Source organism: Propioniferax innocua, from assembly GCF_006716235.1.
GTDB lineage: Bacteria > Actinomycetota > Actinomycetes > Propionibacteriales > Propionibacteriaceae > Propioniferax > Propioniferax innocua.
Genome location: NZ_VFOR01000002.1, coordinates 1 through 57671, shown reverse-complemented (window position 1 = coordinate 57671; position 57671 = coordinate 1). Strand labels below are relative to the sequence as shown.

57 protein-coding genes and 3 rRNA genes (1 of these 60 running past the window's edge) are annotated in these 57671 nt (G+C 65.0%); 51 read left to right on the top strand and 9 right to left on the bottom strand.

What is annotated here, in order from left to right; translation table 11 throughout:
- Both atpD and FB460_RS07000 read left to right on the top strand, forming a co-directional pair.
- On the top strand, positions 1-1259 hold the 3' portion of the coding sequence (gene atpD, locus FB460_RS07005) for a F0F1 ATP synthase subunit beta (RefSeq protein WP_142093449.1). The gene continues 196 nt to the left of window position 1, outside the view; 1259 of the gene's 1455 nt are visible here — the last part of the coding sequence; its start codon lies beyond the left edge, outside the window; its stop codon occupies positions 1257-1259.
- A gap of 2 nt (positions 1260-1261) precedes the next feature.
- Positions 1262-1699, top strand: a complete 438-nt coding sequence (locus FB460_RS07000) for a F0F1 ATP synthase subunit epsilon (protein WP_142093448.1) — start codon at positions 1262-1264, stop codon at positions 1697-1699.
- 33 nt (positions 1700-1732) lie between these two features.
- Here the strand turns inward: FB460_RS07000 and FB460_RS06995 are convergent, their stop codons facing one another.
- Complete coding sequence (locus FB460_RS06995) at positions 1733-2767, bottom strand: hypothetical protein (RefSeq protein ID WP_142093447.1); 1035 nt, start codon at positions 2765-2767, stop codon at positions 1733-1735.
- A 30-nt stretch (positions 2768-2797) separates the two neighbouring features.
- Here FB460_RS06995 and FB460_RS06990 point away from each other — a divergent pair, with 30 nt between their 5' ends.
- Positions 2798-3130, top strand: a complete 333-nt coding sequence (locus tag FB460_RS06990) for a hypothetical protein (RefSeq protein WP_142093446.1) — start codon at positions 2798-2800, stop codon at positions 3128-3130.
- On the opposite strand, the gene FB460_RS06985 is transcribed toward FB460_RS06990, so the two are convergent.
- Positions 3080-3274, bottom strand: coding sequence for a hypothetical protein (locus FB460_RS06985; RefSeq protein ID WP_142093445.1), 195 nt, complete (start codon positions 3272-3274; stop codon positions 3080-3082). The two genes, FB460_RS06990 and FB460_RS06985, sit on opposite strands and share 51 nt — an antisense overlap.
- A gap of 123 nt (positions 3275-3397) precedes the next feature.
- Between FB460_RS06985 and FB460_RS06980 the strand changes: the two genes are divergently transcribed.
- The gene (locus FB460_RS06980) at positions 3398-3844 is read left to right on the top strand and encodes a DUF2550 domain-containing protein (RefSeq protein WP_142093444.1); all 447 of its coding nucleotides are present in this window, start codon (positions 3398-3400) and stop codon (positions 3842-3844) included.
- A gap of 45 nt (positions 3845-3889) precedes the next feature.
- Here FB460_RS06980 and FB460_RS06975 read toward each other — a convergent pair whose 3' ends face one another.
- On the bottom strand, positions 3890-4516 hold the full coding sequence (locus tag FB460_RS06975; protein ID WP_142093443.1) for a cob(I)yrinic acid a,c-diamide adenosyltransferase: 627 nt from the start codon (positions 4514-4516) through the stop codon (positions 3890-3892).
- 26 nt (positions 4517-4542) lie between these two features.
- Here FB460_RS06975 and FB460_RS13420 point away from each other — a divergent pair, with 26 nt between their 5' ends.
- Positions 4543-5223, top strand: a complete 681-nt coding sequence (locus FB460_RS13420; protein WP_142094249.1) for a peptidylprolyl isomerase — start codon at positions 4543-4545, stop codon at positions 5221-5223.
- 58 nt (positions 5224-5281) lie between these two features.
- Here the strand turns inward: FB460_RS13420 and FB460_RS06965 are convergent, their stop codons facing one another.
- The gene (locus tag FB460_RS06965; RefSeq protein WP_142093442.1) at positions 5282-6115 is read right to left on the bottom strand and encodes an undecaprenyl-diphosphate phosphatase; all 834 of its coding nucleotides are present in this window, start codon (positions 6113-6115) and stop codon (positions 5282-5284) included.
- Between the two features lie 150 nt (positions 6116-6265).
- Here FB460_RS06965 and FB460_RS06960 point away from each other — a divergent pair, with 150 nt between their 5' ends.
- Genes FB460_RS06960 through FB460_RS06945 form a run of 4 tightly spaced genes read left to right on the top strand, consistent with a single transcriptional unit; the run spans position 6266 to position 8955 of the window.
- A complete protein-coding gene (locus tag FB460_RS06960) occupies positions 6266-6799 on the top strand; it encodes a flavin reductase family protein (RefSeq protein WP_142093441.1) in 534 nt (177 codons plus the stop codon).
- A gap of 19 nt (positions 6800-6818) precedes the next feature.
- Positions 6819-7505, top strand: a complete 687-nt coding sequence (locus FB460_RS06955; RefSeq protein ID WP_142093440.1) for an MSMEG_4193 family putative phosphomutase — start codon at positions 6819-6821, stop codon at positions 7503-7505.
- Positions 7506-7541: 36 nt separating this feature from the next.
- Positions 7542-8147, top strand: coding sequence for a DUF3090 domain-containing protein (locus FB460_RS06950; protein ID WP_142093439.1), 606 nt, complete (start codon positions 7542-7544; stop codon positions 8145-8147).
- Positions 8140-8955: an SCO1664 family protein gene (locus FB460_RS06945; protein ID WP_142093438.1), complete on the top strand. Its 816-nt coding sequence runs from the start codon at positions 8140-8142 to the stop codon at positions 8953-8955. Before FB460_RS06950 ends, FB460_RS06945 begins: the two co-directional genes overlap by 8 nt.
- Before the next feature lie 24 nt (positions 8956-8979).
- On the opposite strand, the gene bioD is transcribed toward FB460_RS06945, so the two are convergent.
- Genes bioD through bioA form a run of 3 tightly spaced genes read right to left on the bottom strand, consistent with a single transcriptional unit; the run spans position 8980 to position 13285 of the window.
- Positions 8980-9627 carry a dethiobiotin synthase gene (gene bioD / locus FB460_RS06940; RefSeq protein ID WP_142093437.1) on the bottom strand — a complete coding sequence of 216 codons (648 nt, stop codon included), beginning with the start codon at positions 9625-9627 and terminating at the stop codon, positions 8980-8982.
- Positions 9624-11879 carry an aminotransferase class I/II-fold pyridoxal phosphate-dependent enzyme gene (locus FB460_RS06935; protein ID WP_211345899.1) on the bottom strand — a complete coding sequence of 752 codons (2256 nt, stop codon included), beginning with the start codon at positions 11877-11879 and terminating at the stop codon, positions 9624-9626. The genes bioD and FB460_RS06935 overlap by 4 nt, the downstream gene beginning before the upstream one ends.
- Before the next feature lie 35 nt (positions 11880-11914).
- Entirely contained in the window at positions 11915-13285 is a 1371-nt protein-coding gene (bioA, locus tag FB460_RS06930) for an adenosylmethionine--8-amino-7-oxononanoate transaminase (protein ID WP_142093435.1), read from the bottom strand.
- A 116-nt stretch (positions 13286-13401) separates the two neighbouring features.
- Between bioA and mshC the strand changes: the two genes are divergently transcribed.
- From mshC to FB460_RS06895, 7 genes are all read left to right on the top strand, one after another.
- Positions 13402-14646: a cysteine--1-D-myo-inosityl 2-amino-2-deoxy-alpha-D-glucopyranoside ligase gene (mshC, locus tag FB460_RS06925; protein ID WP_142093434.1), complete on the top strand. Its 1245-nt coding sequence runs from the start codon at positions 13402-13404 to the stop codon at positions 14644-14646.
- Positions 14643-15854, top strand: coding sequence for an AI-2E family transporter (locus tag FB460_RS06920; protein ID WP_142093433.1), 1212 nt, complete (start codon positions 14643-14645; stop codon positions 15852-15854). Before mshC ends, FB460_RS06920 begins: the two co-directional genes overlap by 4 nt.
- Positions 15847-16512, top strand: coding sequence for a nicotinamide riboside transporter PnuC (gene pnuC, locus FB460_RS06915; protein WP_246044314.1), 666 nt, complete (start codon positions 15847-15849; stop codon positions 16510-16512). Before FB460_RS06920 ends, pnuC begins: the two co-directional genes overlap by 8 nt.
- Before the next feature lie 10 nt (positions 16513-16522).
- Positions 16523-16789 carry a phosphoribosyl-ATP diphosphatase gene (locus tag FB460_RS06910; protein WP_246044313.1) on the top strand — a complete coding sequence of 89 codons (267 nt, stop codon included), beginning with the start codon at positions 16523-16525 and terminating at the stop codon, positions 16787-16789.
- A gap of 57 nt (positions 16790-16846) precedes the next feature.
- Positions 16847-17689, top strand: coding sequence for an ATP phosphoribosyltransferase (hisG, locus tag FB460_RS06905; RefSeq protein WP_142094248.1), 843 nt, complete (start codon positions 16847-16849; stop codon positions 17687-17689).
- A 13-nt stretch (positions 17690-17702) separates the two neighbouring features.
- Positions 17703-18179 carry a PH domain-containing protein gene (locus tag FB460_RS06900; protein WP_142093430.1) on the top strand — a complete coding sequence of 159 codons (477 nt, stop codon included), beginning with the start codon at positions 17703-17705 and terminating at the stop codon, positions 18177-18179.
- 80 nt (positions 18180-18259) lie between these two features.
- Positions 18260-18727, top strand: a complete 468-nt coding sequence (locus tag FB460_RS06895) for a DUF2871 family protein (RefSeq protein WP_142093429.1) — start codon at positions 18260-18262, stop codon at positions 18725-18727.
- A 2-nt stretch (positions 18728-18729) separates the two neighbouring features.
- Here the strand turns inward: FB460_RS06895 and FB460_RS06890 are convergent, their stop codons facing one another.
- On the bottom strand, positions 18730-19218 hold the full coding sequence (locus FB460_RS06890; RefSeq protein WP_142093428.1) for a hypothetical protein: 489 nt from the start codon (positions 19216-19218) through the stop codon (positions 18730-18732).
- A 29-nt stretch (positions 19219-19247) separates the two neighbouring features.
- Between FB460_RS06890 and FB460_RS06885 the strand changes: the two genes are divergently transcribed.
- The 5 genes from FB460_RS06885 to FB460_RS06865 all read left to right on the top strand — a co-directional run bounded on the left by FB460_RS06885 (position 19248) and on the right by FB460_RS06865 (position 22281).
- Entirely contained in the window at positions 19248-19766 is a 519-nt protein-coding gene (locus FB460_RS06885) for an SseB family protein (protein ID WP_142093427.1), read from the top strand.
- 355 nt (positions 19767-20121) lie between these two features.
- Positions 20122-20727, top strand: coding sequence for a translation initiation factor IF-3 (gene infC / locus FB460_RS06880; protein ID WP_246044312.1), 606 nt, complete (start codon positions 20122-20124; stop codon positions 20725-20727).
- Positions 20728-20846: 119 nt separating this feature from the next.
- Positions 20847-21041 carry a 50S ribosomal protein L35 gene (gene rpmI / locus FB460_RS06875; RefSeq protein ID WP_142093426.1) on the top strand — a complete coding sequence of 65 codons (195 nt, stop codon included), beginning with the start codon at positions 20847-20849 and terminating at the stop codon, positions 21039-21041.
- Positions 21042-21087: 46 nt separating this feature from the next.
- Positions 21088-21456, top strand: a complete 369-nt coding sequence (gene rplT, locus FB460_RS06870; RefSeq protein ID WP_142093425.1) for a 50S ribosomal protein L20 — start codon at positions 21088-21090, stop codon at positions 21454-21456.
- 3 nt (positions 21457-21459) lie between these two features.
- Positions 21460-22281, top strand: a complete 822-nt coding sequence (locus tag FB460_RS06865) for a TrmH family RNA methyltransferase (protein ID WP_342775224.1) — start codon at positions 21460-21462, stop codon at positions 22279-22281.
- A gap of 55 nt (positions 22282-22336) precedes the next feature.
- On the opposite strand, the gene FB460_RS06860 is transcribed toward FB460_RS06865, so the two are convergent.
- On the bottom strand, positions 22337-22687 hold the full coding sequence (locus FB460_RS06860) for an ArsC/Spx/MgsR family protein (RefSeq protein ID WP_142093423.1): 351 nt from the start codon (positions 22685-22687) through the stop codon (positions 22337-22339).
- 109 nt (positions 22688-22796) lie between these two features.
- Between FB460_RS06860 and pheS the strand changes: the two genes are divergently transcribed.
- From pheS to FB460_RS06715, 30 genes are all read left to right on the top strand, one after another.
- Positions 22797-23891 carry a phenylalanine--tRNA ligase subunit alpha gene (pheS, locus tag FB460_RS06855; protein WP_142093422.1) on the top strand — a complete coding sequence of 365 codons (1095 nt, stop codon included), beginning with the start codon at positions 22797-22799 and terminating at the stop codon, positions 23889-23891.
- On the top strand, positions 23888-26395 hold the full coding sequence (pheT, locus tag FB460_RS06850; protein ID WP_142093421.1) for a phenylalanine--tRNA ligase subunit beta: 2508 nt from the start codon (positions 23888-23890) through the stop codon (positions 26393-26395). The genes pheS and pheT overlap by 4 nt, the downstream gene beginning before the upstream one ends.
- 60 nt (positions 26396-26455) lie before the next feature.
- A complete protein-coding gene (argC, locus tag FB460_RS06845; RefSeq protein WP_142093420.1) occupies positions 26456-27487 on the top strand; it encodes an N-acetyl-gamma-glutamyl-phosphate reductase in 1032 nt (343 codons plus the stop codon).
- Positions 27484-28632: a bifunctional glutamate N-acetyltransferase/amino-acid acetyltransferase ArgJ gene (argJ, locus tag FB460_RS06840; protein WP_142093419.1), complete on the top strand. Its 1149-nt coding sequence runs from the start codon at positions 27484-27486 to the stop codon at positions 28630-28632. The genes argC and argJ overlap by 4 nt, the downstream gene beginning before the upstream one ends.
- The gene (argB, locus tag FB460_RS06835) at positions 28629-29576 is read left to right on the top strand and encodes an acetylglutamate kinase (RefSeq protein WP_142093418.1); all 948 of its coding nucleotides are present in this window, start codon (positions 28629-28631) and stop codon (positions 29574-29576) included. Before argJ ends, argB begins: the two co-directional genes overlap by 4 nt.
- Positions 29577-29587: 11 nt before the next feature.
- The gene (locus tag FB460_RS06830; RefSeq protein ID WP_142093417.1) at positions 29588-30796 is read left to right on the top strand and encodes an acetylornithine transaminase; all 1209 of its coding nucleotides are present in this window, start codon (positions 29588-29590) and stop codon (positions 30794-30796) included.
- 31 nt (positions 30797-30827) lie between these two features.
- Positions 30828-31781 (top strand): ornithine carbamoyltransferase, encoded by a 954-nt coding sequence (gene argF / locus FB460_RS06825; RefSeq protein WP_142093416.1) that lies wholly within the window; start codon positions 30828-30830, stop codon positions 31779-31781.
- Between the two features lie 26 nt (positions 31782-31807).
- Positions 31808-32344, top strand: coding sequence for an arginine repressor (locus FB460_RS06820; RefSeq protein ID WP_142093415.1), 537 nt, complete (start codon positions 31808-31810; stop codon positions 32342-32344).
- A complete protein-coding gene (gene argH / locus FB460_RS06815; RefSeq protein ID WP_142093414.1) occupies positions 32341-33801 on the top strand; it encodes an argininosuccinate lyase in 1461 nt (486 codons plus the stop codon). Before FB460_RS06820 ends, argH begins: the two co-directional genes overlap by 4 nt.
- Positions 33802-33847: 46 nt before the next feature.
- Positions 33848-35116: a tyrosine--tRNA ligase gene (tyrS, locus tag FB460_RS06810; RefSeq protein WP_142093413.1), complete on the top strand. Its 1269-nt coding sequence runs from the start codon at positions 33848-33850 to the stop codon at positions 35114-35116.
- 639 nt (positions 35117-35755) lie between these two features.
- Positions 35756-37269 (top strand): 16S ribosomal RNA (locus FB460_RS06805).
- 318 nt (positions 37270-37587) lie between these two features.
- A 23S ribosomal RNA gene (locus FB460_RS06800) occupies positions 37588-40638 on the top strand.
- Between the two features lie 107 nt (positions 40639-40745).
- A 5S ribosomal RNA gene (rrf, locus tag FB460_RS06795) occupies positions 40746-40862 on the top strand.
- Together the 16S, 23S and 5S rRNA genes form the textbook arrangement of a ribosomal RNA operon.
- Positions 40863-41430: 568 nt before the next feature.
- A complete protein-coding gene (locus FB460_RS06790; RefSeq protein WP_142093412.1) occupies positions 41431-42237 on the top strand; it encodes a tetratricopeptide repeat protein in 807 nt (268 codons plus the stop codon).
- Positions 42230-43336: an HAD-IIA family hydrolase gene (locus FB460_RS06785; protein ID WP_142093411.1), complete on the top strand. Its 1107-nt coding sequence runs from the start codon at positions 42230-42232 to the stop codon at positions 43334-43336. Before FB460_RS06790 ends, FB460_RS06785 begins: the two co-directional genes overlap by 8 nt.
- The gene (locus tag FB460_RS13035) at positions 43329-43493 is read left to right on the top strand and encodes a hypothetical protein (RefSeq protein WP_170209989.1); all 165 of its coding nucleotides are present in this window, start codon (positions 43329-43331) and stop codon (positions 43491-43493) included. The genes FB460_RS06785 and FB460_RS13035 overlap by 8 nt, the downstream gene beginning before the upstream one ends.
- The gene (locus FB460_RS06780; RefSeq protein WP_142093410.1) at positions 43490-44281 is read left to right on the top strand and encodes a TlyA family RNA methyltransferase; all 792 of its coding nucleotides are present in this window, start codon (positions 43490-43492) and stop codon (positions 44279-44281) included. Before FB460_RS13035 ends, FB460_RS06780 begins: the two co-directional genes overlap by 4 nt.
- A 9-nt stretch (positions 44282-44290) precedes the next feature.
- Positions 44291-45202, top strand: a complete 912-nt coding sequence (locus FB460_RS06775) for an NAD kinase (protein ID WP_142093409.1) — start codon at positions 44291-44293, stop codon at positions 45200-45202.
- A complete protein-coding gene (gene recN, locus FB460_RS06770; protein WP_142093408.1) occupies positions 45192-46889 on the top strand; it encodes a DNA repair protein RecN in 1698 nt (565 codons plus the stop codon). The genes FB460_RS06775 and recN overlap by 11 nt, the downstream gene beginning before the upstream one ends.
- A gap of 53 nt (positions 46890-46942) precedes the next feature.
- Positions 46943-48658, top strand: coding sequence for a CTP synthase (locus FB460_RS06765; protein ID WP_142093407.1), 1716 nt, complete (start codon positions 46943-46945; stop codon positions 48656-48658).
- A complete protein-coding gene (locus tag FB460_RS06760; protein WP_246044311.1) occupies positions 48655-49311 on the top strand; it encodes an NUDIX domain-containing protein in 657 nt (218 codons plus the stop codon). Before FB460_RS06765 ends, FB460_RS06760 begins: the two co-directional genes overlap by 4 nt.
- On the top strand, positions 49308-50225 hold the full coding sequence (gene xerD / locus FB460_RS06755) for a site-specific tyrosine recombinase XerD (protein ID WP_142093406.1): 918 nt from the start codon (positions 49308-49310) through the stop codon (positions 50223-50225). Before FB460_RS06760 ends, xerD begins: the two co-directional genes overlap by 4 nt.
- A gap of 87 nt (positions 50226-50312) precedes the next feature.
- Positions 50313-51224 (top strand): ParA family protein, encoded by a 912-nt coding sequence (locus FB460_RS06750; protein ID WP_142094245.1) that lies wholly within the window; start codon positions 50313-50315, stop codon positions 51222-51224.
- Positions 51209-51541 (top strand): hypothetical protein, encoded by a 333-nt coding sequence (locus tag FB460_RS13190; RefSeq protein ID WP_211345898.1) that lies wholly within the window; start codon positions 51209-51211, stop codon positions 51539-51541. Before FB460_RS06750 ends, FB460_RS13190 begins: the two co-directional genes overlap by 16 nt.
- Entirely contained in the window at positions 51538-52425 is an 888-nt protein-coding gene (locus tag FB460_RS06740) for a segregation and condensation protein A (protein ID WP_142093405.1), read from the top strand. Before FB460_RS13190 ends, FB460_RS06740 begins: the two co-directional genes overlap by 4 nt.
- Positions 52422-53141, top strand: coding sequence for an SMC-Scp complex subunit ScpB (gene scpB, locus FB460_RS06735; protein WP_246044310.1), 720 nt, complete (start codon positions 52422-52424; stop codon positions 53139-53141). Before FB460_RS06740 ends, scpB begins: the two co-directional genes overlap by 4 nt.
- Positions 53134-53883 (top strand): pseudouridine synthase, encoded by a 750-nt coding sequence (locus tag FB460_RS06730; protein WP_246044309.1) that lies wholly within the window; start codon positions 53134-53136, stop codon positions 53881-53883. Before scpB ends, FB460_RS06730 begins: the two co-directional genes overlap by 8 nt.
- Positions 53880-55316: a Pup--protein ligase gene (pafA, locus tag FB460_RS06725; protein ID WP_246044308.1), complete on the top strand. Its 1437-nt coding sequence runs from the start codon at positions 53880-53882 to the stop codon at positions 55314-55316. Before FB460_RS06730 ends, pafA begins: the two co-directional genes overlap by 4 nt.
- A 93-nt stretch (positions 55317-55409) precedes the next feature.
- On the top strand, positions 55410-56435 hold the full coding sequence (locus FB460_RS06720) for an FKBP-type peptidyl-prolyl cis-trans isomerase (protein WP_246044307.1): 1026 nt from the start codon (positions 55410-55412) through the stop codon (positions 56433-56435).
- Positions 56436-56618: 183 nt separating this feature from the next.
- The coding region (locus FB460_RS06715; protein ID WP_170209988.1) for an FAD-dependent oxidoreductase at positions 56619-57671 on the top strand (1053 nt) is incomplete at its 3' end.

The window sequence follows — 57671 nt, the reverse complement described above, 5'->3', positions numbered from 1 at the left end:
GTGACTACGTGGTCCGCGCGATCTCGCTCAAGCCCACCGACGGTCTGCGTCGCGGCCAGGAGGTGCGTGACACCGGTGCCCCCATCACCGTCCCCGTGGGCGATGTGACCAAGGGCCACGTGTGGAACGCCACCGGTGACGTGCTCAACGTCGACCCCTCGACCATCGAGGTGAACGAGCGTTGGCCGATCCACCGCGATGCTCCGGCGTTCGACCAGCTCGAGTCGAAGACCGAGATGCTGGAGACCGGCATCAAGGTGCTCGACCTCCTGACCCCCTACGTGAAGGGCGGAAAGATCGGCCTGTTCGGTGGTGCCGGTGTCGGCAAGACCGTGCTCATCCAGGAGATGATCTTCCGTATCGCGCACAACCACTCGGGCACCTCGGTGTTCGCCGGTGTGGGCGAGCGTACGCGTGAGGGCAACGACCTCATCTTCGAGATGGACGAGGCCGGAGTGCTCAAGGACACCGCTCTGGTGTTCGGTCAGATGGATGAGCCCCCGGGCACCCGTCTGCGTGTCGCGCTCTCGGGCCTGACCATGGCCGAGTACTTCCGTGACGTGCAGAACCAGGACGTGCTGTTGTTCATCGACAACATCTTCCGGTTCACGCAGGCAGGTTCGGAGGTCTCGACCCTGCTCGGCCGTATGCCCTCGGCCGTGGGTTACCAGCCCACCCTGGCCGACGAGATGGGCCAGCTGCAGGAGCGGATCACCTCGACCCGCGGCCACTCCATCACCTCGATGCAGGCCATCTACGTGCCGGCCGATGACTACACCGACCCGGCTCCGGCCACCACGTTCGCCCACCTCGACGCGACCACCGAGCTCAACCGAAGCATCGCCTCGCGTGGCCTCTACCCGGCCGTGGACCCGCTGACGTCGACCTCGCGCATCCTCGACCCGCAGTACATCGGTCAGGAGCACTACGACACCGCAGTTGAGGTCAAGCAGATCCTCCAGCGTAACAAGGAACTGCAGGACATCATCGCGATCCTCGGTGTGGACGAACTCTCCGAAGAGGACAAGGTCGTCGTGTCGCGTGCACGTCGTATCGAGCAGTTCCTCTCGCAGAACACGTACACCGCTGAGAAGTTCACCGGTGTCGTGGGCTCGACCGTGCCGGTCGCCGAGACCGTCGAAGGCTTCAAGATGATCTGCAACGGCGAGGTGGACCACATCGCCGAGCAGGCCTTCTTCAACGTCGGCAACATGGACATGGTCATGGAGAACTGGGCCAAGATCCAGAAGGAACAGTGAGTATGGCCGAGAAGACCCTGAAGGTGTTGGTCGTTTCCGCAGAGCGTGAGGTCTGGAACGGAGACGCACACCAGATCATGGCCCGCACCACCGAGGGTGAGATCGGCATCCTGCCCGGGCACGAGCCGTTCCTCGGGGTTCTCGCCCCGTGCGCGGTGGAGGTGTTCGCCGTCGACGGCAACCGCGAAGTGGTCGCCGTCGACGGGGGATTCATCTCCGTGGAGCCCGGACGCCACGTCTCGGTGCTGAGCGAGTTCGCCAAGCTTGGCCACGAGATCACCTTGGAAGAGGCCGAGAAGGAGCTCTACAAGGCGCGCGAAGAGCTGGAGAGCGCCGCCAACGAGGGCTTCACCAACCGGGATCCGGAGCTCGAGGTCCGCTACGAGCGGGCCAGTGCCCAGGTGCGTGCCGCGCGTCGCCACCAGGAGATCACGGGCTGACCCCGGACGAGCACGAACACGAGACGACAGCCGTCACCTTCGGGTGGCGGCTGTCGCCGTTTCCACGGATGCCGTTCCAGAGGTGCTGTGGGCGTCCATCGGTTGCGAGGTTCCGGCGCCGAAGACGACACCCAGCAGCACCGGATACTCCAGATAGGCGTGATAGCTGGCGATGGTGCCGTAGAGACTGCGGCCCTGGAGATAGTCGCTGATGAAGACGAGGCCGAGCAGGCCCGCCAATCCGAGGCCCAGGAGCCACGTCCGCCAGCCACGCAGCGCCGGGACGCGTTGCTCGAAGGCTCGTGTCTCGCGTGGGGTCAGCGTCGGCATCATGCCGACCCAGGTGACGTAGTGCATGGTCTGCTCGAAGGCGAAGATCGTCAGGAATCTGAGGTCCACGATGGGGGAGGCGTCTGGGATGCTTGTGGATTCGATGATCGAGGACCCGTCACCCACCACGGGCGCGACGAGCTGCGAACCGGCGGTCAGAACACCGTCGAGAGCGCCGGCGAGGATCAGCGTCGGGATGGCCACGACCCACAGCAGGTGGATCGCACGGAAGGCCCGACGCCGCAGCGGATCGGTGATGCGTCGGGACCACTCCCACCAGAAGAACAGCGGGATCACGTTGTGCAGGTGCGTCAGCACGATGAAATGCCATGTGCTCCAGTGAAAGGACAGGGCGGCCAATGCAGCGACGATCGACACGGCGATGACGCGACGCCCGCCCCGCAGCACACGAACGAGCGCATACCCGATCACCAGGTAACCGAGTGAGATCTCCCCGATCCGGCTGAAGTCCGGCGCCCAGGGAGCCGTGGTGCGGCACAGGACGATTCCGCTGATCAACGCCAGCAGCAGGACCCAGCCCTCGAGGGAGAACAGCGTGCCGAAGCGTCCGGTGATGTAACGCAGTTCCAGAACGTGGTGAAGGATCCCGAACAGTGCCAGCCCGATCACGGTGGTCGCCAGCGGCGCGGACAGGGACACGGTCAGGGCTCCGGCGATCCCGAGCAGGCTCAACGTGAGCACTCCGGGGCGTCGCCCGGTGTCCAGTACCTGTGTCATGCCGGTCCCCATCCTCGGTAGCGTGCGGGTGTGCCGTGGTGGATCGCCTTCGTCCTGACGCTCGTGGTGGAAGTACCGCTGTGGGTGTGGCTGCTCGACGCCGGTGGTTTCGGGCGCCGGGTGATTCTCGCGCTGGGCGTCAACGCCGTGACCCACCCGACCCTGTGGTGGGTGGCCGGCGGTGGCGTCGGGGGCTCGGCACTGGTGCTCATGGAGGTTCTGATCGCCGTGCTGGAAGGCGTCGCTGCACAGCTGGTGTGCCGGCCCGGATGGCGCGTCGCTCTGCTCACATCGACGGCGGCCAATGCCGCGTCAGTCCTGGTGGGGCTGTTGCTGATGATGTGGGGGTCGTTCGCGGCGTGATCGACGTGCCCGCACCAGCAGCGCGATCGAGATCACCAGCACGAGCAGAACGAGGACGACCGGGATGATCAGGAAGCCGGCGCCGCCGTCATCCGTCGGGGACACCGGGACGGGATCCGGTGGGACATCCAGGGGGATGAACATGATCTTCTCCTGTTCTGTGATGGCTGGCTCTGCGGTGATTGACCGGAGGGATCCGGACCATGCTCGGGCGAAACTACTGCACCCGGGTGGCACTCATGTGGTCAGTGGGACTAGGTTCTGGTCATGGAGTGGTGGACGGTGATCGAGCTGTGGGTCATCGCTGTGCTTGCGTGCGTGGGTATCCCGCTCGTCTGGCTGTACGCGCGACGTCGATGGCTCTCTCGTTCCGGCGGCACATTCGATTGTGCCCTGCGACCCTCGGGTGGGAACAAGCCGTGGCAGCTCGGGGCCGCGCGCTATCAGGGCGAGTACCTCGAGTGGTTTCGCATCTTCTCACTGGGGCTGAGCCCGCGGTTTCGCATGCGTCGCTCCACGATGCATGTGCTGGAGAGCCGCGAGGCCGAACCCGCCGACGAGCTGTACGGCGATGAGCGCGTGCTCGAGGTCGAGTTCGGCACTGCGAAGGGCGAGCGTCAGGTCGAGGTCGCCATGGACCACGAATCAGCCACCGGTCTGCTCAGCTGGATCGAAGCCGCGCCACCGAGCATCGATCGGTTTCCTGACACCTGACCGGCCTTGGGCCGAGACCTGCGGTTGTGGCTCGACGGGCGCCGGTCACTCCTCGTCGTCGGGCTTGGCCCGATCGGTCCCGGGCACCCACAGCACCTCGTCCTCGACGCCGTTGACAGCGCGGGAGGCGAGGAACAGGAAATCCGAGAGTCGGTTCAGGTACTTCACCGCATCGAGGTTGACGCCGCCCTCCGCCTCGGGATCGGCATCGGGGTTCGCTTCGCGGAACGCGGCGACGGGAACCCACGCCGCTCGCTCTGCGCGGCGGCAGATGGTGCGGGCCATGTGCAGCCACGCACCGGCCGGGTTGCCACCGGGGAGGATGAACGAACGCAGCGTCGGCAGCTCCTCGGAGAGCTCGTCACACCACTGTTCGAGCCGCTCGATCGACGCCGGATCCACTCGGAGCGGCGGGTACTCGTACTCCTCGGCGAGGGGAGTGGAGAGGTCGGCACCGACGTCGAAGAGCTCGTTCTGGATGATGCGCAGTTTCTCGGCCACCTGCTCGGGAACCTGACCGGTGGACAGGGCCATGCCGATGGTGGAGTTCGTCTCGTCGACCGTTCCATACGCTTCGATGCGTGGATCGAGTTTGCTGGTGACCGAATTGTCCGAGAGACGCGTGGTGCCGGCGTCGCCGGTTCGTGTGTAGATCTTGCTGAGGACGACCATGCCACGAGGCTACAGTGACCGCTGTGATGATTCAGAGCCGCAACCAGCTGCGCACCGCTGCCCTCGTCGCCGTCTCCGGCGGCCTCATCGTGACCGCATCGGCCTGTGCCCCTCAGGGCAACAGCACCGACCCCGACTATGCAGGGGGCGTCACCACGTGCGATTACCCCTCCAGTGGCGTCGAGCCCGCCAAGCCGGTCGACCCGCCGCCGAGCTCGGATGTTCCGGCCGAAGGTGAGGTCACGTACACCATCGAGATGAACGAGGGGCCGGTCACCATCACGATGGATCGGTCTAAGGCACCGTGCGCGATCAACTCCTTCGCCTCGCTCGCCGAGCAGGGCTACTTCGACGACACCCAGTGCCACCGGCTCACCGATCAGGGATTGTTCGTGCTCCAGTGCGGCGACCCGACCGGCAGCGGCACCGGCGGCCCGGGCTACGCCTTCGCCGACGAGGAGGCCGGGGAATACACCAAGGGGACCGTCGCGATGGCGAACTCCGGCCCCAACACCAACGGATCGCAGTTCTTCCTCGTCTACGAGGATTCGCCGCTGCCTCCGGACTACACGATCCTCGGGCACATGGACGACGCCTCGGTGGAGACCGTCGGGACGATGGCCGGTGAATCGCACGACTCCAGCAATGGCCCCGGTGACGGCAAGCCCAACAACGAGGCACGTATCCAGTCGGTCACCAGGAAGTGACGCAGGGCGCGTGAGTCAGGCCCTGTTCATTCAAACCTGTTCATTCGAACCGGTTCATTCAAACCTGGGGCAGGGGTTCCAGGACGCCGGTGAGCAGCAGCACCGCCACTGCGATGGCGAGCACCACGCGGTAGACGACGAACCAGCGGAAATCGTGCGTGCTGATGTACTTCAGCAGCCAGTGGATGACCGCGATGCCCACGAAGAACGCGATGATCGTGGCGACGGCGATCGGACCCCACTGCGGGTCGGGGTCGGTGGCGCCGACCTTCGCGAGCTGGAAGAGCCCTGATCCGAACACCGCGGGGATGGCCAGAAGGAACGCGTAGCGGGCAGCGGCCTCGCGTCGGTAGCCCATGGCGAGGCCGGCAGCGATGGTGCCACCGGAACGGGAGACGCCGGGAATGAGTGCGAGGCACTGGGCGAGTCCGTACAGCACACCGTGCTTCCACGTGAGCTGTTCGAGGGAACGTTCGTTGCGGGCGAACCGGTCGACCACACCGATCAACAGACCGAAACCACCCAGCATCGCTGCGGTGATCCAGAGATTGCGCAGATAGGACTCGATGGCGTCCTGGAAGAGGAGCCCGAGGACCACGATGGGGATCGAGCCGATGATGACCAGCCACCCCATGCGGGCGTCGGGGTCGGAATGGGGCACCTTGCCGACGAGAGCCTTGCACCACTGGGCGATGATCCGGCCGATGTCCTTGGCGAAGTAGATGACCACGGCGGTCTCGGTGCCGAGCTGGGTCACCGCGGTGAAGGCGGCGCCGGGATCCTGGCTGCCGGTCAACTGGCCCACGATCGAGACGTGCGCGCTCGAGGAGATGGGCAGGAACTCGGTGAGCCCCTGGACGATGCCCAGGATGATCGCTTCCAACCAGGTCATGGAACCCCTTCCGGTGTGTCGTGCGCGGGTGGCACCGGGCCGAGAGTACTCGCGTGACGAAGCGACGGTGTCCACCTCGGGGCGGATGTCTCGACAAGCCCGTGGGGCCCGCGGAAGAAAGCGCGGCAGACATCCTCCTACGCTGGGGGCATGACCATCCATGAGGAGCACCCGTTCGCCACGCCACCTGCGGACCGGGACGCCCTGCGTCGCGTGCGGGGTCTTCTGCCGGCGCCGGTCACGGTGTGGACCACCGGCGCGGGCCGACGCCGGGAGGGTTGGACGATCTCATCGATGATGCTCGCCGACGGTGCCCCCGACGGTGGAGAGCGCGCCCCGGAGGTCATCGGATTGCTCGATGAGCACTCCGATCTCGCCGATGAGCTCGAGCCCGGCACACCGATCACCGTCAACGTCCTCGGGCACGGCATCGCGTCGGCGAACCTGGCCGATGCCTTCGCACGGCTCGCCCCCGCACCGGGAGGCCCCTTCACCCTCGGGCAATGGACCGACACCGACCACGGGCCGCGTCTCGACGATGCGGCCGCGTGGGTGAGCGCCGAGATCATCGACGCCGCGACCCACGCCGGATGGGCCCTGCTCGTGCGTGCACGGGTCGTCTCCGCCGAGCGGGGGACAGGTGATGCCCTGCGCCATGAGCGCGGACGTTACGTGCTCGATTGAGCAAGGTAGCGTTGCGGCCATGTCCACGGTTCTGTTGGTCCGACACGGACGCTCCACGGCGAACGCAGAAGGAATCCTCGCCGGTCGCCTGCCCGGGATGTCATTGGATGACACCGGCATCGAGCAGGCCCGCAGGGTCGCGACGCAGGTGGCCGAGCTGCCCATCGCCCGGGTCGTCGCCTCACCGATGGAGCGATGCCAGCAGACCGCACGACTGGTGGCACCCGATCTGGAACCCACCCCCGAGACCGGCCTGACCGAGTGTGACTACGGCACCTGGTCGGGAGCCAAGCTCACCGATCTCGCCACGCAGGAGCTCTGGAAGACCGTCCAACAGAACCCGTCGGCGGCGCGTTTCCCCGAGGGCGAGTCGTTGCGGGAGATGCACGCCCGTGCCGTCGACGCCGCCCGCACTTGGGACGCCCGCGTCACCGACGAACACGGTGCCGACGCCCTGTGGATGGCGGTCAGCCACGGCGATGTGATCAAGGCGATCATCGCCGACGCCCTCGGCCTGCACCTCGATCTGTTCCAGCGTCTCGTGGTGGACCCGGCGTCGGTTTCGATCATCCGCTACACCCCGCAGGGTCCACAGGTACTGGGCGTCAACATCACCGGGCGGGAGTTCACCTCCTTGATTCCGAAGCCGGTGAAGGACGCCGAGATTCCCGAAGGCCACGCGGTCGTCGGCGGGCGGGACGCCTGAACCGCAACAACTAGGGTGGAAGATCCAGGAGGGCATATGCCGATCGAGCACCGTTTTGAGCAGCCGGACCGGTTCGTCGCCGGCACCGTTGGGCAGCCGGGGGACCGCACGTTCTTCCTGCAGGCACGGCAGGGTCGCAGACTCACCAGCGCGGTGTGCGAGAAACAACAGGTGGAAGTACTCGCCGAGCACCTCGACCGCGTCCTCGACGAGATCGGACGCCTGTCGGCAGGGACGGTGCAGGTGCCACCGCGTCGCGACGAAGTGGTGGACGCCGACCCCCTCGACGTGCCGATCGAGGAGGAGTTCCGCATCGGCACCATGACGATCGCCTGGGATCCCAAGTCCGAACGGATCGTCATCGAACTCTTCCCCGTCACCGAGACCGATATCGATGTCCCCGAGGACGCCGATGCTGCCGAAGCCGCCAGCCTGGAGGCATCCGAAGCCGCCGAGGTGTTCATCGTCTCGCTCAGACCGGCTGCGGCCCGCGATTTCGTGGCCCGCTCCCGTGCTGTCGTCGAGGCGGGGCGTCCGGCCTGCCCGTTCTGTCAGCAACCGATCGATCCCGACGGACACATCTGCCCTCGGGCCAATGGCTATCGCCGCCCGCTGTTCGGCAGCGGTCTTCTCGATGACTGACGAGCGTGTCCGCCTGTGGGAACCCGAGGATGGGTTCGCGTGGGCGGAGGGGACGATGCGTCTGCTCGGACGCCTGACCGGTGCCTCCAACGGCACCTTCCTGGTGGAGGTCACCGACGAGGAGGGCACCGCTCGCCGTTGCATCCACAAACCCGTCGCGGGGGAACGGCCCCTGTGGGATTTTCCCACCGGCACCCTCGCCGAACGGGAGGTCGCCTCGGCGCGACTCAGCGCACGTGCCGGTTTCGACGTGGTGCCGCCGACGACGCTGGTGGACGGCCCGTTCGGGATGGGCATGCTGCAGCAGTGGATCGACGCCGACAGGCTCGAGCAGTGGGTGCGGATCGATCCGCCGGGAAGGACACCGCCGGGGTGGTTCGCGATCCTTGAAGGCGTCGACGGCGATGACAACGACGTGGTGCTCGCCCACGCCGATCACGAGGCGCTGCGACGCATCGCCCTGTTCGACGCGATCATCAACAACTCCGACCGCAAGGGCTATCACCTGCTGCCGGTCAGCGCCGAGTCCGGTGAGCACTCCATGACCCGCGTGTGGGGCGTCGACCACGGCGTCACCTGGCATCAGGACGACAAACTCCGGACGATCCTGTGGGGATGGGCCGGTGAGCCACTGCGTGATGACGAGATCGGGCTCGTGACGCTCGCCGACGAGGTGATCGACGGCCTCGACGACCTCATCAGCGCCGATGAGGTGACCGCCGCCCACCGCCGGTGCGAACGGCTTCTTGAGGACGGGATGCCCCTCCCGAGTGACGACTGGCCCTCGATCCCGTGGCCGCCGCTCTGAGGGCCGCCGTTGTGAGGAGCGCTGTCAGGAGGGGCTCGGTGTGCGTTCGGCGATGTGTGGTCCCCAGGTCATGTCGAACCGATCGGCCAATGCCCTCAGGTGGGTGAGGTTCGCCTGAACCACCGGATCGGGTTCAGCGGGGACGCGGCACACGATCAGCGCACCGAGCCGCACCTGACGCCGCACCGCGTACTCCAGCGTGAGCAGGGTGTGGTTCTGGGTGCCCAGACCGGGGCGCGCCACCACATCCAGAGGAACCGACAGTTCCCGGGCCAGATCGGCCATATCGGTTCCCGGGCACATCTCGACGCTGACTCCGCCGGCGCCTTCGATGAGCAGTACATCACCGGACACCACACGTTCCAGCCGGGCGAGCTGCCAGGACAGGTCCGGGAGCCGAGAATCGGTGAGGCGGGCCGCGTCCACCGGAGCCATGGCCGGTTCCAGCCGTACCCCCTCGGTGCACGTCAGCGCGGCCGGCGCCCCCAGCAGCCGACGCACGGTCTGCACATCGGTCTCGGCACCATCGGCGACACCGGTCTGCACCGGCTTGTCGACGTGCACCGTGTGCCCGGCGGCCAGATATCGGGCGGCGATGTGCGCGGTGGCGTGGGTCTTGCCGACATCGGTGTCGGTTCCGGTGATGACGCGGATCTGTGTGGGCAGGCTCATCGCGTCTTCACCAACACGGTGCGGGGCGCCTGGAACGACAACAGATTCACCCACGCGGGTTCGGGGCCGGCCAGCGTGGCGCCGGGGAGGGCCCGGGCCGTGCGGTGCACCACGAGACCGGCCTCCAGACGCGCCAGTCCCGCCCCCAGGCACCGATGCACACCGTGGCCGAAGGCGAGATGGTCACGGCGCTCCGCGGCGTCGACACCACCGGAGACCTGCAGCAGCAGAGGCGTTCCCGCGGGAACGTGCTGGCCGTTCACAAGGGCGTCCCGTGAAGTGATGCGACGCCACGTGGGCACCGATGACGCGTCGGTGAGAACCTCACCGATCAGCGCATCGGCCGCGTCCCCGGATTCACCGCACCGGCGCCACAGATCGCGGTCCCGCAGGGCCCGTTGCAAGGCGGTGGCGATCAGCATGCGCGTCGTCTCCTGACCGGCGATGATCAGGAAGTAGGTCAACGACACGACCTGATCGACGCGGAGCCCCGCCCCGATCAGTTCGGCGACCAGCCCGGTGCCGTCGGCTCCATGAGCGGACACCTCGTCGACCATCGCGCGCAACCAGCCGTGAAGTTCGATGGCCGACTCGGCCAGATGGGACTGACGTGCTTCGCCCGGCCACCCCCAGAACAGCTCGAGGGAATCTGCGCTCCAACGGTTCAGGTCCTCCAAATCGGGCAGTGGCATCTCGGTGAGCCGTGAGAAGACTCCGGCGGGGACCGTACCGGCCACCGTCGCCCCGAGATCGATCACCGGAGCAGAGCCGATGCACGGGGCGGGGGAGGCCTCCAGAGCCTCGATGCAGGCATCGGTGGCGGTGATGATCGCGTCGGTCTGGGCCCGCACACGCGCAGGAGAGAAGAAGGCCGCGACAATCTTCCGGACCGCCAGATGTTCGGGACCTCCGGCCGAGGCCAGCACCTTGGGCAGACGGAATTTCGCAGCCGCCAGCGCACGAGCCGTGGGGCGGCTCAGGGGCTGAAGAGCGGTCAGGGCATTGTCGGCGGCGAACGTCTCGGCGTCACCGAACACGCGGCGCACCTCGTCGCTGTCGCTCACGAGCACCTGATCGGCGCGCCGATCCACCGGGCGCCCATCAACGTCGTCGAACGGAGCCCGGACCGGGGCACCCCAGTATCGAGCGGCGACCTCGGCGATCATCTCGGCGGCGACCGCCGTCTCGGCCCGGGTGAGCCGCGCCGATGCGGTGATCCGCAGCAGCGACCAGCGGTCGGGCACGCTCGGCGGCCGGAAGCAGCCCACAGCCACCCCGTGCCCACGCAGTTCGGTGGCGGCGGTCACGGCCGCGTCGGGGCTGGGCATGCGCACCGAGACGAGTGCGCCGGGGCCGGATTCCACATGATCGAACAACTCCGGACGCCGCCTCAGCGCGGCGGAGATCATGGCCTGGTTCTCGCGGCACCGGGCGGCGAGGGCACCATCGCAGACCATCTCGACCGCAGTGACGGCAGCGGCGGCCACCACCGGGGCCAGCCCGGTGTCGAAGATGAAGCCCCGGCCGGTGTTGATGATGTGCCGACGCCATTTTGCGGCGTCGTCGCCCCCGGTGAGGATGACGCCACCTTGGGCACCCAGCGCCTTGGAGAGCGTGGCGGTGACGAACACCGGGGGACCACCGAGACCCCACAGGTCTGTGGCTCGCACCATGCTGTGGCCGGGGACGACCGCGAGACTGTGGGCCTCGTCGATCATCAACGCCGCATCGTGGGCGCGACACAGTTCGGCGATCCGTGCGAGGGGTGCGGCGTCACCCAGAGCGGAGTAGATCGATTCGACCACCACCGTGGTGCGGCGGTCGCTCGTGGAGAGAAGCATCTCGAGGGCGTCGAGATCGTTGTGGGCGAAGGTCTCCATGAGCGTGTGTGCTGCCCGGGCCCCGTCGTGGATGCTCGCGTGCACGTGTTCGTCCAACAACACACGTGAGTTCGGGCCGCCGAGCGCGCCGATGAGCGTCATGTTGGCCAGGTAGCCGCTCGAACACACCAAGGCGGCGCCTGCGCCGGTCAGGTCGGTCAACGCGCGTTCCAGCCGGTCATGCACCGGGTGGGTTCCGCTGACCACGCGTGAGGCTCCGGCACCGACCGGGCCGTCGTCCAGATGTGACGCCGCGGCCGCCCGCACTCGTGGGTGGTCGCGCAAGCCCAGGTAGTCATTGGAGGCGAGGTCGAAGGCCTCGACCGGTCGCGCGACGGCATCACGTTCGACGCCTTGTCGCTCCCGGCGCATCGCCCGGCTCGTTCTCCACTCGGTCCACGTCGCCGTCATGCGTTCGCGTCCTGCGTGTGCGCCACATCGGCCACCGCGCCCACGAGCCCGGAACAGAGGTGTTCGATCTCGGCGGGCGTCGAGACGTAGGGCGGCATGACGTAGACCAGCCGACCGAACGGTCGCAGCCACACGCCGCGTGCCACGGCAGCGGCGGTCAGTCGAGGCAGGTCCACCGGCTCGGTCATCTCCACCACGCCGACGCCACCCAGGACCCGGACATCGGCGACCCCGGGAAGTCCCCGCGCTGCGTCGAGACCGTCCTGCAGCCCACGCTCGATCGTGGGGACCTGCGTCGACCATCCGTTCTCGGGGTCGGCGAGCAGGTCGAGTGACGCACATGCGGCCGCGCAGAACAGCGGGTTGGCCATGAACGTCGGCCCGTGCATGAGGGCCGGTGGCGTGCCGGAACTGATGGCATCGGCGATCTCGCGGGTACACAGGACCGCGGCGCCGGTCATGATGCCGCCGGTCAACGCTTTGCCGAGACAGAGGACGTCGGGGACCACCTCCGCCCATTCGCAGGCGAGCCACCGTCCGGTGCGTCCGAATCCCGTGGCGATCTCGTCGGCGATCAACGTGAAGCCGTGCTCGTCACACACCTCGCGCATCACCCGAAGGGCTTCGGGCGCATACACGTACATGCCGCCGGCGCCTTGGAGCACGGGCTCGACGATGACCCCGGCCACCTCGTCGTGGTGCTGGTCCGCGAGGCGCCGGAACTCGTGTGCCCAGCTCTCGAGCGCCGCATCATCGGTCTGCCACCCCGCGGCGGTCGGCCGGGCCGCCGGAGGCCTTGGCGCGAAGATATTGGTGTGCACCATCGCGCCGAAGGCGGCGTGCATGCCGTTCACCGGGTCACAGACGCTCATCGCGCCGATGGTGTCGCCGTGATAGCCGCCGCGCACGGTGAGGAACCGGTCCCGTTCGGGACGGCCTCGCGCGGCCTGTGCCTGATGGGTCAGTTTGAGGGCGACCTCCACCGAGACCGAGCCCGAATCGGCCAGGAACACGTGCTCCAGTTCCGCGGGGGTCAGCTCGAGCAGGCGCTCAGCCAATGCCACGGCAGGCCCATGGGTCAGGCCACCGAACATCACATGGGCCAGCCTCGAGGCCTGCTCGGTCACCGCCTCCACCAGCGCCGGGTGGCGATGACCGTGCACCATCGCCCACCACGAACCCATGCCGTCGAGTGCGCGGTGCTCTCGCCCATCGGCGTCGAGCAATGTCAGCCACGGGCCATCACCGTCCCGCACCACATGATGTGCGCTGTCGCGAGCCGCGGTGTAGGGGTGCCAGAGATGGTCCCGGTCGAGGCGGAGCAGATCGCGGGCAACGGTTGTATCGGAGACGGATCGACGTGTCATGGGGGCAAGTTAGCACGAGGATTGAACGGTGTTCAGTGGCTGGTTGAGTGGTTTCGCACGTTGCTCCGGCACGTGAGATTCGACGGTCTTCATGGCATGCCCGCTACCCTGATCCCATGCAGGCTTGGCCCCACCCCGACATTCCGAAGATCCCGGACGCCGCTCCGCAGCCGGTGCGTGTCCATGACAGCTCCACCAAGGAGCTGGTCACCGTTGGGCCCGAATCGGGCACCGCGCGTCTGTATGTCTGCGGAATCACCCCGTACGACGCGACGCACATGGGCCACGCCAACACCTATGTCACCTTCGACCTGCTGTACCGCCAGTGGCTGGACGCCGGCATCGAAGTGAACTATGTGCAGAACATCACCGACATCGACGATCCGCTGCTGGAGCGGGCCAATGCCACCGGTGTCGACTGGCGAGAGCTGGCCGATTCGCAGATCGAACTCTTCCGTGGCGACATGACCGCCCTGGGTGTCATCCCGCCAGCCCACTACATCGGGGCCGTCGAGGGTATCCCGCTGGTCCTGGAAGCCCTGGACCAGATCCCGCAGGACATGCTCTATCAGGTGGAGGGGGAGTACCGGGACTGGTATTTCACCGCTCCGCGCGTCAGTGACTTCGGTGATGTCGCCGGTCTTGACCACGATGCACAGATCGCGACATTCGCCGAACGCGGGGGCGACCCCGAGCGTCCGGGCAAACGCGATCCGCTCGACACCCTGGTCTGGCAACTCGAGCGCCCCGGTGAACCTTCCTGGCCCGGTGGTGATCGTGGCCGGGGACGCCCCGGCTGGCACATCGAATGCACCGCGATCGCCCATGAGTACCTCGGTGCCAACATCGATGTGCAAGGTGGCGGCTCGGACCTCGCTTTCCCGCACCACGAGATGTCCGCGGCGCAGAGCCACGCGCTCACCGGTGAACCCTTCGCGAAGGCCTATGTGCACGGTGGCATGGTCGGGCTCGACGGGGAGAAGATGTCGAAGTCGAAGGGCAACCTCGTGAAGGTCTCCGAATTGCGCGCCGAGGGCGTCGATCCCCGGGCCGTACGCCTCGGACTGCTCGCTCATCACTATCGCGGCGATTGGTCATGGTCCGCCGAGGTCCTCGCTGCGGCGAAGCAGCGGTTGAGCACGTGGCAGCGCGCGATCATGGCCGGTTCCGGCCCGGTCGGCGCCGACACCCTCGACGCCATGCGGCAGACTCTTCGCGCCGACCTCGATGCGCCCACCGCGCTGGCCGCGGTCGATGCCTGGGCCGAATCCGCCCTCGCCGGGGACGGGGACGACGCGTCGGCCCCCGCGCTCATCGCCGACGCCGTCCACGCGCTGCTCGGGGTCGATCTGCGCGCATGACCTCGACCGAACCGGACGCCCGGAGCAGCTCGACCACCTCGGAGGGTGCCACGTCGCAGCCCTCCGGGCTGCCGCGCGTCCTTTCGGTGACGTTGACCCTCGCCGCGGTGACGATCACGCTCTTGGGGCTCAGGCAGATCGGGTCGTTCGTCGGGCCGGTGTTCCTCGGATTGAACCTCATGCTCGTGGCCGCGCCGCTGTTTGGCTGGTTGGTGCGGATCGGGATGCCGCGGGTCGTGGCTTCGATCTCCGCCGTGCTGGCGGTCTATGCGTTCCTCGTGGTGTTCGTGTTGTCCCTGTGGTGGTCGATCTCGGTGCTGGTCAACGAGATCCCCGCCTATGCGTCGAAGTTCCAGGAGCTGTACCTGCAGTTGCTCGACCAGCTGCAGGCGATAGGCGTCTCCGAGACGATGCTGACCGATCAGGTGGCATCCATCGACAAGCAACAGATCGTGGGACTGGCCACCGACCTCGCCAAGGGGATCGGCGATGGGGTGTCGATCATGGCGATCGTCGTGACCGTTCTGGTGTTCCTCTCGATGGATGCCATCGACATCAAGCGACGCATCCAACTGGTCCGTGACGCCCACCCCACGGTCGCCGACGCGCTCACCAGGTTCGGCGACGGGGTACGTCGCTACTGGGTGGTCACCACGGTGTTCGGGCTCATCGTCGCCGTCATCGATGTCGTCGCACTCGGGATCATCGGAGTGCCGTTCGCATTGGTCTGGGGAGTGTTGTCGTTCGTCACCAATTACGTCCCCAACATCGGCTTCGTGCTGGGTCTGGTTCCTCCGACCCTCATCGCGCTTCTCGACAAGGGCGTGGCTTCCGCCATCGCCGTGGTGGTGGTCTACTCGGTCGCAAACTTCGTCGTGCAGGCCATCATCCAACCCAAGTACGCCGGTGACGCGGTGGGCGTCACCCCCACGGTGAGCTTTCTCTCCCTGCTCCTGTGGGCCTGGGTGTTCGGTGCCACCGGCGCTCTTCTGGCCCTTCCTGCGACACTCCTGCTCAAGGCCTTCCTCGTCGACGCCGACCCCCGCGGTCGCTGGGTGAACGCACTCATCGCGTCGCGTCCCGGAGGAGGGGAGACGCCCGACCCGGACGTCCCCGAGGCGGATGAGCCCGATGAGGATCTGGTGGGCGTCGACGGCAGGGCGGACGGGGAGAACGACTCCGACGATGGAAGCAAACCCCGTGGGTGACGTATTCCTGCGCCTCATCAACGCCCAACTCGATATCGGTTTCGGCCAGCCGATCCTGTGGCGTGAGGTCGTCGGCAACCTCTTCGGCCTGGCCAGTGCGCTGTGGGGCATGCGGCGGCGAGTGATGGCCTGGCCGATCGGCATCCTCGGCAACGTGCTGCTGTTCACCGTGTTCCTTGGCGGGGTGTTCGCCACACCGCAGGACCGTGATCTGTGGGGCCAAGCAGGGCGTCAGGTCTTCTTCCTGGTCACCAGCGCCTACGGCTGGTGGCGTTGGGCGCGGTTCCGCAGTGCGTCGGCCGAGTCGTTCGGCGTCGAACCGGGCTGGGCAGACGCGCGCGGGCGCCTGCAACTGCTCATTGCCGGGGCGGTGGGGATCGCCGGCTTCTACGTGATCTTGCGGGCACTGGGTTCGTGGGGACCCCTGGCCGACGCCTGGATCCTCACCGGATCGATCCTCGCGACCTACGGCATGGCGCGTGGATGGACTGAGTTCTGGCTGATCTGGGTGGCCGTCGATCTGGTCGGTGTGCCGTTGCTGTGGAGCGCCGGCTATTACCCGTCGGCCCTGATGTATGCCTTCTACGGTCTGTTCTGCCTGGTGGGGTTCATCGCGTGGCGGCGGACACAACTCCGAGAACCTGCCACTTCGGACTAGACTCCTTCGGGTGAGCAAGTCATTCGAGGCCCTGTTCGAGGAATTGACCCGCAAGGCGGCTGAGCGACCCGAGGGGTCGTCCACCGTGGCGCTGCTCGACGGAGGCGTCCACTCCATCGGCAAGAAGGTTGTCGAGGAGGCCGCCGAGGTGTGGATGGCTGCCGAGCACGAGGGGCGTGACGCGGCCGCTCTCGAGATCAGTCAGCTGCTGTATCACCTGCAGGTGATGATGGTCGCGCTCGACCTCGATCTCAACGACATCTACGAGCAGCTCTGAGTCTGCGCCGACCAACGATCCGAGAGGATTTTCGTGAGCGTTTCCGCTGATCGACCGATGCTGAAGGTCGCTGTTCCCAACAAGGGCTCCCTGTCCGAGGCGTCCACGCAGATGCTGCGTGAGGCCGGGTACCGGCAGCGCGGTGACGGCAAGGATCTGGTCCTGCTCGACGAGGCGAACCACATCGAGTTCTACTACCTGCGTCCGCGTGACATCGCGGTGTACGTGGGCTCGGGGACTCTCGATGTCGGTCTGACCGGTCGGGACATGCTCTTGGATTCCGGTGCCGCAGCCGAGGAGGTCATGGCACTGGGGTTCGGGGCGACGCGGTTCCATTTCGCCGAGCCTCGTGGTGACGGAAACACCGTCGAGGGCCTCGCCGGCAAGCGGATCGCCACGTCGTACACCGGGCTCGTGAAGCGTCACCTGGAGGCCAGGGGCATCGAGGCCGAGCTGGTCCATCTCGATGGCGCGGTGGAGAGCTCGATCCGTCTTGGTGTCGCCGATGTGATCGCCGATGTCGTCGAGACCGGGCGGACGCTACGGCAGGCCGGGCTGGAACTGTTCGGGGAGCCGATCCTGCGGTCCGAGGCCGTCCTGGTGCAGCGCGAGGGGCATCACCCCGAGGGGGTCGACCAGCTGATGCGTCGCCTCTCGGGTGTTCTCGTGGCCCGCAACTTCGTGATGATGGACTACGACATCGCCGGTGATCTGGTGGACCGGGCGATCGGTCTGACGCCCGGTCTCGAGTCGCCGACGGTGTCGCCACTGGCCCGTGAGGGCTGGGTCGCGGTGCGTGCCATGGTGGAGCGCAAGGTGGCCCACAGCGTGATGGATGACCTCTGGGAGCTCGGAGCTCGCGGCGTGTTGGTGACCGATATCGCCGCCTGCCGACTGTGAGTGGAGCAGCGTCGTGAGTGGCGAGTGGGACATCACCCCGTTGCGGGGTTTCACCACGCGGACCTATCAACCACGTGTTCTTCTGTGGTGGGTCGTGGGTTTCTCTCTTCTCCTGGTCGCAGGGGCGATCGCCGGATGGGTCTTCTTGGGGGCCGACGTACGGGCCCGGTTCACCCCTCGACAGGTCGTCTTCCTGGCGACGCTGGTGCTCGGCATGGTCGCAGCGATGCTGTTGATGGCGTTGAGCAGCGTCACGCTCAACGAGTACGGGATCGTTGTTCGCAACGGTGTGGTGACCCATCGGTGGGCCTGGTACCAGATCGACGGTGTGCGATTCCGCGACGGGGACCCTTGGGCGTCGGCGCTGTTCGACACCCCCGATGGCATCGTGCGGAGGTCACTCATGGGGATCCAACGCACCGATGGGGAGCGGGCAGCCGCCGCGGTGGTGGATATCCGTGAGCGGCTTCAGGCCAGCCGTCAGCAATGACCGCCAGGATCTGTGGGTGGGGAGGATGATTCAACCGGACGGTTGATGTATCCCCGCCGTCGGCAGGATTGACTGGGGGCATGACCGAAACGAATGCTTCCACCAACCCTCTGCAGATCAACGGCAACCCACGCACCCTGCGTCGGCTCTTCATCGGAGTCAGCATCTATGTGGTGCTGGGGCTGATCTCCGGGCTCTACTACCGTGAGATGTCGAAGGTCGCAGTGATCGATGAACCGACCCAGCTCAACACCCTTCACACCCACCTGCTGGCTCTGGGCGTGCTGTTGCTGTCGGTGATTCTGCTGATGGAAGCGGTGTTCGCCACTTCGCGGCGACCGATCTTCCGTTGGGTCCAGCCTCTGTTCCACGCCGGCGTCGGACTGACCGCGGTCATGATGACTGTCCGTGGCACCACGGATGTGCTGGGCAATCACATCGAGAGCGCGGCCATCCCCGGTATCGCCGGGCTGGGGCACATGATCCTCAGCGCGGCATTGGTCATCTGGGTCATCAGCGTCTGGAAGTGCCTGCCTGTCCGCGACTGAGGTCAGTTGATCCCGCGGGATCTGAGGATCTGCTCCACCTCGTCCAGTTCGGGGTCGGCCTGCTTCGGCCCGTCGCCCCGGCCCACCCCGGGCTGCTGACGAGGTGGGGGAGTCCTGTGTCCACCTTGACTCCTGCCCGGCTCGGTGCCGGAGTGGGGAGCGTCGGGATGCGGCGCGGGGCCGCGCGACCGGGCCCGGGACACCGCGACCTGCGCGAGGATGACGCCGAGAACCCCGACGGCCACGAGCCCCAGGCCGATCAGGTTGGTGGTGGACCCCACGGCCGTCTCGAGCCACTGCACCATCTGTTTGATCCCCTGCCACATCACGGCCAGAAGTCCGCTGAGATACAGGCCGAAGAAGCCCACGCCCACGGCCAGACTCTGGATGCCACGGCCGCGTCGGCCACGCATGAAGCCCGCCACCAGGCCCACGATGGCGAGGGTGGCGACGACGACGGTCACGATGAGGAGGGTCACTGGTTCGGTCATGCAGACATGGTTCCATAGAGTGGGATGTCATGAATGGAACCCTTGGTGGATACAGTGCGGCCTTCGCTGACGATGACGGCTCGGCGGACCCCGAGCTCCGGAAAGCTCTGGCTGGAGCGGGCGGTGGCGATCAGGCCGCCTATCTGGATGCCTTGGTGGCGCTGTGCATGGCTCGTCTGTTGGTTCCCCTCGTGGCTGGTGGCGACGAGACCATGACGCATGACCCCGAACGTGAGGGGCACATGTCGACAGCGCTGCTGCAGCGGCCCGATGGCCAGAAGGCCATGCTCGCGTTCACTGGTTCGGATGCGATGGCCCAGTGGTTCGAGCGGGCTCGCCCGGTGCCGGCCACCTTGGATGTCGTCTGTCAGACCGCGCAGCACGAGGGGGCGGGCACGGTCCTGATCGATCTCGAAGGTCCTGCGCCTCTGGTGCTGGAAGAAGCGGTGGTCGCTGAGATCGCCCAGGGGCATCGGCTCGTGCGGCTCGATGATGGGTACGGGTGGATGCTCCCCGGTGAGGGCGGTGCCTCTGGTTCGGAGGCATGAGCTGTCCTTTGGCCCGTGCTGCCAAGGTGCAATCCCGGAGCGGACGGGGTATAGTTCTCGGGTGGCCGATTCCTTCGGGAATCCACAAGCGGGGACCTGTGTCTCCCACCTGCACGACTGATACGCGCGCACCTCGATTCACATCTGAGTGTGGCTGGGCCGTGGGGTAGGGCCCAGATCGTGGACGCATCAGCGTCGACGCTGCTGGTCTCCGCTGTGGCGGGGACCTTTTTCGTTTCCACTCCGCGATGGTTCGGTCGGCGAATGTGCGTACCACGTCACTGCAGAATCAACAGGAGGACCCATCAGCAACGAACCCCGCATCAACGAGCGCATCCGCGTCCCCAAGGTCCGATTGGTCGGACCCAACGGTGAGCAGGTGGGCATCGTCCCCATCGAGGACGCACTCCGATTGGCTCGAGATGCCAACCTCGATCTGGTGGAGGTTGCGCCGCAGGCACGCCCGCCGGTGACCAAGCTCATGGATTACGGCAAGTTCAAGTATGAGTCCGCGCAGAAGGAACGCTCGAATCGCCGAAATCAGGGCAACACCGAGACCAAGGAAATGAAGCTTCGCCCGAAGATCGATGAGCACGATTACGAGACCAAGAAGGGTCACGTGGTGCGCTTCCTCAAAGGTGGCGACAAGGTCAAGATCACGATCATGTTCCGTGGCCGTGAGCAGAGCCGCCCGGAACTTGGTTTCAACCTGTTGAAGCGTCTTGCCGACGATGTGGAGGAGTTCGGATTCGTCGAATCCCATCCCAAACAGGACGGCCGCAACATGTTGATGGTGCTGGGGCCGACCAAGAAGAAGGCTGAAGCCCGCGCCGCGGCCAAGGCGAGCAAGAGCCATGGTGACGAGCACGAGGAACTGCCCGCGCGTAAGCCGCAGGCGGAGCCGAAGAAGAAAAAGAAGAAGGGGCCCGCCGACAACATGGACCCCGATATCGACCTGTGAGCCGAAGCGTCCCCATGGACGCGGCCACTTGACAGCCATCCGCGGCCGACCCGGCCCGGACTCATGTAACGGGAGCCCCCGTTATGGCAAGACCCAGCAACGGAAGGAGCGGCACCACCATGCCGAAGTCCAAGACCCACTCTGGCGCCAAGAAGCGTTTCAGGATCACCGGATCGGGCAAGGTCATGCACCGCAAGGCCGGCAAGATGCACCTCAACGAGCACAAGTCGCGCCGCCGTCTGCGCCGCCTCGACGGTGACGCCGTCGTGGCCCCGGGCGACGCCAAGAAGGCCAAGAAGCTGCTCAGCCGCTGAGCCTCACCCTCCCCCGACTTTCCCCGACCAGACCAGGAGAATCACGATGGCACGCGTCAAGCGTTCAGTGAATGCCAAGAAGAAGCGCCGCGAAATCCTCGAGCAGGCGTCCGGTTACCGCGGTCAGCGTTCGCGTCTGTACCGCAAGGCCAAGGAGCAGATCGCTCACTCCAACACCTACGCCTTCCGCGATCGGCGCGCCAAGAAGGGCGACTTCCGTCGCCTGTGGATCCAACGCATCAACGCTGCGGCCCGCGCCGAGGGCATCACCTACAACCGCCTCATCGGTGGTTTGAAGAATGCCGGTGTCGACGTGGATCGCAAGATCCTCGCCGATCTCGCCGTCACCGATCAGAAGGCCTTCGCCTCGCTGGTCGAGGTGGCCAAGGCCCATCAGGGCACCGAGGCGGCCTGAGCCATTTCACAGCACAGCAACGGACCGATCGAAGCCGTCGAACCCAGTAAGGCGCAGCTTCGGTCGGTCCGTCGTCTTCATCAACGAAAGTTCCGCCAGCAGGAGCGGGAGTTCCTCGTCGAGGGGCCGAATGCGGTCCGCGAGGCGCTGAACCATGATGATCCGGGCTTGGTGCACGCGGTCTTCGTCGACCCCGAAAGCCCGGAAGCCTTCGACATCATCGATATGGCGCAGCGACGTGGTGCCCCGGTGCAGGCCACGACGGGCCGCGCTCTGGCGGAGATGTGTGACACCGTCACACCCCAGGGTGTGCTGGCCGTCTGCGGTCACCTCGATGTGGAACCCGACGACATCCCCGCCGACGCCAAGCTGATTCTGGTGTGTGCGAGGGTTCGTGATCCGGGCAATGCCGGCGCCATCATCCGGTGCGCGGACGCCTTCGGTGCCGATGCCGTGGTGATCAGCGCGGACTCGGTGGATGTGTACAACCCCAAGGTCGTCCGCGCTTCGGTGGGCAGCATGTTCCACCTGCCCCTGGTGCTCGGTGTGCAACTCGACATGATCATCGGGGATCTGCAGGACCGCGGTTTCCAGGTCTTCGCGGCCGAGGGGAGTGGTGAGCCGGTCTCACAGTTGGCTTCCGACGGGACACTGGCCCGCCCCACCGCATGGGTCATGGGCAATGAGGCATGGGGCCTCACTCCCGAGGACTCGGTGCTGTGTGACCGCAGCGTCGCCGTTCCCATCCATGGCCGAGCCGAGAGTCTCAACCTCGCCACTGCGGCAGCGGTGCTGATGTACGCCACCGCGACGGCCCAGTACTGAAAAAGCCAGTACTGAAAAGGCCAGTACTGAAAAGGCCGTGTGACCTCAATCCTGGTCAGGCTTGGAGGAAGGGCTGAACCCGCTCGGTCGGGCGACCGATGATCGCGCGGTCACCGCGGATCAGCACGGGGCGTTCCATCAGCTTGGGGTTTTCGGCGAGCACGTCGGCCACCTGCTCGGCGGTTGCGACATCGTCATCTGTCAAGCCCAGCTCCTTGAAGGTGGCGTCGCGGCGGACGAGTAGCGTCGGCTCGTCCTCCAAGATGCCCAGCAGATCGATGAGCTCGGCGCGTGTCAGCGGCTCCTTCAGATACTGGACGATCTCAGCTTCCTGTCCCTCGGCGGCCGCGACGGCCTGGCGGGACTTCGAGCAGCGGGGATTGTGCAGGATCTTGAGGTCGTTCATGGTCACAGGGTAGAGCCCTGACCCGTCCTGTTCCCGGTGGGACGCGTTCGCCAGTCCGGCGCAGTCTCCCTAGACTGGCCGATGTATATTCCACGAGCGAGGAGATCCGGTGTCCGGGCCCAACACGAATTTCGATCCTGTCCAGGTCACACCCTTGGATGAAGATCAGGTCCAGAAGATGGTCGAAGAAGCCTTGGCCGCCATCGAAGGTGCCGGGTCGGTCGCAGAGCTCAAGCAGGTGCGCATCGAACACACCGGTGAGCAGGCCCCACTGGCCTTGGCGAACCGCGAGATCGGTGCGCTGCCGCCCCAGGCTCGCAAGGACACGGGTAAACGAATCGGTCAGGCCCGTGGACGGGTCAACCAAGCGATCAAGGCTCGCCAGGAGGCGCTCACCGCAGCTGAGCTCGAACAACGGTTGGCCGAGGAACGGGTCGACGTCACGCTTCCTGTCGAGCTGGCTCCGCGCGGGGAGATCCATCCGATCACCGGGATGATCGACATCGTCTCCGACATCTTCATCGGCATGGGCTGGGAGATCGCAGAAGGGCCCGAGCTCGAATCGGAGTGGCTCAACTTCGATGCTCTGAACTTCCCGCCCAACCACCCGGCCCGTTACCTGCAGGACACGCTGTTCGTGGATCCGCCCGAGCACCACCAGTTGATGCGTACCCACACCTCCCCGGTGCAGGCACGTGAGCTGCTGACCCGTGAACTACCGGTGTACGTGGCGTGCCCGGGCAAGGTGTACCGCGCCGACGAGTTCGATGCCACGCATCTCCCCGTCTTCCACCAGGTCGAGGGCCTTGTCGTGGACAAGGGTATTTCGATGGCCCATCTCAAAGGCACCCTCGACCATTTCGCGTCCAAACTCTTCGGCGGAGTGACCACCCGCTTCCGCGCCCACTTCTTCCCCTTCACCGAACCCAGCGCCGAGGTCGACCTCCAGTGCTTCGTGTGCCATGGCGATGACACCACCTGCCGCACCTGCGGTGGCGAGGGATGGATCGAGTGGGGTGGATGCGGTGTGGTCAATCCCCGTGTGCTCGTTGCCTGTGGTATCGACCCCGACGTGTACTCGGGGTTCGCCTTCGGCTGCGGCATCGACCGCGCCGTCATGTTCCGCAACGGCGCCACTGACCTGCGTGACATGGTCGAAGGTGACGTCCGTTTCTCCCGTTCCCTGGAAGGACTTGCCCGATGAAGGCTCCACTGTCTTGGCTTCGTGACCACGTGGCCATCCCGGCCGACACCACGGTGGATCAGCTCAAGGACGTCTTCGTGCGTGCGGGCATCGAGGTCGAGGCGGTGCAGGAAGGCGCCGAGGTGACCGGTCCCGTCGTCGTGGGAAAGGTTCTGTACCGCAATCCCGAGGAGCAGAAGAACGGGAAGACGATCAACTGGTGCGTCGTCGATGTCGGCTCGCACAACCCGGAAGAAGCTCCCAAGGACATCCCCGAGGGGATGCACGGCCGCGGCATCATCTGTGGAGCCCACAACTTCGATGTGGGCGATCATGTGGTGGTCGCCCTGCCCGGAGCGGTGCTGCCCGGGGATTTCGCGATCTCGTCCCGCAAGACCTACGGCCATGTTTCCGACGGCATGATCTGCTCGCAGGTCGAGCTCGGCCTCCCCGATGACGGCACCGACGGCATCATCGTCCTGGGCGATGACGCGCCCGCGCCCGGTACGCCGGCGATGGAACTCCTGGGTGCCGACGAGGTCGTGTTCGACCTCGAGGTCACTCCGGACATGCCCCACTGCCTTTCGATGCGTGGTCTCGCCCGTGAGCTCGCCCAGGGCCTTGGCGTGGAGTTCACCGACCCGGTCACCACCTGCGCCGAATCAGCCTCCGGCAGTGTCGAGGTGCGCATCGAGGACGATCGGTGCGCCCGGTTCGTGGCGGCCCAGGTGACGGGCATCGATGCCACACGACCCAGCCCGGACTGGATGCGCCGCCGGATCGCGGCCGCTGGAATGCGGCCGATCTCCTTGCCTGTCGACATCACCAATTATCTGATGCTCGAAACAGGTCAGCCACTGCACGGCTATGACGCGGACAAGGTGCGCGGTGCCATCGTGGTGCGGGATGCGGTGGCGGGAGAGAAACTGACGACACTCGACGGGCAGACCCGCACCCTGCGGGCTGGCGACTTGGTCATCGCCGATGACTCGGGAGCCATCGGCATGGCGGGCGTCATGGGGGGTGCCGCCACCGAACTGTCTGATTCCACGACCAAGGTGATCATCGAGGGGGCATCGTTTGATCGGGCCTCGGTGTCCCGCACCGCGCGTTCGCACCATCTGCAGTCAGAGGCCTCCCGTCGCTTCGAACGGGGTGTCGACACCGGCGCGGCCCATGCCACGGCCCTGCGTGCGGCACGAATGTTCGCCGAACTTGCCGGTGGGGCGGTGGACGAGGCGGTGACCGTCGAGGGCGATCCCGCAGCGATGCCGTCCACAGTGATGGCTCTCGATCTTCCAACACGCGTGCTCGGGATGAATGTTCCGCATGACGAGGTGATCGCCACCCTCACCGGCGCTGGCGTTCACGTCGAGGTGGAGGGCACACAGGCCACCGTCACGCCACCCACGTGGCGTCCCGATCTCCGCGATCCTTATGACTACGTCGAGGAGGTCGGGCAGAAGGTCGGTCTCGACCGCATCGAGGGGATCCTTCCCTCCGCACCCGGTGGGCGTGGATACACCCCCGCACAGGCCGCGCGCCGAGCGGTCGGGCGGGCACTGGCCTCGTCGGGACTGGTCGAGGTTCTGACATTCCCCTTCCAATCCGACGCCGATCTGGACAAGCTCGGGATCACCGCCGACGACCCTCGACGCCGTACGGTGCGGTTGGCCAATCCCCTCGCCGAGACCTCTCCGTGGCTTCGCACCACCGTGCTCCCGGGGCTTCTCGCCGCAGCCGGACGGAATCTCAGCCGTGGACAGGACGATCTGGCCCTCTATGAGATCGGGTCGGTCTTCTTCGCTCTGGACGATGCGACGCCAGCCCCGATGCCGCCGGTGGACCGTCGTCCCACGGCGGAGGAGTTCGCCGCCATCGACGCCGCGCTGCCGAAGCAGCCACGCCATCTCGGTGTGCTCCTGCACGGAGCCTGGCGGGCCGCGGGCTGGAATGCGCCGGCAGAACCGGTCACGTGGCGTCATGCGATGGGCGTCGTCGAACTGATCGCGACCACTCTGGGCATCGAATTGGTGCGTCGTCAGGCTCAGGTGTCGCCCTTCCACCCGGGACGCTGCGCCGAGGTGCTCGTCGACGGGGCCGTGGTCGGGCTCGCCGGTGAACTGCATCCGTCTGTCGTCGAGGCACACGGTCTGCAGGCCGGTGCCTGCGCGGTGGAGCTTGATCTGGACGCGATCGTGGCGTCTCAGCCGGGCCGCGGGGCGATTCCGCCGTTGTCCACGTTCCCCGTGGCCAAGGAGGACGTGGCACTGGTCGTGGATGAGGACACCGCAGCTGCCGATGTGGCTGCCGCGCTGCGCGAGGGCGGGGGAGACCTCCTCGAATCGGTGCGGCTGTTCGACGTCTACACCGGGGACCAGATCAGTGACGGCAAGAAGTCCCTGGCGTTCGCCCTGCGGCTTCGTGGCGCCGACACGACCCTCACCGATCAGCAGGCCGCCGAGGCTCGGGATGCTGCGGTGGCTGTGGCGACCGAACGGTTCGGAGCCGAGCTGCGCTCCTGAACCACGACGCACGCCGTTGGGCCACGGCATGAACATTCCGCATGTGGCATACTTATTCGCATGTTGAGGATCGCTGTCGCAGGATGTACCGGCTATGCCGGCGGAGAGCTGCTGCGTCTGTTGCTGGAACACCCGGGTGTTGTCATCGGGAATCTGACCGCGGGGTCGAGCGCCGGAACGCTTCTGGGTGAGCATCAGCCGCATCTGACGCCGCTCATGGATCGTGAGGTCCTGCCGACGACCACCGAGAACCTGGCCGGCCATGACGTGGTCTTCCTCGCGTTGCCGCACGGCACTTCGGGGCCGATCGCGGCCGACCTGCCGGACGAGACCGTCGTGATCGACTGCGGTGCCGACTTCCGGCTCGAGGATCCCCAGGAGTGGCGGGAGTTCTACGGGTCGGAGCATGCCGGTACCTGGACCTACGGGCTGCCCGAGTTCGGTGACCAGCGTCACAAGATCGGTCGTTCGACCCGGATCGCGGTTCCCGGCTGTTATCCCACGAGCGTGACGTTGGCGCTCATGCCCGCCATGGCGGCGGGGCTGATCAGTGGTGACGACGTGGTGGTCGTGGCGGCCTCGGGACCCTCGGGAGCCGGACGCGCTCTCAAGCCTCATCTGTTGGGGGCCGAGTTGATGCAGTCGGCCTCCGCCTATGGCGTCGGCGGGGTTCATCGGCACAATCCGGAGATCCGTCAGAATCTGCGCAGGTTGGGGGCAGAGAACCCGACGGTGTCCTTCACCCCGGTGTTGGTTCCCATGTCGCGTGGGATCCTCGCCACGTGCAGCGCGCCGCTGGTGGATCGCTCGACGACCACGGAATCGGCCCGTGCGGTGTACGAGGAGGCTTTCGAGGCCGAGGCCTACGCGACATTGCTGCCGTCGGGACGGTGGCCGCAGACCCAGGCCGTGGTCGGCTCGAATTCCTGCCATCTGCAGGTGACCGTCGATGAGGCGGCCGGACGCCTCGTGGTCGTGGCGGCCATCGACAACCTGACCAAGGGAACAGCCGGAGGCGCCATCCAGTCGATGAACCTCGCGTGCGGCCTTGCCGAACACACCGGGCTGAGCACGATCGGAGTGGCACCATGAGCGTCACTGCAGCACAGGGATTCATTGCAGCCGGTCACATCGCCGGTATCAAAGCGTCCGGGCGTCCCGACCTTGCAGTTGTTCGCAATGTGGGGCCGGATCAGCATGCCGCAGCGGTATTCACCTCCAACCGGGTGCAGGCGGCTCCGGTCCAGTGGTCCCGCAAGGTCTGTGACGGGCGGCTGGCCGGGGTGGTCCTCAACTCCGGCGGTGCCAATGCGTGCACCGGTGCTCCGGGGTACTCCGATGCCGAGAAGATGGCCCGGCTCACCGCGCAGGAATGGTCCGTCGAGGCCACTGAGGTGGCGGTCTGCTCCACCGGTCTCATCGGCGAGCGTCTGCCCATGCCCCTGCTCGAGGCAGGGATTCCCCAGGTCTGTTCCGTTGCCGATCGCGATGGAGGAGAAGCGGCTGCCGACGCCATCTTGACCACCGACACCGTCCGCAAGCTCGCTGTGCACCGGGGGGACGGGTGGACTCTGGGCGGGATGGCCAAGGGCGCAGGAATGTTGGCGCCGGGGCTCGCGACCATGCTGGTGGTCATCACCACCGATGCGGTCACTTCCCCCGAAGACCTCCAACAGGCGCTGACCGCGGCGACCGAGGTGACGCTGAACCGTGTCGATTCGGACGGCTGCATGTCCACCAACGACACGGTGCTGTTGCTCGCATCGGGTGCGTCCGGCGTGGAGGTCAGCCTCCCCGAGCTCACCGGGGCACTCACCGCGGTCTGCCATGACCTCGGGCAACAGCTCCTGGCCGATGCCGAGGGGGCGCAGCATGACATCGCTGTCGAGGTGGTCGGCGCCGCGAGTGAAGCCGATGCAGTCGAGGTCGGCCGCGCGGTGACGGCGTCCAATCTCTTCAAATGCGCGATCTTCGGCAAGGATCCCAACTGGGGGCGTGTGCTTTCGGCGGTGGGCACCACACATGCGCAGTTCGATCCCGATCAACTCGATGTCTCCTTCAACGGGGTCGTCGTGTGCCGGGCCGGTGGCATCGGTGAGGACCGTTCGCTGGTGGATCTCTCCGAGCGCAAGGTGCATGTCCGTATCGATCTGCACGCCGGAGCCGAGACCGCCACGGTCTGGACCAATGACCTCACCTACGACTACGTCAAAGAGAATGCGGAGTACTCCACATGAAGAGCGCCCAACCCGACACCGCCGGCCTGATCCAGAAGGCGGCGACGCTCATCGAGGCGCTTCCCTGGCTGGATCAGTATGCGGGCAGGACCGTCGTCATCAAGTACGGCGGGAACGCAATGGTCGACGCCGAGCTCAAGCAGGCCTTCGCCGACGACATCGTCTTTTTGAAGCGCTGTGGGGTGAACCCGGTCGTGGTGCACGGCGGAGGACCACAGATCTCGACGATGCTGGACCGTCTCGGGATCGAGTCCGAGTTCCGGGGTGGTCTTCGCGTCACCACCGACGAGTCGCTCGACGTGGTGCGGATGGTTCTGTTGGGGCAGGTGGGCCGTGAGCTCGTGGGGAAGATCAATGCCCACGGACCCCTGGCAGTTGGGCTTTCCGGTGAGGATGGTGGTTTGTTCACGGCGGTTCGGACCACCGCGTTCGTCGACGGTGAACCGGTGGATGTGGGTCTGGTCGGCGATGTGGTCGATGTCCGCGTCGAGGCCGTGGAGGATCTGATCAGCGCCGGTCGTATCCCGGTGGTCGCAACGGTCGCACCCACGGTCAACGGTCAGGTGCTGAACGTCAATGCCGACACCGCAGCAGCGGCGCTGGCTGTGGCTCTCGGCGCCGAGAAGCTGGTGGTTCTCACCGACGTTCCGGGTCTGTACCGGAACTGGCCCGATGACCCGGAGCTGATCTCCGAGATCGGGGCGGGCGATCTGCGTGCGATGGTGCCGGAGCTCGAGTCGGGCATGGTGCCCAAGATGTCGGCCTGTCTTCGTGCGGTCGATGGGGGCGTTTCCCGCGCCACCGTCCTGGATGGACGCGTGCCGCACTCGGTGCTGTTGGAGATCTTCACCAATGCTGGTGTTGGCACACAGGTGACAGCCGATGACGCTGAGGCTCTCAGCGACGGGAATCGGTCTCGGGTCTTTGCGAAGGACGAAGCGTGATGGAGTGCGACATGGAACCGACCGGGCTCGCCGGGGCCGATGCATCGCAGGGTGTGGTGACAGGGCGTTACAGCGATGTGATGATGCCGACGTTCGGGACCCCGAAGCGTGTCTTCGTCCGTGGCGTCGGCACCCGTGTGTGGGACGCCGACGGTGGTGAGTACCTGGATCTGCTGTCGGGGCTGGCCGTCACCTCACTGGGTCATGCCCACCCCGAGGTCACCGCAGCGGTCAACAGCCAGATCGCGACTCTCGGCCATGTCTCCAATTTCTTTGCGACGCCGGCCCAGGTCTCGCTCGCCGAGCGGCTGCGCGGCTTCTTCGATCCCTCGGCACGGGTGTTCTTCACCAATTCCGGCACAGAGGCCAATGAGGCGGCGTTCAAGGTCGCCCGGCGTACGGGGCGTCCGCGCATCATCGCGATGGAAGGTGGTTTCCACGGCCGCACGATGGGTGCTCTGGCCATCACTCACAAACCGGCCTACCGTGAACCCTTCGAACCCCTGCCGGGTGGGGTGGAGTTCGTTCCCTATGGAGATGCCGAGGCGCTCCGGTCGGCTGTGGGGCCCGACGTGGCTGCGGTCGTCATCGAACCGATCCAGGGGGAGAACGGGATCGTGACGCCACCGGAAGGGTTCCTTGCCGAGGCGCGCGCGATCACCCGTGAACATGGGGCGCTGTTGTGGCTGGATGAGATCCAGACGGGCATGGGCCGATGTGGCGACTGGCTGTCGTCGGGGTCGGAGGTGTTCGAACCGGTGGGCGCCGACATCGTCACCTTGGCCAAGGGCTTGGCTGGCGGCTTTCCCATCGGGGCCTGTCTTGCAGCCGGGCCCGCGGCCGAATTGTTGGGGGCGGGACAACACGGCACCACGTTCGGGGGGAATCCGGTGGCGGCCCTCGCTGGGTTGGCGGTCATCGATGTCATCGAGCGTGATGGCCTCCTGCAGCGTGCCGTCGAGCTGGGGCAGCGGCTCACCGATGGAGTGTCGGCTCTCGGCCACGATCGTGTCGATCATGTGCGGGGTCAGGGCCTCCTGCGTGGCATCGTCCTGACCGAGGAAATCGCTCCTGCCGTGGCGGACGCCGCTCTTGACGCCGGTTTCATCATCAATGCGCCGCGACCCACGGTGCTGCGCCTGGCTCCGCCGCTGATCATCGGCGAAGCCGAGATCGACGGTTTCATCGATGCTCTCCCCGGGCTGCTCGACGCCGCCTGACCCGCCGGCCACTGGAGAAGGACACCCATTCATGCAGACGAACATCACAGGCGCGGCGACTCCGCGTCACTTCCTGGCAGACGACGACCTCACTCCCGATGAGCTGATCGAGGTGCTCGATCTGGCCGACCGGCTCAAGGCCGAACCGTTCGCGGAGCGGCCCTTCGAGGGGCCGCAGTCGCTGGCGATCATCTTCGACAAGACCTCGACGCGTACGCGTGTGTCCTTCACCGCCGGGGTGGCCGAGTTGGGGGGCTTCCCCATGGTCATCGATGCCCAGGGCTCCCAGATGGGGCACAAGGAATCGATCGCGGACACCGCTCGGGTCCTGGGCCGGCAGGTTGCCATGGTCGTGTGGCGTACCGCTGGGCAGGAGCGCATCGAGGAGATGGCTGCGCACGCAGGGGTTCCGGTTGTCAACGCCCTGACCGACGAGTTCCACCCGTGTCAGATCCTGGCTGATCTGCAGACGATCCGGGAGTGCCACGGACGGCTGCGTGGGTTGAAGTTGGCCTACTTCGGGGACGGCGCCAACAACATGGCGCATTCGTATCTGCTGGGCGGAGCCAATGCAGGCATGGACGTGGTGATCGCTGCACCGGAGAGCCACCAGCCGGACCCGGCGGTGGTGGCCCGCGCCGTCGAGCGTGCGTCATTGACCGGTTCGACGCTGACCATCACCGACAATGTGGCCGCGGCGGCAGCAGGTGCTGATGTGGTGATCACCGACACGTGGGTCTCGATGGGGCAGGAAGCGGAGAAGGAGGAGCGGCTCAAGATCTTCGGAGAGTTCCGTGTGACCTCCGAGACGATGCAGGCAGCGGACCCGGACGCCATTGTCCTGCACTGTCTCCCGGCCTATCGAGGGGTCGAGATCGACGCCGAGGTGTTGGACGGTCCACAGTCGGTCATCTGGGACGAGGCCGAGAACCGTCGACACGCGCAGAAGGCTTTGCTGGTGTTCCTCGACCGGTTCCGCCGCTGAGGTCGAAGAGTCGAGGAGAACACCCCATGGCGACCAAGACGCAGCGGCATGCGGCGATCCAGGAGGTGATCGCCGCTGATCTCGTGCATTCCCAGGTGGAGCTCCGTGAGCTGCTCGCCGAGCGAGACATCCACGTCAGTCAGGGAACCTTGTCGAAGGATCTCGTGGAATTGGAGGCCACACGTATCCGGCATGCGTCGGGACAGATGGTCTACGCGGTGCCGGGAGAAGGCGGTGACCGTTCGGCACGGGCCGGCCAGTCAGTCGTCGCGGAGACGCGTCTGGCCCGGTTGGTCGCCGAGTTGGTGGTGTCGGTGACCGATTCGGCCAACATGGCCGTGTTGCGGACGCCGCCGGGGGCCGCGCAATACGTGGCGTCGGCGATCGACAAGGTCGTCTGGCCCGATGTGTGCGGGTGTATTGCCGGTGATGACACGATCGCGGTCATCAGTACCACCGGGGATGGTGGTGCGACGCTCGCTGAGCGTTTCGAACAGATCCGTCGGCCCGCCGGTCGGCGCACGGACGAGGACGCTCCAGACGTCCGGAAGGAGAAGGCATGACCAGCGAGGGGCATGGGAAGCACGACCGGGGGACGCTGTGGGGCGGACGCTTCGCCGACGGGCCCGACGCCGCGATGGCCGCATTGTCGAAGTCGACGCAGTTCGACTGGCGGCTGGCGGCCGACGACCTGCGTGGCTCGGTGGCACATGCTCGGGCGTTGAGCACGGCTGGGCTGCTGACCACCAGCGAGTACGAGCAGTTGACCAGTGCTCTGCGGCAGATGATCGATGACCTGGACACACCCGGTGGCGTCGGTACCGACGGGCTGGAGCCTGTTGCACCGGAGGAGACCGACGAGGATGTGCACGGTGCGTTGGAACGGATTCTCATCGCTCGGGTCGGCTCGGACCTGGGCGGACGCCTGCGTGCGGGACGTTCGCGCAATGACCAGATCGCGACGTCGGTGCGGCTGTATCTGCGCCGTGCGCTTCGGGCGTTGACGCTCGATCTGGGTGAGGTGATCGGGGCGCTGCACGCGCAGGCGTCGGAGAACATCGCGGTCGTGATGCCCGGTCGTACGCATCTGCAGACGGCCCAGCCGATCCTGTTGGCACATCACCTCGCCGCACATGCCTGGCCATTGGTGCGGGATCTGGACCGGATCTGCGATCTTGATCGACGCTTGGCGGTGAGCCCGTACGGTTCGGCGGCGCTCGCCGGTACCTCATTGGGGCTGGATCCGGTGCAGGTGGCAGGCGATCTCGGACTCACCGGAGGGTCGGTGCCCAACTCGATCGATGGCACGTCGGCTCGTGATGTGGTGGCCGAGGCGGCCTATGTGCTCGCCCAGATCGGCGTCGATCTCTCGCGGTTGTCGGAGGACATCATCTTGTGGTGTACCCCGGAGTTCGGGATCGCGAAGTTGGCGGACGCATGGTCGACCGGTTCGAGCATCATGCCCCAGAAGAAGAATCCGGATGTGGCGGAGCTGACGCGGGGCAAGGCGGGGCGTCTCATCGGCAACCTGTCGGGGCTGCTCGCAACGCTCAAAGCACTTCCGCTGGCGTACAACCGGGATCTGCAGGAGGACAAGGAGCCGGTCTTCGATGGGTTGGATCAACTGAAGATCCTGGTGCCGGCGATCGCTGGGATGGTCGGAACTCTGACGTTCGATGCCGACCGCGCTGAGGAGTTGGCGCCGCGGGGCTTCTCGCTGGCGACCGATGTCGCAGACTGGCTGGTGCGTCAGCGGGTTCCCTTCGCCCGCGCGCATGATCTGGCTGGCGCGGTGGTCGGATATTGCGAGACCCGGGGGATCGAGTTGGAAGATCTGACCGCCGATGAGCTCAGCGAGATCGCCCCGGAGTTCACCCCCGAGGTGCTCTCGGTGTTGTCGGTGCATGGGTCGGTCGAGGCGCGTGACGGACGCGGGGGAACCGCTCCGGTCCGAGTACGCGAGCAGCTCGATGAGCTCGCTGCCGCCCGGGAGGATCTCGTGGCATGGGCGACGCGCTGAATGAGCCGGACGGACGCTGCAGGAAGCGGGCGTTAGGGTGGGGTCTGTGAACAAGGTGCTCGAGGATCTGGAATGGCGCGGACTCATTGCGGAGTCCACCGACAGGGAGGCCCTGTCGGCCCACATGGACGCGGGGCCGATCCGGTCCTATGTGGGCTTCGACCCCACGGCTGCGAGCCTGCACATCGGACATCTGACGCAGCTCATGGTGGTGCGTGCCCTGCAGCGGGGAGGGCACCGTCCGCTGTTGCTGGTGGGTGGGTCCACCGGACTGATCGGTGATCCGAAGCAGACGGGGGAGCGGGTCATGAACCCGGTGGAGACCGTCCGCGAGTGGGTGGAGAGCCTTGGCGAGCAGGTGAGTCGGTTCGTCGAGATGGACGGGCCACAGGGTGCGCAGTTGGTCAACAACTTCGACTGGACTAGTCGCCTTTCGGCTCTTGACTTTCTGCGGGACATCGGCAAGCACTTCTCGGTGAACCGGATGTTGGATCGCGACGTGGTGGCCCGACGACTTGATTCGGGGATCTCCTACACGGAGTTCAGTTACGTCCTGTTGCAGTCCTTGGATTACCGGGAGTTGTACCGGGAGTACGGCTGCACATTGCAGACCGGCGCCCAGGACCAGTGGGGAAACATCACAGCAGGGGTCGACTTCGTGCGTCGCACCGAGCAGGCCACCGTGCATGGGTTGGTGACTCCTCTGCTCACGAAGGCCGATGGCACCAAGTTCGGAAAGACCGAGTCCGGAACCGTGTGGCTCGACAAGGAGCTGACTTCTCCGTACGCGTTCCATCAGTTCTTCCTGAACGCGGAGGACGCCAAGGTCATCGACTACCTGAAGGTGTTCTCCAGCAGGTCTCGCGATGAGATTGAAGAACTTGCCCACAAGGTCGAGACCGAGCCGTTTCGACGCGAGGCGCAACGTGCTCTGGCAGACGACATGACAGATCTGGTGCATTCGGTGGAGGAACGCCGTGCCGCAACCGAAGCCGCTGCCGCACTGTTCGGCCGGGGTGATCTGGCTGTTTTGGATGAATCGACGCTGCGCCATGCCGTGGCCGAGGTTGGTGTGCAGGATCTGGAGTGTGGTGCCGAGCTGCCTTTGGTGGTGGACGCACTCGCCGCATCGGGCGTGGTCCCGAGCAAGTCGGCGGCACGTCGTGCCATCGATGAGGGTGGTGCCTACCTGAACAACACGAAGGTCACCGATACCGAGCAGTTGATCACTGCCGAGGATCTGCTGGCCGGTCGGTGGTTGATCCTTCGCCGCGGCAAGAAAACGGTGGGGGCTGTGGAGCTGCGGCGATCGTGACGCAGACCACATCAGATCGATTTGACGAATCCTGAAGAGCCCCGTAATGTTCTCTGAGTCTTGACGAAGCGCCTTCGGGCCCAAGGTTCAAGAACTCCCTTCCAGGTACAAAGCTGACCGGAATGATGTGTGTCCAAGACGGGGCCCATCGGACCGGTGGTTGAGTACGGCCAGAAGGCTGAGATGATCCACGGAATGTGGGTTGACACTTCGGCCAGATGGTGTAAGGTTGGGCGAGCCTGCCGGGCAAGATGAACGGAAGGCAAACTGGCTCGAAACGCCGAGTTGACAGGCTTAATCGAACTGGTAAAGTAATCCGAGTCGCCGAGAGGCGAGCGGAAAACGCCAGAGAGATTCAGGTTTGACAAGGCGGAATCGATCTGGTAAAGTTAGACAGGTTGCCCCAAGGTGATGGCCGAGGCCAGAATCGCGGGAAGCAAACGAAACTTGAGAACTCAACAGCGTGCTTGAAAGTCAATGCCAAATTATGCACAGAAACCCCGTGCTTCGGCATGACGCTTAGGTGTCATGAACTGAAGACGGTTTCTTTGAGTTGATTACAATGATCCAGATTCGGATCCGCCAGTAATCAAACTCGTTGATAGACGGTTAAGCGCCTTCGGGCGTGCACCAAATTTTTCAACGGAGAGTTTGATCCTGGCTCAGGACGAACGCTGGCGGCGTGCTTAACACATGCAAGTCGAACGGTAAGGCCCTTCGGGGTACACGAGTGGCGAACGGGTGAGTAACACGTGAGTAACCTACCCCCGACTTTGGAATAAGCGCCCGAAAGGGCGTCTAATACCGAATGGTTCCACAGTGGGCATCCACTGTGGCGAAAAGCTCCGGCGGTTGGGGATGGACTCGCGTCCTATCAGTTTGTTGGTGAGGTAACGGCTCACCAAGACTTCGACGGGTAGCCGGCCTGAGAGGGCGACCGGCCACACTGGGACTGAGATACGGCCCAGACTCCTACGGGAGGCAGCAGTGGGGAATATTGCACAATGGGCGAAAGCCTGATGCAGCAACGCCGCGTGCGGGATGACGGCCTTCGGGTTGTAAACCGCTTTCAGCAGGGACGAAGCTAACGTGACGGTACCTGCAGAAGAAGCACCGGCCAACTACGTGCCAGCAGCCGCGGTGATACGTAGGGTGCGAGCGTTGTCCGGAATCATTGGGCGTAAAGAGCTTGTAGGCGGTTTGTCACGTCGGAAGTGAAAACTCAGAGCTTAACTCTGAGCCTGCTTCCGATACGGGCTGACTAGAGGAAGGTAGGGGAGAACGGAATTCCTGGTGGAGCGGTGGAATGCGCAGATATCAGGAGGAACACCGGTGGCGAAGGCGGTTCTCTGGACCTTTCCTGACGCTGAGAAGCGAAAGCGTGGGGATCAAACAGGCTTAGATACCCTGGTAGTCCACGCCGTAAACGGTGGGCACTAGGTGTGGGGGACATTCCACGTTCTCCGTGCCGCAGCTAACGCATTAAGTGCCCCGCCTGGGGAGTACGGCCGCAAGGCTAAAACTCAAAGGAATTGACGGGGGCCCGCACAAGCGGCGGAGCATGCGGATTAATTCGATGCAACGCGAAGAACCTTACCTGGGTTTGACATATACCGGAAACACCTAGAGATAGGTGCCCCTTATGGTCGGTATACAGGTGGTGCATGGCTGTCGTCAGCTCGTGTCGTGAGATGTTGGGTTAAGTCCCGCAACGAGCGCAACCCTTGTCCTATGTTGCCAGCAATTCGGTTGGGGACTCATAGGAGACTGCCGGGGTCAACTCGGAGGAAGGTAGGGATGAGGTCAAGTCATCATGCCCCTTATGTCCAGGGCTTCACGCATGCTACAATGGTCGGTACAATGGGCTGCGAACCTGCGAAGGTAAGCGAATCCCACAAAGCCGGCCTCAGTTCGGATTGGGGTCTGCAACTCGACCCCATGAAGTCGGAGTCGCTAGTAATCGCAGATCAGCAACGCTGCGGTGAATACGTTCCCGGGCCTTGTACACACCGCCCGTCAAGTCATGAAAGTCGGCAACACCCGAAGCCGGTGGCCCAACCTTTTGGAGGGAGCCGTCGAAGGTGGGGCTGGTAATTAGGACTAAGTCGTAACAAGGTAGCCGTACCGGAAGGTGCGGCTGGATCACCTCCTTTCTAAGGAGCCCATGGCAGGCATCCATTGTGATGCTTTGTCCAGTGTTCGGAACCAAGACGAACGTTCTTGGCCGAACAGGCTACGGAATGTGGAACATTGACCATTAAGCCGATGTCTTGAACCATCGTGAGTACAACCCTTCGGGGAGTGGAAAGCAAATGGTCTGGAAATCGGCCTAAAGCACGCTGTTGGGTCCTGAAGGGTCGTTTGCGAACCTTCTGCGGACCACCGATCTTTACCTCAGGGTAAAGGTCCTGGTACCGCCCGTATCTTGAGAACTTCACAGTGGACGCGAGCATCTTTGTAGTCTTTATAATTAACAAGCTACTAAGGGCAATCGGTGGATGCCTAGGCACCAAGAGCCGATGAAGGACGTTATAGCCTGCGATAAGCCACGGGGAGCTGGCAAATAAGCTTCGATCCGTGGATCTCCGAATAGGGAAACCTCGAATACCGGAGGTAAAAGTCCGGCGACCTCTACCTGAACACATAGGGTAGTTGGAGGGAACGTGGGGAAGTGAAACATCTTAGTACCCACAGGAAGAGAAAACAACAGTGATTCCGTCAGTAGTGGCGAGCGAACGCGGAAGAGGCCAAACCGTACCTGTGTGATAGCTGACAGGCGTTGCAGATACGGTGTTGTGGGGTCATTCAGACCATGCTGTCACTGGTCAAGAAGTCAAAAATGATCGTTTAAGACAAAGCGTTTTGGGATAGCGCGGCAGAGAAGGTAACACCCCTGTAGTCGTAAGACGATCACTTCTGAGTGATACCCCAAGTAACACGGAACCCCTGAAATTCTGTGTGAATCCGGCGGGACCACCCGCTAAGCCTAAATACTCCTTGGTGACCGATAGCGGACAAGTACCGTGAGGGAAAGGTGAAAAGTACCCCGGGAGGGGAGTGAAATAGTACCTGAAACCGATTGCCTACAATCCGTTGGAGCCCGAAAGGGTGACAGCGTGCCTTTTGAAGAATGAGCCTGCGAGTTAGCGGTATGTGGCAAGGTTAACCCGTGTGGGGAAGCCGTAGCGAAAGCAAGTCCGAACAGGGCGCTTGAGTCGCATGCCCTAGACCCGAAGCGAAGTGATCTATCCATGGCCAGGTTGAAGCGACGGTAAGACGTCGTGGAGGACCGAACCCACCTAGGTTGAAAACTGGGGGGATGAGCTGTGGATAGGGGTGAAAGGCCAATCAAACTTCGTGATAGCTGGTTCTCCCCGAAATGCATATAGGTGCAGCGTCGCGTGTTTCTTCCCGGAGGTAGAGCACTGGATAGTCTAGGGGGCCCACAAGCTTACCGAAATTAACCAAACTCCGAATACCGGTAAGTGAAACGCGGCAGTGAGACTGTGAGGGATAAGCTTCATAGTCGAGAGGGAAACAGCCCAGATCATCAGCTAAGGTCCCTAAGCGATAACTAAGTGGAAAAGGATGTGGAGTTGCGTAGACAACCAGGAGGTTGGCTTGGAAGCAGCCATCCTTGAAAGAGTGCGTAATAGCTCACTGGTCAAGTGATTCTGCGCCGACAATTTAGCGGGGCTCAAGTTATCCACCGAAGCTATGGCATCCGTAAGGATGGGTAGGGGAGCGTCGTGTGTACGATGAAGCGGCGGGGTGACCCAGCCGTGGAGAGCGCACGAGTGAGAATGCAGGCATGAGTAGCGAATGACGGGTGAGAAACCCGTCCGCCGAATAACCAAGGGTTCCAGGGTCAAGCTAATCTTCCCTGGGTAAGTCGGGACCTAAGGCGAGGCCGACAGGCGTAGTCGATGGACAACGGGTTGATATTCCCGTACCGGCGTATGCACGATCCTGCCGAGGCGAATAATGCTAAGAACGGAAGCTGACGGATGTCTTCGGACTGAAACTCGGCGACCCTTTGACCCAAGTTCGTATTAGGCAAGCTGCGGAGGGACGCAAGAAGGTAGCCCACCCACGGTGTTGGATCCGTGGTCAAGTGCGTAGGGCGAAGGCTAGGTAAATCCGGTCTTCACGTGCCTGAAACATGACGTGTCTGCAGCCTTCGGGCTGTGGTGTGGGTGATCCTATGCTGCCTAGAAAATCTTCGTGAGCGAGTTCATGCGCTGCCCGTACCCCAAACCGACACAGGTGGTTGGGTAGAGAATACCAAGGCGATCGAGATAATCGTGGTGAAGGAACTCGGCAAAATGCCCCCGTAACTTCGGAATAAGGGGGGCCCGAGGTGTTCACGCACTGAGGGCCGCAGAGACCACAGGAAAGCGACTGTTTATCAAAAACACAGGTCCGTGCCAAGTCGCAAGACGATGTATACGGACTGACTCCTGCCCGGTGCTGGAAGGTTAAGGGGAAGTGTCAGCTTCGGCAAAGCACTGAACTTAAGCCCCAGTAAACGGCGGTGGTAACTATAACCATCCTAAGGTAGCGAAATTCCTTGTCGGGTAAGTTCCGACCTGCACGAATGGAGCAACGACTTTCCTACTGTCTCCACCACGAACTCGGCGAAATTGCACTACGAGTAAAGATGCTCGTTACGCGCAGCAGGACGGAAAGACCCCGGGACCTTTACTATAGTTTGGTATTGGTGATTGGGATAACCTGTGTAGGATAGGTGGGAGACTTTGAAGCAGCCACGCCAGTGGTTGTGGAGTCAATGTTGAAATACCACTCTGGTTGTTCTAGTTATCTAACCTAGGTCCGTAATCCGGATCAGGGACAGTTCCTGATGGGTAGTTTGACTGGGGCGGTCGCCTCCTAAAGAGTAACGGAGGCGCCCAAAGGTTCCCTCAGCCTGGTTGGCAATCAGGTATCGAGTGTAAGTGCACAAGGGAGCTTGACTGTGAGAGAGGCATCTCAAGCAGGGACGAAAGTCGGGACTAGTGATCTGACGGTGGCATGTGGAAGCGCCGTCACTCAACGGATAAAAGGTACCCCGGGGATAACAGGCTGATCTTGCCCGAGCGTTCATAGCGACGGCATGGTTTGGCACCTCGATGTCGGCTCGTCGCATCCTGGGGCTGGAGCCGGTCCCAAGGGTTGGGCTGTTCGCCCATTAAAGCGGCACGCGAGCTGGGTTCAGAACGTCGTGAGACAGTTCGGTCCCTATCCGCTGCGCGCGTAGGAGTCTTGAGGAGAGCTGTCCTTAGTACGAGAGGACCGGGACGGACGAACCTCTGGTGTGCCAGTTGTTCCGCCAGGAGCACGGCTGGTTGGCCACGTTCGGAAATGATAACCGCTGAAAGCATCTAAGCGGGAAGCATTCTCCAAGATTAGGGCTCCCACCATATGGTTAAGGACCCCGGTAGCCCACCGGGTTGATAGGTCGGATGTGGAAGTGCAGTAATGTATGGAGCTGACCGATACTAATAGTCCGAGGGCTTGTTATAAACTACAAAGGTGCTACGCGTCCACTGTGAGGTTCCCGAGATACGGTCGGGACACCGCTGCTGAATCGAAAGATCTCAGCCGTGCGGTCCGACAATCTCAATAGAGTTTCGGTGACCATGGCGAGAGGGAAACACCCGGCTCCATTCCGAACCCGGAAGTTAAGCCTCTCAGCGCCGATGGTACTGCATGGGAGACCATGTGGGAGACTAGGACGTCGCCGGACATATAACACACCTCGGGGTGGCCCATTTCATGGGCCACCCCGAGGTGTTTTTGTTTTTCTTCAGGTTCACATGACTGAGCGGTCATGCCGTTCATGTGTCTGGTCGCCATCGGTGTCGGGGACGAGAGAGTGGGCCGGGATGAATGGGGCGGATGTCTTGTGTGATGTAGGGCGTCACGAACGTGGACGCCTGCGAAGAAGGTTTGTCGGGTGTGTGTTGATCAGGGAGAATTGAAGCGTGTCAGACAACAGAGGTGACGGCGGTCGTCGAGATCGTGATGGCGGTTCGGGTCGTGCCGGGCGTGGTGGTGCTGGCGGTGCTGGGAACCGCCGACCCCCGAAGGGGGCACGTCGGGACGGTGTGAAGTCGTTCCGGCGGCGTGACGAAGACAGCCGAGAAAATCGCTCGGGCGACCGGAAGCAGAGCGCTCATCAGTCGGAGAGCCGCGTCCAGGGGAAGCACAGCAGGGGAACGCGTGCTCATGACGCCCGAGGCCGTGGCCATCAGGGACGGGACGGTCATCGAGGTTCGGGGCCGCGTCGATTCCGAACCGACGAAGAACGGGACATGGGTCAGGAACGTGCGCCGCGTAAGAGCGACCTTGAACGTCGGGATCCCCCACTGCCGGAGGGGATGGAGGACGCCCAGCTTCCGCGTGGTGTCCGGGCAGAGCTTCGAGGCGTCCCCAAAGATCTTGCCGATCGGATCGGAGCGCGCATCATCGCGGCAGGTCTGCTCATCGACGAGGATCCGGCTCTCGCGCTTGAACATGTGTTGGTGGCCCGCAGACATGCGGCACGTTTGGCGGTCGTCCGTGAAGCAGTTGCTGAAACAGCGTATGCAGCCGGCGAATGGGCGACCGCGCTGAGTGAGTACCGCACCCTCCGGCGTATGCGCGGCGCTGCTGAATACCTTCCCGTGATCGCGGACTGCGAGCGTGCCCTCGGACGTACACGGGAGGCGCTGGAAACAGTTCAGGATCCGGAGGCCACGAGCCTGGACCCGGATGGCCGTGTCGAGTTGAAGATGGTCGAGGCTGGTATCCGTGCCGATATGGGGCAGACAGCGGAAGCCCAACGGGTGTTGCGCCAGACCATCTCCAATCGGAAACTGGATGGAGCCGCAACTCAACTGACACGTGCTCGCGTCCGCTATGCCTACGCAGACCTGCTCGCAGAGCATGGTGCCCCGACCGCGGGGGAGTGGTTCGCTGCTGCGGCCAAGCTGGATGTCCATCATGAGACCGATGCGGCTGACCGCGTGGATGGCACGGCGGTGGTCTCCTATGACCAGGGCGAAGACGATCACCGAGCAGACGACCACCGAGAAGACGGGGACATCGAGGTGAACGGTCAGGAACACCCCCATGGGTGATTCAACCGCTTTGCTTGGAAGGCACGACGCTTTGCTGTGCGACCTGGACGGGGTCATCTATCTCGGCAACGCGGGGATCCCCGAGGCCTTGCACGTGGTCACGCTGGCTCAGTCACGGGGCATCGCCACCGGCTTTGTCACCAACAACGCCGGACGTTCGCCTCAGGTGGTGGCCGAGCATCTGCAGCTACTTGGTCTGGACGTTGACGCCGAGACCGTCATCACCTCGGGGCAGGCGGCGGCGCAGCAGCTGTCTGAAATGCTCGCGGCTGACTCTCCGGTCCTGGTGGTCGGGTCCGATGCGCTGATGGAAGCCGTGGTGGAGGCTGGACTGCGACCAGCAGGACTCGATGAAGTGCTCGCGAATCCCGAAGCCAGCGGCGTGGCGCAGGGGTACGACCCCGACCTTGTGTGGAGCAGATTGAACGATGCGACGCGCGCGGTGCGTGCCGGGGCTTGTTGGGTCGCAGCCAACACCGACTCCACCCGTCCCACCGACCTCGGCCTCATGCCGGGCACGGGCATGATGGTGAACGCTGTTGCCGCCGCCACCGGCGTGGAACCCCAGGTGGCGGGCAAACCCAATCGTCCCGTGTTCGACACCGCCGTGAGACGTGCCGCCGCCGAACGGCCGATCTTCGTGGGAGACCGCCTCGACACCGACATCGCCGGAGCGAGGGCGTCCGGCATCACCTCCCTATGGGTGCTCAGCGGTTCCCACGGGGCGCATGATGCAGCCGTCGTGCCGCCCGAACAGCTCCCCGACCACGTGGGGCTGACGATCGCGGCAGTGCTCGAGGATCCCATCGAAGTCAGCATCGACATGTCGCGCGAGACCGGTGCGGCATCGGCCAGAGCCCGTGCTCCACAAGGAGACCTCGTACAGATCGACTGCTCCGCGTCCGAGGCCGCCGTGGCGGGAGTGACCCCGAGTAGCGCCGTGACCGCGCTCCAATGCCTGGTGGCCCTGCGCCGAGCCGGCGTCACCACCGATCTGGCGGCAGTGGCCGCCACCATCGACCGTGCACTGAGCATCACCGCTGAGGAACACGATTCTCAAGGCAGAAGCATGGTGGACAGGGAGGTGAGGCATGGATGATGAGCAGGTGACGGCGTCCCTGGCGCCGCCCGAAGCCACCGGCGTCGAGGATATCGATGCAGCCCTGCAAGCGGTCCATGAGGCCGATCCGGCTGACCGCGTCGAAGCACTGGAACAGGCGCACGAGCGGCTACGTGACATTCTGAACGACGGATGAGCCCTGAACGACGGACGGCAGAGGGTGGGCGTCTGGACCGGGCACTGGCAGACCGGGGGTTCGCCCGCTCCCGCAGTCATGCTCAACAGCTCATCCATAGTGGGCTGGTCCGCGTCAGTGGTCAGATCGTCCGACGCCCGGCCGAGCGTGTCGATCCGGAGACATCCTTGGAGGTGGTCGATGCGACCGCCGCGGGTGAGGTGTCCAGGGCCGGCGGCAAACTTCGCGGCGCGTTGGCGGCATGGGACGTGACCGTTCCCGGTCGGTGCGTTGACATCGGATCGTCCACCGGAGGTTTCACCCAGGTCCTGCTGGAGCACGGTGCGGCCACCGTGTTCGCCGTGGATGTGGGAACCGATCAGCTTGAGAGCCGACTACGACAAGATCCACGTGTCCAGGTGCGCGAACAGACCAATGCGCGGGGACTCACGGTGGATGATCTCGATGGTCAGCCGGTGTCGCTCGCGGTGGCCGATGTCTCCTTCATCTCCTTGACGCTCCTGCTGGACCCGATCTTCGGGGTGTTGCGGCCCGACGGTGAAGCCTTGTTGATGGTCAAACCGCAGTTCGAAGTGGGGCGTGCAGCGATCGCTGATGGCGTCGTCCGTGATCGGGGCCTTCGTGAACACGCCGTCGAAGGCGTGCGGAGCGCGGCCGCCGGACGAGGATGGCGGTGTATCGCGACGCGTCCCAGCGATGTCCCGGGGCCATCGGGGAACCTGGAATATTTCTGCTGGTTCGTGGGGCCGCGATCAACGAGGACGGTTGGGCCGAGCAACGCCGGATAGGCTGGCAGGGTGACGACTTCAGGCAAACGCACCGTGGCCGTGCTGACGCACGTGCACCGCCCTTCGGCCATCGAGGCAGCACGACGCTTCGCCGATGGACTCGCCGCCTGTGACGTGATCACAGCCGTGCCGGAGAAAGACCTCGGAGAACTTGCGTTGTCGGGACCGACGATCGAGCCGCTCGATCTGGACGATCCCGATGTGGAGATCCTCGTCGTGTTCGGCGGTGACGGAACCATTCTCCGGGGATCCGAATGGGCACTGCAGCGGGACATCCCGGTGCTGGGCGTCAACCTCGGGCACGTGGGGTTCCTCGCCGAGGCCGACTCCCACGAGATCGACGCCGTCGTGCAACATGTCGTGGACCGCAGCTGGGTCGTCGAGGAGCGACTCACTGCCGAGGTCGTGGTCGAGGACGAACACGGCGAGGAGGTGTGGCGGTCATTCGCGGTCAACGAGGTGTCGATCGAGAAGGCGGCCCGCGAGCGCATGCTGGAGGTCCTGGTCAGCATCGACGACCGGCCTTTGTCCCGGTGGGGATGTGACGGCGTGTTGATCTCGACGCCCACCGGCTCGACCGCTTACGCGTTCTCCGCAGGTGGCCCCGTGGTCTGGCCCGGCGTCGAAGCGTTACTGGTGGTTCCACTGAGCGCCCACGCCCTGTTCGCCCGCCCGATGGTGATGGGCCCGCAGAGCACGATCGCGGTCGAGGTCGTGCGTGATCCGGCAGATCTTGACGGCATCGTCTGGTGTGATGGTCGACGCTCGTTCGAGATTCAGCAGGGGATGCGTGTGACCGTCCACTCCAATGAACATCGCCTGCGTCTGGCCCGAATGAGCCAGGCGCCGTTCACCGATCGGCTGGTGAAGAAATTCGGTCTCCGTGTGGAGGGGTGGCGAGGAGCCGCACGTGCTGACTGAACTGGGGATCCGCGACCTGGGAGTCATCGAGGACGCCCGGCTCGAACTGGCACCGGGACTCACTGCCGTCACCGGTGAAACCGGCGCAGGAAAGACCATGATCGTCACCGGCTTGGGGTTACTGCTGGGGCAGCGCGCCGACGCCGGCCTGATCCGTCGCGGTCAGACCTCGGCCCGGGTCGAGGGGCATTTCACCGAACTGGGACGCCACAGCCGCAAGCAGGCCCGAGAGCTCGGTGCCGAGCTCGACGAGGCTGAAGGGGCTGAAGGGGACGCCGAGATCTTGGTGTCGCGCACCATCCGCAAGGGGCGTTCACGCAGTCACCTCGGCGGTGCGGCTGTACCCACCGGCGTCGCGGCGGAGTTCACCTCGGACCTCCTGACCATCCACGGCCAGTCCGAGCAGGTCCGGCTCGGGCGTCCAGAACGCCAACGCGAGATCCTGGATCGCAGTGGGGGAGAACCTCTGGCAGAAGCCCTCGCCGAGTATCGGGAGCTCTGGGAGACACGCCGACGCATCGCCGAGGAACTCGCCGATGTGACCGAGAACGCCGCCGAACGTGCGCGCGAGCTCGACATGCTGAAATTCGGGCTCGATGAAATCGAGGCGGTTGCTCCACAACCGGGTGAGGACGCGGAGCTGCTGGCCGAGGCGACACGGTTGCAGGACGTCGACGCCCTGCGTCTGGCCTGCTCCACAGCACTCGTCGCTCTCTCCGGCGACGCCGACGACATCGATGGCGCCTGCGCTCTCACCGCTGCGGCGACCGCGCAGAAAGCGCTGTCCGAAGCCGCGGATCCGGAGCTGGCTGCCATGGCCACTCGCGCCGGTGAGATCTCCGCATTGGCCGCAGACCTCGCCAGCGACCTCGCGTCCTACAACGACTCCCTCGCCGCCGACCCGGCGCGCTTGGACGCCATCATGGCGAGACAGGCAGACCTGAATGCGCTGACCCGCAAGTACGGCAACACGATCGATGAGGTTCTCACCTGGGCCGAGACATCGGCAGCCCGAGCCGCGCAGCTCGACGCCGGTTCCGATCGGGTCGATGAGCTCCGGGCACGCCTGTTGGAGCTCGATGAACAGCTTCGCGAGAGTGGGGCACGCCTCAGCGACCTTCGACGCGGGGCTGCGCAGAAGCTCAGCGATGCGGTCACCACCGAACTCGAGGCGCTCGCGCTGCCTCACGCCCGGCTCTTCTTCGCGCTGGACCGGCTTCCACAGCCCGGACCCCATGGACTCGACCAGATCACACTGATGTTCACCGCCAACCCCGGGTCGGAGCCGCGGCCGTTGGCCAAGGCGGCCTCCGGCGGTGAGCTCTCCCGTGTCCGTCTGGCTCTCGAGGTCGTGTTGGCCGGGGACGAGGAGGGCGGCACGTTCGTCTTCGATGAGGTCGACGCCGGTATCGGCGGTGCCGTGGCGATCGAGGTCGGACGCCGACTCGCCCGACTGGCCGAACACAGTCAGGTGATAGTGGTCACGCACCTCGCACAGGTGGCGGCTTTTGCCGATACACATCACGTGGTGGTCAAGTCTTCGGATGGCGCTGTCACCACCTCCGGTGTGACAGCAGTTGCCGATGACGACCGCGCAGCCGAGTTGGCGCGCATGATGGCGGGGATGGAGGATTCGGAGACGGCTCTTGCGCATGCACGAGAGCTTCTGAGCCAGGCCAGGACCTGAAGACCTGTCCCTCGGTCGAACAATCGGCGTTATTGCAGTTAGGATGGCAGCCCGTGGGAAGCGTAGAGACCAAGCACGTGTTCGTGACCGGGGGCGTTGCCTCCTCACTCGGCAAGGGGTTGACCGCCTCGAGTCTGGGTAGTCTGCTGAAGGCACGCGGTCTGCGCGTCACCATGCAGAAGCTCGATCCCTATCTGAACGTGGATCCGGGCACGATGAACCCCTTTCAGCACGGTGAGGTCTTCGTCACCGAGGATGGTGCCGAGGCTGACCTCGACATCGGGCATTATGAGCGGTTCCTCGACGTCGACCTGTCGTCGGAGGCCAACGTCACCACCGGCAAGGTCTATTCGGCCGTCATCGCCAAGGAACGCCGTGGTGAATACCTGGGCGACACGGTGCAGGTGATCCCGCACATCACCAATCAGCTCATGGAGGAGATGCTCGCCATGGGCGGGCCCGATGTCGATGTCGTACTCCACGAGATCGGCGGAACCGTCGGCGACATCGAATCCCTCCCGTTCCTGGAGGCTGCTCGTCAGGTACGACGCGACGTGGGGCGGGAAAACGTGTTCTTCCTGCACGTCTCGCTCATCCCCTACATCGGCCCCAGCGGTGAGCTCAAGACCAAACCCACCCAGCACTCGGTGGCGGCCCTGCGCCAGGTCGGCATCCAACCCGACGCTCTGGTCTGCCGCGCCGACCGCGACATCCCCGAGTCGGTCAAGCGCAAGGTCGCGCTCATGTGTGACGTCGAGGAGCAGGCGGTCATCGCCTGTATCGACGCTCCGTCGATCTACGACATCCCGCGCGTCCTGCACGCCGAAGGCCTCGACGCCTACCTGGTGCGCAAGCTTGACCTCCCGTTCCGTGATGTGGACTGGACCACGTGGAACGACCTGCTCGACCGCGTCCATCACCCGGCTGACGAGGTCACGGTCGCGCTGGTCGGGAAGTATGTCGACCTTCCCGACGCCTACCTCTCGGTGGCCGAGGCCATTCGCGCCGGCGGGTTCGCGCACCGTACGAAGGTGAACATCCGCTGGGTACCTTCTGACGCCTGCGAGACGCCCGAGGCCGCGCAGCGTGAACTTGGAGAGGTCGACGCCATCTGCGTTCCGGGCGGATTCGGCATCCGAGGCGTCGAGGGCAAGCTCGGGGCGGTCCGACATGCGCGCACCAACGGCATTCCGATCCTCGGCCTGTGCCTGGGGCTGCAGTGCATGGTCATCGAGGTCGCCCGTAACAAAGCGGGGCTGGTCGGTGCAGCGTCGACCGAGTTCGAGGAGAACCCCGAGCATCCGGTGATCGCCACGATGGCCGAGCAGGTGGACATCGTCAACGGGGGAGACCTGGGCGGCACGATGCGCCTGGGGTCCTACCCGGCGGAATTGGAGCGGGGTTCACTCGTCGCCGGTATGTACGGCGTGCATCGTGTCACCGAGCGTCATCGCCACCGGTATGAGGTGAACAACGAGTACCGCGAGCAGTTGGAGAGCGTGGGGCTGCGTTTCAGCGGCACTTCGCCCGATGGACGACTCGTGGAATTCATCGAACTCGACGCCGAGGAACACCCCTTCTTCGTGGCGACGCAGGCGCATCCGGAGCTCAAATCCCGTCCAACTCGACCCCATCCGCTGTTCGCCGGACTCATCGGCGCGGCTCTGCGGCATCGTACGAATCGTCAGCTTCCGGTCGACCTCGAACCCGATGCGGAAAGCGCGGCCGGTGAACCGGAGCCGACGAATGACGGGGCAGACCAGGAGTGAGCATCGATCTGCCGGTCTGGACCGAGCTGCGTGACCGTGCGGTGGCGTGGCCGGTGGAGTCATCGGAGAGCATCTTCGAGGGCAATGTCCTGTCCATGACCCGTGAACAAGTGCGCACCCCCAGCGGCGAGCTGCTCGACCGAGAGGTCGTGGGACACCCCGGCGCGGTGGCCGTCCTCGCACTCGATGCCGACGAGAACGTGGTGTTGCTGAGGCAGTACCGCCATCCTGTCGGGCACGAGCTTGTGGAGATCCCCGCCGGCCTGCTCGATGTCACCGGCGAAGATCCGGAGCATGCAGCTCGCCGGGAACTGGCCGAGGAGACAGGTCTTGCAGCCTCCGATTGGCACGTCCTTGCCGACATCGCGACCTCTCCCGGAGGAAACCGCGAAGTGGTGCGGATCTATCTGGCGCGTGGTCTGGCTCATGCCGATCGCCCCGAGGGATTCGTCGTGGAGGGCGAGGAAGCACACATGAGCGTCGGGCGGGCGTCAGCCGAAGCCGTGCGTGACGCGGTCCTGGCCGGTGACATGGCGAACCCCGCCGTGTCCGTCGGGATCTTGGCCTGGTTCTCGGCCGGGCGGGACGTGACGCGTCTGCGGCCGGCCGATTCACCGTGGCCGATGCGGGAACGCCGCGTCGGCCGGGCATGACCTCGCTGGAGGCGGTCATCACCGCCTACCTCGACCACCTGCTGATCGATCGTGGGTTGTCGACGAACTCGATCGACGCCTACCGGCGTGATCTCGCCCGCTATCAACGTGTCCTCGCCGATGCCTCGATCACGCAGATCGAGGAGGTGACCGAAGCGGATGTGCTGGCCTTCGTCGGATCCCTGACCGATTCGGGCCTGGCGCGGACGTCGATCGCGCGGGCCGTGGTGTCGGTACGCAACCTGCACACCTTCGCCGTGGCGGAGGGGCATGGCCGGGAGAACCCGGCTGCCGAGGTGCGACCGCCGAAACCACCGGGCCGGTTGCCCAAAGCTCTCACGATCGCCCAGGTTCAGGCACTGCTCGACGCCCCGGATCGGACCACTCCGGAAGGTCTGCGCGATGCGACACTGCTCGAGCTGCTCTATGGCACGGGGGCTCGGATCTCCGAGATCGTCGCCCTCGACGTTGATGATCTGACGCGTGTGCTGGCCGACCCGGAGATGGGGCTGCGTCTGCTCGGCAAGGGGGACAAGGAACGGTTGGTGCCCCTCGGATCATTTGCGCGGGATGCGGTGGACGCCTGGCTCGTTCGTGGGCGTCCGGTATTCGTCGAACGGGGCGCGAAATCGTCCCCCGCGCTTGTGTTGAACCAGCGCGGTGGGCGGCTCTCACGTCAGAGCGCATGGGCGGTTCTGCAACGCGCCGTGGCTGCCGCAGGCCTGGATGCGGAGGTCTCGCCGCACACCCTGAGGCACTCTTACGCCACCCATCTGCTTGACGGAGGGGCCGATGTGCGCGTGGTCCAGGAACTTCTGGGACATGCGTCTGTGGCGACGACGCAGATCTACACGCTCGTCACCGTCGACCATCTGCGAGAGACTTATCTGACGTCCCACCCACGTGCGTACTAGGCTGGGATGTTCAAGTACCACCGGTAGGAGGACCGTCACGTGACTGCAGGCACCGACCCCCGTGACATCGAACCGTATGCGCGGGATGTGCGTGCGTCCGATGACGCCCTTTTCGACGCTCCGCAGACACCGGCGCCCGAGGAACCAGAGCCCGAGGAACTCGACCTCACCGGTCGTGCCTGGCCCGAACTCCCTGAGCCGAGCGCGCCCGCGCCGGGACCCAAACGCGCCACCATCCTGGCGGTCTGCAACCAGAAAGGTGGCGTCGGCAAGACGACCACGAGCATCAACCTGGGGGCGGCGCTGGCCGAGACCGGACGCCGCGTCCTGATGGTCGACTTCGATCCGCAGGGCTCGTTGACCGTCGGTCTTGGGATCAATCCCCACGCGCTGGAGTTGAGCGTCTACAACCTCCTGCTGCAACGCAATGTGGATGTCGATGAGGTGATCGTCGAGAGCGACACCGATGACGTGGACGTGCTGCCGGCGAACATCGACCTCTCGGCCGCGGAAGTGCAGCTGGTCTCGGAGGTGGCCCGCGAGATGATTCTCTCGCGCCTGCTCGACCGGCTTCGAGACCGTTACGACGTCATCCTGATCGACGCCCCGCCCTCGTTGGGTCTGCTGACGATCAATGCGCTCACCGCTGCCGACGGAGTGATCATCCCTCTTGAGTGCGAGTACTTCGCGCTGCGTGGGGTGGCCTTGCTGACCGACACCATTTCGAAGGTCCAGGAACGTCTCAACCCCGATCTGGAGATCGTGGGTATTCTGGGGACCATGTTCGACTCGCGAACGCTGCACAGTCGTGAGGTGCTGCAGCGTGTGGTCGAGGCATTCGGGGATATCGTCTTCCACACCGTCATCAAGCGCACGGTGAAGTTTCCGGAGACTTCGGCTGCGGGCGAACCGATCACGAGTTACGCGGGAACTTCGCCGGGGGCACGGGCGTACCGGACCCTGGCTCGGGAGGTGCTGGCGAGATGCCACGCGAGATGAAACCGGAGAACGCCGCCGAGATGCTGCATGCCGATGTGCAGCCCTTGTCGGTGGCGCGACCATCACAACGCCGCGCCATGGGCGCGGGAACCAGCAGCGGCAGTGGCCGTGTGCGCCACGACGAGAAGATCACCGTCTACATCTCCAGTGAGGAGCTGCTTCGATTGGAGCAGGCACGGCTCGCGCTCCGCAGCGACCACGGAATCTCGGTGGATCGAGGACGCGTGGTGCGCGAAGCGGTGGCCACGTGTTTGGATGACCTCGACGCACACGACACCGACAGCGCTTTGGTGCATCGTCTCGGCTCGGACTCGTGACGCAGCAGAGCGCCACGTCAGACGTCTTCACCCTCCGGCTCGACAACTTCGAGGGCCCTTTCGATCTCCTGCTGCAGCTCATCGCCAAGCACGAGCTGGATGTCACCGAGGTGGCGCTCTCCAAGGTCACCGACGAGTTCATTGCATTCATCCGTGCTGCCGAGCACACCTGGGATCTGGACCGCACCAGCGAGTTCGTGCTGGTGGCTGCCACTCTGCTCGATCTCAAGGCTGCCCGTCTCGTGCCGAGCGGTGAGGTGGAGGACGCCGAGGACCTGGCTCTGTTCGAGGCCCGTGATCTGTTGTTCGCTCGGCTGCTCCAGTACCGGGCCTTCAAGGAGGTCGCAGATCGTCTGCGGTCACGTTGGGATGCCGAAGCGCAACACCATCCTCGGCCCGGAGGTCTGGAACCACAGTTCACCGGACTGCTGCCCGAGGTGGAACTGGGCGTCACACCCGAACGCTTCGCCCGCATCGCGGCCCGAGCGCTGACGCCCACCGAGGCCGCAGAGGTCTCCCTGACGCATCTGCACGCGCCTGCGGTCAGCGTCCGGGAACAGGCCGACATCGTCATGGACCGGCTCCGCTCCGCCGGACGCGTCACATTCGGCGATCTCGTGGCCGACTCCGCCAATCGGCTCACCACCGTCTGCCGCTTCCTGGCACTGTTGGAGTTGTATCGCGAACGGGCCATCGTCTTCGAGCAGGATGCCGCCCTCGGCGCGCTTCACGTCGTCTGGAGCGGAGAAGTGGATCACATCGAGATCGACGAGTTCGAAGGCGCGCCGGGTGCCGAGGGCGCCGACGCCCCGCCACCGGTGAACCAGCCATCAGTCAGTCCGTCACAGTCAGTCAGCCCGTCGCAGGAGGCCGATCCCACATGACCGAATCGAATGTGAACGAGGGGTCGAATATGAATGAGGGGCCGAATGAGCAGCACGGGACGCCGCCGCACCATCCGGTGATCGAGGCCATTCTGTTGATGGCGACCGAGCCGGTTCCGGCGTCCGCGATCGCCGAGGCCCTGGACGAACCGGCCTCGGAGGTCGAGGACGCCATGGCCGAGTTGGCCGATTTCTACGACCGTTCCGGGCGCGGGTTCGCACTGCGCCACAGCGGTGGCGGATGGCGTCTGCAGACCCGGCCCGAACATGCCGAAGCGCTGGGGGAGTGGGTCGTGAGCGGTCAGAATGCCAAGCTCAGTCGCGCGGCGATGGAGACCCTGGCCGTGGTGGCGTACCTGCAGCCGGTCACGCGGACGCGGGTGTCGGCGGTTCGCGGGGTCAAGGTGGATGCGGTGATGCGGACACTCGAATCGCGCGGGCTCGTCGAGCCCGTCGAGTCCGATCAACCCGGCCAGGCCTACGGGACGACCTCCCTTTTCTTGGAGCGCTTGGGGATCGACTCCCTGGACGAGTTGCCCGACCTGGCGCCGCACCTGCCCGACGCCCTGGACCTCGAGGCCGAGCTGGCCCGGCTGGATCCGGTGCACGAGAATGGCCCGGACGGCCCGGACGCGGAGACGACCGACGTCGTGGACACAGCCGAAGCTCTTGACGGAGCCGAAGCTTTTGAAGGGGAAGGGGCTGACGGTGAGTGATGCGAAGGAGGCGACCGAAGGGATTCGGTTGCAGAAGGTCTTGTCGCAGGCGGGTATCGCTTCACGGCGCGCTGCCGAGCAGATGATCGTCGATGGGCGTATCGAGGTGAACGGGCGGTTGGTGACCGAGTTGGGCACCCGCGTCTTCCCGGACCGGGACCAGATCCGCGTCGATGGATCACGGATCCCGCCACCGCGTCGCCACGTGTACCTGGTGGTCAACAAGCCCCGCGGTGTCGTCTCGACGATGGATGACCCACAGGGTCGGGCCACCTTGGAGGAGTTCCAGCCGCGCAACACCCGGTTGTTCCACGTCGGTCGACTCGACACCGAAACCGATGGGCTCATCCTCATGACCAATGACGGCGAGTTCGCAAACCGCATGTCGCATCCCGCGCACGAGGTGCCCAAGACATATCTGGCTGAGGTGGAGGGCATCGTCACCGAGAAGGAAGTTCAGCGGCTCCTGAAGGGGCTCACGCTGGAGGACGGGTTCATCCGCGCCGACGCGGCCAAGGTGGTCAATCGTGTGGACGGGCCGCCCCGCTCGCTGCTGCGGATCACGATCCATTCGGGCCGCAACCGCATCGTGCGCCGGATGTGTGACGCGATCGCGCACCCTGTGCGTGAGCTGTCGCGGATCTCGATCGGCCCCGTCCGCCTGGGCCGTCTGCCGGTGGGGGAGAGCCGGGAGCTGACGCGCGAGGAGCTAGGTGAGCTGTTCGACATGGTGGGGCTGTGATCATTCGACGCATCCGTGGGCTCGAGACCGAGTTCGGCGTCCTGTGCGTGCAGCGCGGCGAGGGTCAGCGACGACGCCTCGGCGCCGATGAGGTCGCCCGGCAGCTGTTCCGCAGCGTCGTGGCATGGGGGAAGTCCAGCAATGTGTTCCTCGACAACGGCGGTCGGCTCTACCTCGATGTCGGATCACATCCCGAGTACGCCACGGCCGAATGTGACACCTTCACCGACCTCATCGCGCAGGATCGCGTGGGCGAGATCCTGGTGCAGGAGCTCGCCGAGCAGGCGCGTGAACGGCTGGCCGACGAGGGTACCGAGGCAGACATCTTCGTCTTCAAGAACAACGTCGATTCCCACGGGAACTCGTATGGCTGCCACGAGAACTACCTGGTCTCCCGGGATCTCGATCTGGCCGATCAGGCCGAGCTGCTCATCCCGTTCCTCGTGACCCGGCAGCTCTACGCCGGGGCAGGGCATCTGGGGCCCGATGGTGGATTCCAGCTCTCGCAGCGGGCCGAGCACATGTGGGATCCGGTGTCGTCGGCCACGACGCGCACCCGCCCCATGATCAACACCCGCGACGAACCCCACGCCGATCCGGCGCGGTTCCGGCGTCTGCACGTGATCGTGGGGGACTCCAACATGTCCGAGACAGTCACGTGGCTCAAGGTGACCACAGCTGATCTGGTGCTCCGGCTCATCGAATCCGGCGCCCTGCTCGGCGACCTCACCCTGGACGTCCCCGGCCGGGCCATCCGTGAGGTGAGCCATGACCTCACCGGACGCGCGGTGCTCACCCTGGCGTCCGGCCGAACGATTTCCGCCCTCGACGTGCAACGCCGGTTCCATGCCGCATGCCAGGCCTTTTTCGAGACCGGCGACGCCGAGGAGATCTCCGCCGCGGACCGGCCCGATCTGGAAGCAGCGCTCGAATTGTGGGGCGATGTCCTCGACGCCTTCGAAAGCGATGACCTGGAGTCGTTCGCCGACCGTCTCGACTGGGTCGCCAAACGTCGCCTGTTGACGCAGTTCGCCGAACGGCATGATCTGCCGTGGACCGACGCCCGGCTGGCCGAACTCGCCCTGCGGTACCACGACATCCACCCCGAACGGGGCATCGTCCCCACGATGGTGCGGCGCGGCGCGATGCGACGTCTCGTCACCGACGCTCAGGTGGAACAGGCCCGCGCCGAGCCACCGGCGACCACGCGCGCCCATCTGCGGTCCCGTTTCCTGGCCGCCGCCCGTGCTGCGGGGGTCGAGCACAGTGTCGACTGGGTGAATCTCCGTATCCTCGAACAACCTGCCCGGCGCTGGGCGGACGCCCCATCGATGTCGCCCCGGCAGGTGCTGCTGACCGACCCGTTCACGACCGAGGATCGACGCGTCGATGACCTCATCGATTCCCTCCAGCAATTCGAGCAGGACCGCTGACCACGCGATCATGTGAGTTGAAGGCGTGCTGCCGTGCGCGCCTCGGGTACATTGGCCCGGCAGAGAAATCACCCACCGACAGAAGGTCCACCTGTGCGCGTGAAATCGCAGATCGCCGCCGCCGCGGCCGCCCTGGTCGCCGTGTTGACATTGGCCGCCTGCGGGTCCGGGGGAGTCGGCGAGGAGCCGACGCCTACGCCGGAGCCGAATGAGTCGTCCTCCGCGACGCCGACTCCGGGGGCGGAGAAGCCTGATGAGAACACCTCCGACAACCTCGATGGCATCAAGGTGAGCAAGGGCAAGGAACCGAAGATCGACTTCGAGGCCCCGTTCGCGATCGACGAGACACGCACCAAGGTGCTCAAGGAGGGCAAGGGATCCAAGCTCTCGGAGAGCTCGACCGCGGTGGTCCATTACAAGGGAGTCAATGGTCGCACCGGCAAGCCTTTCGACGAGTCCTACAGCCGTGGCGAACCAGTGAGCTTCCCGCTGGACCAGGTGGTTCCCGGCTTCAAGAAGGGCCTCACCGACCAGAAGGTCGGCTCACGCGTCCTCATCGCCATGCCCGGTGCCGACGGCTACGACAGCTCTGGTGGTAACCCCCAGGCCGGGATCGAAGTGGGCGACACCCTTGTGTTCGTGGTCGACATCACCGACGGGACGCGCGATCGTGCCTCGGGCAAGGCCGAGGATGCGCCCAAGGGATTGCCGAAGGTCTCGGGCCCAGGGGACGCCGAACCGAAGGTGGAGATCCCCGAGGGCGCCCCGCCGAAGAAACTGGAATCGGCGACGCTGATCAGTGGTGACGGCAAGAAGGTCGCCGAGGGCGACACCGTGACCGCCAACTTCGTCATGTACACGTGGGAGGGCGGTGAGATGGTCGAGACCACCTACCCGCCGAAGCAGCCGGCCACCGGGCCGCTGGGTAACCTCATCGCCGGATGGCAGGAAGGGCTCGTCGGCCAGAAGGTCGGCTCCCGCGTCCTACTGGTGATCCCGCCGGACAAGGCCTACCCGCAGGGCAACAATGTGCCGTCGATCGAACCCCAGCAGACGCTGGTGTACGTGGTCGACATCCTGTGGACCGAACAGACCCAGCAGCAGATGCCCGGAGGCTGAGTCGCCCCCACATCAAGTCCGGCCCCTTGGGTCATGCCACGCCCCGAACTCCGGTTCGGGGCGTGGTGCTGTTCGAGGGGAACGTGATCGGTTGCACGCGCTCGGGGAGCGGGAACGGTCGGCAACTCCTACTACGGGGAGTAGTGTGGTGGGCAGAGTGTTGCCGCCCCGGGAGGTTTGACCATGGATCAGCCGTCACAGCGAAACCTCACGCATCTGCCCGATCTCAGCACCTCGGCCGGACGTGTGGGGCCGGTGCGGACGCGGATGCCCATCTACGTGGATCTGCTGCCGCCGTGCAATCATGCCTGCCCCGCCGGCGAGAACATCCAGGAATGGCTCCGTCTGGTGAAGGCCGGGGATGATCATGCGGCATTCATCGAGCTGACGCGGAACAACCCGTTTCCGGCCATCCATGGCCGGGTCTGCTATCACCCCTGTGAGAGCGCCTGCAACCGCATCGAGCTTGATGGCGCGGTGTCGATCCACTCCGTCGAGCGATACCTCGGCGACCTCGCCATCGAATCGGGCTGGCGGTTCGAGGCTCCGCCGCACCGGTCGGGACGCCGTGTTCTCATCGTCGGCTCCGGGCCCTCGGGATTGTCGGCCGCGTATCACCTGGCGATGCTCGGGCATGAGGTCGAGGTGCACGACTCATCCGAACAGCCCGGCGGAATGATGCGTTACGGCATTCCCGAGTATCGACTTCCGCGCGCCGTGCTCGATGCCGAGATCGACCGTCTGCGTGATCTCGGGGTCCGCTTCGTGCAGAACCACAAGGTGGAGGACCTCCTGACCGAACAGCAGGAAGGTGAGTTCGATGCGGTCTTCGTGGCCATCGGTGCTCACCTCTCCAAGCGCGTCGACATCCCGACCCGCGATGCCGGACGCATCGTCGACGCCGTCTCGTTCCTGCGTGGCGTCGCATCGGGGGAGCGCCCGGTCATCGGCCGCCGCGTCGCGGTCTACGGCGGTGGCAACACCGCCATGGACGCCGCCCGCACGGCTCGGCGGCTCGGAGCCGAGGAATCCATCGTGGTCTACCGACGTACCGAGGAGCACATGCCGGCCCACGCCATCGAGCGTGAGGAAGCGGTGCGCGAGGGCGTCCAGATGAACTGGTTGCGCACGATCAACGAGGTCGACGAGGGGCAGATGCGCGTCGAGATCATGGAGATCGGAGACGACGGGAAACCTCACGGCACCGGACGCTTCGAGACGCTCGAGGCCGACACC

Excerpts from the sequence above, each read along its gene's own strand:
- FB460_RS06980 (WP_142093444.1), top strand. The coding sequence starts at position 3,398 with ATGGAGTGGTGGACGGTGATCGAGCTGTGGGTCATCGCTGTGCTTGCG.
- FB460_RS06780 (WP_142093410.1), top strand. The coding sequence starts at position 43,490 with ATGAGCCCTGAACGACGGACGGCAGAGGGTGGGCGTCTGGACCGGGCA.
- FB460_RS06830 (WP_142093417.1), top strand. The coding sequence starts at position 29,588 with ATGGAACCGACCGGGCTCGCCGGGGCCGATGCATCGCAGGGTGTGGTG.
- FB460_RS06985 (WP_142093445.1), bottom strand. The coding sequence starts at position 3,274 with ATGTTCATCCCCCTGGATGTCCCACCGGATCCCGTCCCGGTGTCCCCG.
- pheT (WP_142093421.1), top strand. The coding sequence starts at position 23,888 with ATGAAGGCTCCACTGTCTTGGCTTCGTGACCACGTGGCCATCCCGGCC.
- FB460_RS06890 (WP_142093428.1), bottom strand. The coding sequence starts at position 19,218 with ATGACCGAACCAGTGACCCTCCTCATCGTGACCGTCGTCGTCGCCACC.
- FB460_RS07000 (WP_142093448.1), top strand. The coding sequence starts at position 1,262 with ATGGCCGAGAAGACCCTGAAGGTGTTGGTCGTTTCCGCAGAGCGTGAG.
- xerD (WP_142093406.1), top strand. The coding sequence starts at position 49,308 with ATGACCTCGCTGGAGGCGGTCATCACCGCCTACCTCGACCACCTGCTG.
- FB460_RS13035 (WP_170209989.1), top strand. The coding sequence starts at position 43,329 with ATGGATGATGAGCAGGTGACGGCGTCCCTGGCGCCGCCCGAAGCCACC.
- mshC (WP_142093434.1), top strand. The coding sequence starts at position 13,402 with ATGCAGGCTTGGCCCCACCCCGACATTCCGAAGATCCCGGACGCCGCT.
- FB460_RS06955 (WP_142093440.1), top strand. The coding sequence starts at position 6,819 with ATGTCCACGGTTCTGTTGGTCCGACACGGACGCTCCACGGCGAACGCA.
- hisG (WP_142094248.1), top strand. The coding sequence starts at position 16,847 with ATGCTGAAGGTCGCTGTTCCCAACAAGGGCTCCCTGTCCGAGGCGTCC.
- bioA (WP_142093435.1), bottom strand. The coding sequence starts at position 13,285 with ATGACACGTCGATCCGTCTCCGATACAACCGTTGCCCGCGATCTGCTC.
- FB460_RS06920 (WP_142093433.1), top strand. The coding sequence starts at position 14,643 with ATGACCTCGACCGAACCGGACGCCCGGAGCAGCTCGACCACCTCGGAG.
- FB460_RS06820 (WP_142093415.1), top strand. The coding sequence starts at position 31,808 with ATGGCGACCAAGACGCAGCGGCATGCGGCGATCCAGGAGGTGATCGCC.
- scpB (WP_246044310.1), top strand. The coding sequence starts at position 52,422 with ATGACCGAATCGAATGTGAACGAGGGGTCGAATATGAATGAGGGGCCG.
- FB460_RS06935 (WP_211345899.1), bottom strand. The coding sequence starts at position 11,879 with ATGCGCCGGGAGCGACAAGGCGTCGAACGTGATGCCGTCGCGCGACCG.
- FB460_RS06885 (WP_142093427.1), top strand. The coding sequence starts at position 19,248 with ATGAATGGAACCCTTGGTGGATACAGTGCGGCCTTCGCTGACGATGAC.
- FB460_RS06960 (WP_142093441.1), top strand. The coding sequence starts at position 6,266 with ATGACCATCCATGAGGAGCACCCGTTCGCCACGCCACCTGCGGACCGG.
- argJ (WP_142093419.1), top strand. The coding sequence starts at position 27,484 with ATGAGCGTCACTGCAGCACAGGGATTCATTGCAGCCGGTCACATCGCC.
- FB460_RS06790 (WP_142093412.1), top strand. The coding sequence starts at position 41,431 with ATGGGTCAGGAACGTGCGCCGCGTAAGAGCGACCTTGAACGTCGGGAT.
- FB460_RS06965 (WP_142093442.1), bottom strand. The coding sequence starts at position 6,115 with ATGACCTGGTTGGAAGCGATCATCCTGGGCATCGTCCAGGGGCTCACC.
- rplT (WP_142093425.1), top strand. The coding sequence starts at position 21,088 with ATGGCACGCGTCAAGCGTTCAGTGAATGCCAAGAAGAAGCGCCGCGAA.
- argH (WP_142093414.1), top strand. The coding sequence starts at position 32,341 with ATGACCAGCGAGGGGCATGGGAAGCACGACCGGGGGACGCTGTGGGGC.
- FB460_RS06860 (WP_142093423.1), bottom strand. The coding sequence starts at position 22,687 with ATGAACGACCTCAAGATCCTGCACAATCCCCGCTGCTCGAAGTCCCGC.
- FB460_RS06785 (WP_142093411.1), top strand. The coding sequence starts at position 42,230 with ATGGGTGATTCAACCGCTTTGCTTGGAAGGCACGACGCTTTGCTGTGC.
- FB460_RS06995 (WP_142093447.1), bottom strand. The coding sequence starts at position 2,767 with ATGACACAGGTACTGGACACCGGGCGACGCCCCGGAGTGCTCACGTTG.
- FB460_RS06975 (WP_142093443.1), bottom strand. The coding sequence starts at position 4,516 with ATGGTCGTCCTCAGCAAGATCTACACACGAACCGGCGACGCCGGCACC.
- rpmI (WP_142093426.1), top strand. The coding sequence starts at position 20,847 with ATGCCGAAGTCCAAGACCCACTCTGGCGCCAAGAAGCGTTTCAGGATC.
- argF (WP_142093416.1), top strand. The coding sequence starts at position 30,828 with ATGCAGACGAACATCACAGGCGCGGCGACTCCGCGTCACTTCCTGGCA.
- argB (WP_142093418.1), top strand. The coding sequence starts at position 28,629 with ATGAAGAGCGCCCAACCCGACACCGCCGGCCTGATCCAGAAGGCGGCG.
- FB460_RS13190 (WP_211345898.1), top strand. The coding sequence starts at position 51,209 with ATGCCACGCGAGATGAAACCGGAGAACGCCGCCGAGATGCTGCATGCC.
- FB460_RS06895 (WP_142093429.1), top strand. The coding sequence starts at position 18,260 with ATGACCGAAACGAATGCTTCCACCAACCCTCTGCAGATCAACGGCAAC.
- bioD (WP_142093437.1), bottom strand. The coding sequence starts at position 9,627 with ATGAGCCTGCCCACACAGATCCGCGTCATCACCGGAACCGACACCGAT.
- argC (WP_142093420.1), top strand. The coding sequence starts at position 26,456 with ATGTTGAGGATCGCTGTCGCAGGATGTACCGGCTATGCCGGCGGAGAG.
- FB460_RS06950 (WP_142093439.1), top strand. The coding sequence starts at position 7,542 with ATGCCGATCGAGCACCGTTTTGAGCAGCCGGACCGGTTCGTCGCCGGC.
- FB460_RS13420 (WP_142094249.1), top strand. The coding sequence starts at position 4,543 with ATGATTCAGAGCCGCAACCAGCTGCGCACCGCTGCCCTCGTCGCCGTC.
- FB460_RS06945 (WP_142093438.1), top strand. The coding sequence starts at position 8,140 with ATGACTGACGAGCGTGTCCGCCTGTGGGAACCCGAGGATGGGTTCGCG.